This window comes from Arthrobacter sp. 3Tela_A (assembly GCF_049311025.1).
GTDB lineage: Bacteria > Actinomycetota > Actinomycetes > Actinomycetales > Micrococcaceae > Arthrobacter_B.
Window position 1 is genome coordinate 1 of the sequence record NZ_JAXIOM010000002.1, and the last position, 56,630, is coordinate 56,630.

Annotated in this window: 53 protein-coding genes, 1 tRNA gene and 1 pseudogene (1 of these 55 running past the window's edge); 20 read left to right on the forward strand and 35 right to left on the reverse strand. The window is 65.8% G+C overall.

The genetic code is table 11. The annotated features are described in order from the left end of the window. Positions 1-55: 55 nt before the first annotated feature. The 11 genes from TVC13_RS01060 to TVC13_RS01110 all read right to left on the reverse strand — a co-directional run bounded on the left by TVC13_RS01060 (position 56) and on the right by TVC13_RS01110 (position 11,265). A complete protein-coding gene (locus tag TVC13_RS01060) occupies positions 56-451 on the reverse strand; it encodes an FKBP-type peptidyl-prolyl cis-trans isomerase (RefSeq protein WP_422399394.1) in 396 nt (131 codons plus the stop codon). A gap of 49 nt (positions 452-500) precedes the next feature. Then, positions 501-1,382 (reverse strand): FKBP-type peptidyl-prolyl cis-trans isomerase, encoded by an 882-nt coding sequence (locus tag TVC13_RS01065; RefSeq protein WP_422399395.1) that lies wholly within the window; start codon positions 1,380-1,382, stop codon positions 501-503. 148 nt (positions 1,383-1,530) lie between these two features. Continuing rightward, on the reverse strand, positions 1,531-2,892 hold the full coding sequence (pafA, locus tag TVC13_RS01070; RefSeq protein WP_422399396.1) for a Pup--protein ligase: 1,362 nt from the start codon (positions 2,890-2,892) through the stop codon (positions 1,531-1,533). Beyond that, the gene (gene prcA, locus TVC13_RS01075) at positions 2,892-3,671 is read right to left on the reverse strand and encodes a proteasome subunit alpha (protein ID WP_422399397.1); all 780 of its coding nucleotides are present in this window, start codon (positions 3,669-3,671) and stop codon (positions 2,892-2,894) included. The genes pafA and prcA overlap by 1 nt, the downstream gene beginning before the upstream one ends. A 3-nt stretch (positions 3,672-3,674) precedes the next feature. Continuing rightward, entirely contained in the window at positions 3,675-4,499 is an 825-nt protein-coding gene (gene prcB, locus TVC13_RS01080) for a proteasome subunit beta (RefSeq protein WP_422399398.1), read from the reverse strand. 3 nt (positions 4,500-4,502) lie between these two features. Beyond that, the gene (locus tag TVC13_RS01085) at positions 4,503-4,709 is read right to left on the reverse strand and encodes a ubiquitin-like protein Pup (RefSeq protein WP_422399399.1); all 207 of its coding nucleotides are present in this window, start codon (positions 4,707-4,709) and stop codon (positions 4,503-4,505) included. A 50-nt stretch (positions 4,710-4,759) separates the two neighbouring features. Continuing rightward, positions 4,760-6,352, reverse strand: a complete 1,593-nt coding sequence (dop, locus tag TVC13_RS01090; protein WP_422399496.1) for a depupylase/deamidase Dop — start codon at positions 6,350-6,352, stop codon at positions 4,760-4,762. A gap of 14 nt (positions 6,353-6,366) precedes the next feature. Continuing rightward, positions 6,367-8,091 (reverse strand): proteasome ATPase, encoded by a 1,725-nt coding sequence (gene arc / locus TVC13_RS01095; protein WP_422399497.1) that lies wholly within the window; start codon positions 8,089-8,091, stop codon positions 6,367-6,369. Positions 8,092-8,250: 159 nt separating this feature from the next. Next, positions 8,251-9,312 (reverse strand): tRNA (adenine-N1)-methyltransferase, encoded by a 1,062-nt coding sequence (locus TVC13_RS01100; protein WP_422399400.1) that lies wholly within the window; start codon positions 9,310-9,312, stop codon positions 8,251-8,253. 70 nt (positions 9,313-9,382) lie between these two features. After that, positions 9,383-10,546, reverse strand: coding sequence for a site-2 protease family protein (locus TVC13_RS01105; RefSeq protein WP_422399401.1), 1,164 nt, complete (start codon positions 10,544-10,546; stop codon positions 9,383-9,385). Continuing rightward, a complete protein-coding gene (locus TVC13_RS01110; RefSeq protein ID WP_422399402.1) occupies positions 10,543-11,265 on the reverse strand; it encodes an HAD family hydrolase in 723 nt (240 codons plus the stop codon). Before TVC13_RS01110 ends, TVC13_RS01105 begins: the two co-directional genes overlap by 4 nt. A 101-nt stretch (positions 11,266-11,366) precedes the next feature. Between TVC13_RS01110 and TVC13_RS01115 the strand changes: the two genes are divergently transcribed. Continuing rightward, positions 11,367-12,248, forward strand: a complete 882-nt coding sequence (locus TVC13_RS01115; RefSeq protein ID WP_422399403.1) for a PAC2 family protein — start codon at positions 11,367-11,369, stop codon at positions 12,246-12,248. Positions 12,249-12,323: 75 nt separating this feature from the next. Here TVC13_RS01115 and mshC read toward each other — a convergent pair whose 3' ends face one another. The 3 genes and pseudogenes from mshC to TVC13_RS01130 form a co-directional block, all read right to left on the reverse strand. Beyond that, positions 12,324-13,616 (reverse strand): cysteine--1-D-myo-inosityl 2-amino-2-deoxy-alpha-D-glucopyranoside ligase, encoded by a 1,293-nt coding sequence (mshC, locus tag TVC13_RS01120; RefSeq protein WP_422399404.1) that lies wholly within the window; start codon positions 13,614-13,616, stop codon positions 12,324-12,326. Between the two features lie 58 nt (positions 13,617-13,674). Then, positions 13,675-14,499: an undecaprenyl-diphosphate phosphatase gene (locus TVC13_RS01125; RefSeq protein ID WP_422399405.1), complete on the reverse strand. Its 825-nt coding sequence runs from the start codon at positions 14,497-14,499 to the stop codon at positions 13,675-13,677. Positions 14,500-14,677: 178 nt separating this feature from the next. Then, positions 14,678-14,920: pseudogene (locus TVC13_RS01130) on the reverse strand (hypothetical protein); the annotation flags it as partial. 41 nt (positions 14,921-14,961) lie between these two features. Here TVC13_RS01130 and TVC13_RS01135 point away from each other — a divergent pair. Further along, a complete protein-coding gene (locus TVC13_RS01135) occupies positions 14,962-15,195 on the forward strand; it encodes a DUF5703 family protein (RefSeq protein ID WP_422399406.1) in 234 nt (77 codons plus the stop codon). 25 nt (positions 15,196-15,220) lie between these two features. On the opposite strand, the gene TVC13_RS01140 is transcribed toward TVC13_RS01135, so the two are convergent. Both TVC13_RS01140 and TVC13_RS01145 read right to left on the reverse strand, forming a co-directional pair. Then, the gene (locus TVC13_RS01140; protein WP_422399407.1) at positions 15,221-16,375 is read right to left on the reverse strand and encodes an acyl-CoA dehydrogenase family protein; all 1,155 of its coding nucleotides are present in this window, start codon (positions 16,373-16,375) and stop codon (positions 15,221-15,223) included. A 38-nt stretch (positions 16,376-16,413) separates the two neighbouring features. Then, positions 16,414-17,715: a M20/M25/M40 family metallo-hydrolase gene (locus tag TVC13_RS01145; RefSeq protein WP_422399408.1), complete on the reverse strand. Its 1,302-nt coding sequence runs from the start codon at positions 17,713-17,715 to the stop codon at positions 16,414-16,416. A gap of 199 nt (positions 17,716-17,914) precedes the next feature. On the opposite strand from TVC13_RS01145, the gene TVC13_RS01150 reads away from it, so the two are divergent. From TVC13_RS01150 to TVC13_RS01165, 4 genes are all read left to right on the forward strand, one after another. Next, positions 17,915-17,998, forward strand: a tRNA-Leu gene (locus TVC13_RS01150). A gap of 146 nt (positions 17,999-18,144) precedes the next feature. Next, complete coding sequence (locus tag TVC13_RS01155) at positions 18,145-19,443, forward strand: hemolysin family protein (RefSeq protein ID WP_422399409.1); 1,299 nt, start codon at positions 18,145-18,147, stop codon at positions 19,441-19,443. Between the two features lie 101 nt (positions 19,444-19,544). After that, positions 19,545-21,023 (forward strand): APC family permease, encoded by a 1,479-nt coding sequence (locus TVC13_RS01160; protein WP_422399410.1) that lies wholly within the window; start codon positions 19,545-19,547, stop codon positions 21,021-21,023. Then, on the forward strand, positions 21,016-21,426 hold the full coding sequence (locus tag TVC13_RS01165; RefSeq protein WP_422399411.1) for a universal stress protein: 411 nt from the start codon (positions 21,016-21,018) through the stop codon (positions 21,424-21,426). The genes TVC13_RS01160 and TVC13_RS01165 overlap by 8 nt, the downstream gene beginning before the upstream one ends. 9 nt (positions 21,427-21,435) lie before the next feature. Here TVC13_RS01165 and TVC13_RS01170 read toward each other — a convergent pair whose 3' ends face one another. From TVC13_RS01170 to TVC13_RS01185, 4 genes are all read right to left on the reverse strand, one after another. Continuing rightward, positions 21,436-22,671 (reverse strand): kynureninase, encoded by a 1,236-nt coding sequence (locus TVC13_RS01170; protein WP_422399412.1) that lies wholly within the window; start codon positions 22,669-22,671, stop codon positions 21,436-21,438. Between the two features lie 23 nt (positions 22,672-22,694). Further along, a complete protein-coding gene (locus TVC13_RS01175) occupies positions 22,695-23,369 on the reverse strand; it encodes a MaoC family dehydratase (RefSeq protein ID WP_422399498.1) in 675 nt (224 codons plus the stop codon). Between the two features lie 242 nt (positions 23,370-23,611). Then, positions 23,612-24,952 (reverse strand): 3-oxoacyl-ACP reductase, encoded by a 1,341-nt coding sequence (locus TVC13_RS01180; protein ID WP_422399413.1) that lies wholly within the window; start codon positions 24,950-24,952, stop codon positions 23,612-23,614. 2 nt (positions 24,953-24,954) lie between these two features. Next, positions 24,955-26,286, reverse strand: a complete 1,332-nt coding sequence (locus tag TVC13_RS01185; protein WP_422399414.1) for an acetyl-CoA C-acetyltransferase — start codon at positions 26,284-26,286, stop codon at positions 24,955-24,957. A gap of 73 nt (positions 26,287-26,359) precedes the next feature. Between TVC13_RS01185 and TVC13_RS01190 the strand changes: the two genes are divergently transcribed. Both TVC13_RS01190 and TVC13_RS01195 read left to right on the forward strand, forming a co-directional pair. After that, on the forward strand, positions 26,360-27,043 hold the full coding sequence (locus TVC13_RS01190; RefSeq protein ID WP_422399415.1) for a TetR family transcriptional regulator: 684 nt from the start codon (positions 26,360-26,362) through the stop codon (positions 27,041-27,043). Between the two features lie 79 nt (positions 27,044-27,122). Then, entirely contained in the window at positions 27,123-29,219 is a 2,097-nt protein-coding gene (locus TVC13_RS01195; RefSeq protein ID WP_422399416.1) for an acyl-CoA dehydrogenase, read from the forward strand. A 115-nt stretch (positions 29,220-29,334) separates the two neighbouring features. On the opposite strand, the gene glgA is transcribed toward TVC13_RS01195, so the two are convergent. Further along, positions 29,335-30,531, reverse strand: coding sequence for a glycogen synthase (gene glgA / locus TVC13_RS01200; RefSeq protein WP_422399417.1), 1,197 nt, complete (start codon positions 30,529-30,531; stop codon positions 29,335-29,337). 115 nt (positions 30,532-30,646) lie between these two features. Between glgA and glgC the strand changes: the two genes are divergently transcribed. Beyond that, positions 30,647-31,891 (forward strand): glucose-1-phosphate adenylyltransferase, encoded by a 1,245-nt coding sequence (gene glgC / locus TVC13_RS01205; protein ID WP_422399418.1) that lies wholly within the window; start codon positions 30,647-30,649, stop codon positions 31,889-31,891. 110 nt (positions 31,892-32,001) lie between these two features. Beyond that, positions 32,002-33,441 (forward strand): SDR family NAD(P)-dependent oxidoreductase, encoded by a 1,440-nt coding sequence (locus tag TVC13_RS01210; RefSeq protein ID WP_422399419.1) that lies wholly within the window; start codon positions 32,002-32,004, stop codon positions 33,439-33,441. Here the strand turns inward: TVC13_RS01210 and TVC13_RS01215 are convergent. Beyond that, positions 33,413-36,208, reverse strand: a complete 2,796-nt coding sequence (locus TVC13_RS01215) for a cation-translocating P-type ATPase (protein WP_422399420.1) — start codon at positions 36,206-36,208, stop codon at positions 33,413-33,415. The genes TVC13_RS01210 and TVC13_RS01215 overlap by 29 nt on opposite strands. Before the next feature lie 119 nt (positions 36,209-36,327). Here TVC13_RS01215 and TVC13_RS01220 point away from each other — a divergent pair, with 119 nt between their 5' ends. From TVC13_RS01220 to pepN, 3 genes are all read left to right on the forward strand, one after another. Beyond that, positions 36,328-37,341 carry a YeiH family protein gene (locus TVC13_RS01220; RefSeq protein ID WP_422399421.1) on the forward strand — a complete coding sequence of 338 codons (1,014 nt, stop codon included), beginning with the start codon at positions 36,328-36,330 and terminating at the stop codon, positions 37,339-37,341. 196 nt (positions 37,342-37,537) lie between these two features. Beyond that, positions 37,538-39,136, forward strand: a complete 1,599-nt coding sequence (locus TVC13_RS01225; RefSeq protein ID WP_422399422.1) for a hypothetical protein — start codon at positions 37,538-37,540, stop codon at positions 39,134-39,136. A gap of 4 nt (positions 39,137-39,140) precedes the next feature. Then, entirely contained in the window at positions 39,141-41,753 is a 2,613-nt protein-coding gene (pepN, locus tag TVC13_RS01230; RefSeq protein WP_422399423.1) for an aminopeptidase N, read from the forward strand. On the opposite strand, the gene TVC13_RS01235 is transcribed toward pepN, so the two are convergent. The 7 genes from TVC13_RS01235 to TVC13_RS01265 all read right to left on the reverse strand — a co-directional run bounded on the left by TVC13_RS01235 (position 41,750) and on the right by TVC13_RS01265 (position 47,098). Next, positions 41,750-42,082 (reverse strand): cupin domain-containing protein, encoded by a 333-nt coding sequence (locus TVC13_RS01235; protein ID WP_422399424.1) that lies wholly within the window; start codon positions 42,080-42,082, stop codon positions 41,750-41,752. The two genes, pepN and TVC13_RS01235, sit on opposite strands and share 4 nt — an antisense overlap. 43 nt (positions 42,083-42,125) lie before the next feature. Then, on the reverse strand, positions 42,126-43,199 hold the full coding sequence (locus TVC13_RS01240; RefSeq protein WP_422399425.1) for a lipoyl protein ligase domain-containing protein: 1,074 nt from the start codon (positions 43,197-43,199) through the stop codon (positions 42,126-42,128). A gap of 130 nt (positions 43,200-43,329) precedes the next feature. Beyond that, positions 43,330-43,587 (reverse strand): type B 50S ribosomal protein L31, encoded by a 258-nt coding sequence (locus tag TVC13_RS01245; protein ID WP_055241121.1) that lies wholly within the window; start codon positions 43,585-43,587, stop codon positions 43,330-43,332. Positions 43,588-43,738: 151 nt separating this feature from the next. Beyond that, positions 43,739-44,593: a hypothetical protein gene (locus TVC13_RS01250; RefSeq protein WP_422399426.1), complete on the reverse strand. Its 855-nt coding sequence runs from the start codon at positions 44,591-44,593 to the stop codon at positions 43,739-43,741. A 91-nt stretch (positions 44,594-44,684) separates the two neighbouring features. Further along, the gene (locus TVC13_RS01255) at positions 44,685-45,491 is read right to left on the reverse strand and encodes a TrmH family RNA methyltransferase (RefSeq protein WP_422399427.1); all 807 of its coding nucleotides are present in this window, start codon (positions 45,489-45,491) and stop codon (positions 44,685-44,687) included. Next, positions 45,492-46,292, reverse strand: coding sequence for a sulfite exporter TauE/SafE family protein (locus TVC13_RS01260; RefSeq protein ID WP_422399428.1), 801 nt, complete (start codon positions 46,290-46,292; stop codon positions 45,492-45,494). A 17-nt stretch (positions 46,293-46,309) separates the two neighbouring features. After that, the gene (locus TVC13_RS01265) at positions 46,310-47,098 is read right to left on the reverse strand and encodes an ABC transporter ATP-binding protein (RefSeq protein ID WP_422399429.1); all 789 of its coding nucleotides are present in this window, start codon (positions 47,096-47,098) and stop codon (positions 46,310-46,312) included. 113 nt (positions 47,099-47,211) lie between these two features. Between TVC13_RS01265 and serB the strand changes: the two genes are divergently transcribed. Continuing rightward, a complete protein-coding gene (gene serB, locus TVC13_RS01270) occupies positions 47,212-48,126 on the forward strand; it encodes a phosphoserine phosphatase SerB (RefSeq protein WP_422399430.1) in 915 nt (304 codons plus the stop codon). Positions 48,127-48,145: 19 nt separating this feature from the next. Here the strand turns inward: serB and TVC13_RS01275 are convergent, their stop codons facing one another. Continuing rightward, entirely contained in the window at positions 48,146-48,889 is a 744-nt protein-coding gene (locus tag TVC13_RS01275; protein ID WP_422399431.1) for an SDR family oxidoreductase, read from the reverse strand. Between the two features lie 119 nt (positions 48,890-49,008). Then, entirely contained in the window at positions 49,009-49,737 is a 729-nt protein-coding gene (locus TVC13_RS01280) for a beta-ketoacyl-ACP reductase (protein WP_422399432.1), read from the reverse strand. A gap of 146 nt (positions 49,738-49,883) precedes the next feature. On the opposite strand from TVC13_RS01280, the gene TVC13_RS01285 reads away from it, so the two are divergent. From TVC13_RS01285 to TVC13_RS01295, 3 genes are read left to right on the forward strand one after another with little or no spacing between them, the layout of a single operon-like run. Further along, a complete protein-coding gene (locus TVC13_RS01285; protein ID WP_422399433.1) occupies positions 49,884-50,279 on the forward strand; it encodes a DUF3099 domain-containing protein in 396 nt (131 codons plus the stop codon). Beyond that, complete coding sequence (locus tag TVC13_RS01290; protein ID WP_422399434.1) at positions 50,276-50,530, forward strand: hypothetical protein; 255 nt, start codon at positions 50,276-50,278, stop codon at positions 50,528-50,530. The genes TVC13_RS01285 and TVC13_RS01290 overlap by 4 nt, the downstream gene beginning before the upstream one ends. Further along, complete coding sequence (locus TVC13_RS01295) at positions 50,531-51,409, forward strand: SURF1 family protein (RefSeq protein ID WP_422399435.1); 879 nt, start codon at positions 50,531-50,533, stop codon at positions 51,407-51,409. A gap of 81 nt (positions 51,410-51,490) precedes the next feature. Here TVC13_RS01295 and TVC13_RS01300 read toward each other — a convergent pair whose 3' ends face one another. Continuing rightward, complete coding sequence (locus TVC13_RS01300) at positions 51,491-53,089, reverse strand: ABC-F family ATP-binding cassette domain-containing protein (protein WP_422399436.1); 1,599 nt, start codon at positions 53,087-53,089, stop codon at positions 51,491-51,493. 202 nt (positions 53,090-53,291) lie between these two features. Between TVC13_RS01300 and TVC13_RS01305 the strand changes: the two genes are divergently transcribed. Genes TVC13_RS01305 through TVC13_RS01315 form a run of 3 tightly spaced genes read left to right on the forward strand, consistent with a single transcriptional unit; the run spans position 53,292 to position 55,320 of the window. Further along, entirely contained in the window at positions 53,292-53,990 is a 699-nt protein-coding gene (locus TVC13_RS01305) for a biotin transporter BioY (protein WP_422399437.1), read from the forward strand. Further along, the gene (locus TVC13_RS01310; protein WP_422399499.1) at positions 53,987-54,703 is read left to right on the forward strand and encodes an energy-coupling factor ABC transporter ATP-binding protein; all 717 of its coding nucleotides are present in this window, start codon (positions 53,987-53,989) and stop codon (positions 54,701-54,703) included. Before TVC13_RS01305 ends, TVC13_RS01310 begins: the two co-directional genes overlap by 4 nt. Next, positions 54,700-55,320 (forward strand): energy-coupling factor transporter transmembrane component T family protein, encoded by a 621-nt coding sequence (locus tag TVC13_RS01315; protein WP_422399438.1) that lies wholly within the window; start codon positions 54,700-54,702, stop codon positions 55,318-55,320. Before TVC13_RS01310 ends, TVC13_RS01315 begins: the two co-directional genes overlap by 4 nt. Positions 55,321-55,399: 79 nt before the next feature. On the opposite strand, the gene TVC13_RS01320 is transcribed toward TVC13_RS01315, so the two are convergent. The 3 genes from TVC13_RS01320 to sufD form a co-directional block, all read right to left on the reverse strand. Then, a complete protein-coding gene (locus TVC13_RS01320) occupies positions 55,400-55,729 on the reverse strand; it encodes a metal-sulfur cluster assembly factor (protein WP_152228009.1) in 330 nt (109 codons plus the stop codon). A 35-nt stretch (positions 55,730-55,764) separates the two neighbouring features. After that, the gene (gene sufC / locus TVC13_RS01325; protein WP_422399439.1) at positions 55,765-56,535 is read right to left on the reverse strand and encodes a Fe-S cluster assembly ATPase SufC; all 771 of its coding nucleotides are present in this window, start codon (positions 56,533-56,535) and stop codon (positions 55,765-55,767) included. Positions 56,536-56,600: 65 nt separating this feature from the next. Continuing rightward, positions 56,601-56,630, reverse strand: partial view of a Fe-S cluster assembly protein SufD gene (gene sufD / locus TVC13_RS01330; protein WP_422399440.1) — the end only. Its footprint extends 1,326 nt past the window's final position; only the last 30 of its 1,356 coding nucleotides appear in the window; its start codon lies beyond the right edge, outside the window; its stop codon occupies positions 56,601-56,603.

Here is a 56,630-nt window from a genome sequence, read left to right on the forward strand (position 1 = left end):
GGGCCCCCCCCCGCCCCCCCTGCCCCCGGCGGGCCGCCCTTTGGGAACTGCAGGCTTAGCGGACCCCGAGGAGATCCACGACGAAGATGAGGGACTCACCCGGCGCGATTGCCGAGCCGGCACCGCGGTCGCCGTAGGCCATGTGCGCGGGGATTTCCAGGCGGCGGCGTCCGCCGACCTTCATGCCGAGCAGGCCCTGGTCCCAGCCCTGGATGACCTGGCCGATGCCAACCTTGAAATCCAGCGGAGCGCCGCGGTTCCACGAGGCATCGAACTCCTCGCCGGTGGAGAAGGCCACGCCCACGTAGTGGGTGGAGACGGTGTCCCCTGCTTTGGCCTCTGCGCCGTCACCGACAATGATGTCTTCGATGACGAGGTCGGTCGGGGCATCGTGCTCCGGGAAATCGATTTCCGGCTTCTGGCGGTCGTATTCGCGCTTTCCGAATGACATGGGACTCCTTCGTATTGGGACTGCCTGCTATCTTATCCGGACCAAACGGCTACTTGGCCTCAAGGATGTCGACGACGAATACCAGGGTCTCGTTCTGGAGGTCGTTGCCCTCAGCTGCTCCGTAGGCGGTGGCAGGCGGGGCCACAATCAGGATCTGGGATCCAACGGTCTTGCCGGCCAGGCCGTCGGTCCAGGCGGAGATGACCTGGTTCAGGCCGAAGGACGTCGGGGCGCCGCGCTCCCAGCTGGAGTCGAAGACCGAGCCATCGGACCACTTCACGCCGTGGTACTGGACGGTCACGGTGTCGTCAGCTTCGACAACCTCTCCGTCGCCCTTCTTCAGTTCCTGGGCGATCAGCTCGGTGGGCGCATCGCCTTCCGGAACCGTGATGGTGGGCTTGCCGTCGTCATCCAGCGTTACGGTGGGCTGGCCTTCAACGGGGTCGACGTCGGTGCCCCAGGCACGCGTCGGGATGTCGCGGGCGCCGGTGAGCGTAAAGATGATGAACTGCGTGGCAGAGCCGGCCTGCTCGTTGCCCGGAACGTAGTAGGCGAAGTCCGAGCCAACCGGAGCGCCAACAAGGGCGCTGTACATCTGCTCGTTGCCCTGCTTGAGGGTCTCGTCCACGGCGATGTCTTCGGCGTTCTCTGCGGTGTAGGTTTCCTGGCCTGCTTCGCCGCTTTCGGGGTCCATGACCACGAGTCGGACGGAGGCAGTCTGGCCTTCGGTGAGCTCCTCGCCGTCGCCGTCATTCACCCGTACCAGGGTCGCTTCTTCGGCAGTAAGCGGGGTGTCGAACTCAACGGTGGGGACGGCGCCTTCACCGTTGGAAGTGACCTTGACGGAGGAGAGCGGTTCGCTGCTGCCGTCGCCGGAGCATGCGGTGAGCAGCAGGAGGGCGGGCAGGAGCAGTGCTAGTACTTTTCGCACAGTACTTCTTTCAGTGGCGGGCAAATGTCTCTGCCCAAGCCAGAGCGCACGGGCATACCCGTACCCTCTCCGGGCAGCAAGACCTACCCTAACGCCTTCACCTGAAAGGTTCCTAGACTGCCTTCCGGGCCGGTTTGCCCGCGCGTGCTCAGAGTGTGGACAGCAGGGCCTCCACCCGTTCATCCACGGAGGCGAACGGATCCTTGCACAGGACCGTCTGCTGGGCCCGGTCGTTGAGCTTCAGATGCACCCAGTCCACCGTGAAGTCGCGGTTGGCTGCCTTGGCCCGGCGGACAAAGTCTCCGCGCAGCTTGGCCCGGGTGCTCTGCGGGGGTACGTCCACCGCTTCCTTTACGGCGCTGTCGTCCACTACGCGCGCTGTTTCACCACGGGACTGCAGCAGGTAGAACAGCCCGCGCCTGCGCGAGATGTCGTGGTAGGTGAGGTCGATCTGGGCCAGCCGGGGCGCGCCCATGTCCAGCCCGCCGCGCTCTGCATACCGGTCCACGAGCTTCTTCTTGATGGCCCAGTCGATTTCAGTGTCAATCCCGGAGGTGTTCCCGGACTCAACTGCATCCAGGGTCCGCTCCCAGAGGTCCAGGATGCGCGGTACATGGCGGTTGTGCGCCCCGTTGTCCTGCACGAAGTCCTGCACCCGGTCCAGGTAGATGCGCTGGAGTTCCAGGGCCGTCATGGTGGATCCGTTGGCCAGTTTCAGCGGTGCCGAGCCGGTGAGGTCGTGGGAGATTTCGCGTATGCTGCGGATTGGATTCTCCAGGCGAAGGTCCCGCATGATCACCCCCGCTTCGATCATGCGAAGCATCAGGTCCACGGAGCCGATTTTGAGCATCGACGTGGTCTCGGACATGTTGGAGTCACCGGCAATAACGTGCAGACGGCGGTAATGCTCGGCGTCGGCGTGCGGCTCGTCGCGGGTGTTGATGATGGGCCGGGACCGGGTGGTGGCCGAAGAGACGCCTTCCCAGATGTGGTCGGCCCGCTGGGAGAAGGCGTACAGCGAACCTGACTGGGTCCGCAGGACCTTCCCGGCGCCCACCAGCAGCTGCCGGGTGACCAGGAAAGGAATGAGGATGTCCGCCAGCCGGGAGAACTCGAGCCGGCGCGGGATCAGGTAGTTCTCATGGCTGCCGTAGGAGTTTCCCGCAGAGTCCGTGTTGTTCTTGAACAGGTAGACGTTTCCGTTGAACCCCTCGGCAGCGAGGCGCTCCTCGGCCTCATCCACGAGGTCGTCCAGGATAAGTTCGCCGGCCCGGTCATGGGCGATGAGCTGGGCAAGGTCGTCACATTCAGCGGTGGCGTACTCCGGATGTGATCCCACGTCGAGGTAAAGCCGCGAGCCGTTGGTGAGGAAAACGTTGGAGGAACGGCCCCAGCTCACGACTTTCCGGAAGAGGTAACGGGCCACTTCCTCCGGTGAGAGCGGGCGTGAATCCGGTCCTGAGTAGGCAATGCCGAATTCAGTCTCGACACCGAAGATCCTGCGTTCCATCAGTCTCCTTCCGGGCTGGAAAGCAAACGGTCCAGCTCAACGGTTCCTATTCTGCGGAACGCTCGAACCGTTCCCCTGGTGGAAAGCGGGTCCCGGTCCAGGACCGCCACCTCCAGGAGTCCTGCCCCAAGCAGTTCGGTGCCCTGGGGCGGTTCGGGGTCCTGGCTGCTCTGGCCTGACGGGCTTCCTGCGGCTTCCGCCGCCGGTCTCCGGGTGGCGGCGAGTGCCTGCACGGCCACCTTGATCGCTTCATTGAAAGTGGTGTCCGGTGACCAGGTGCGGGCAAGTGAGTCGTTCACTATCTCGGCCTGCCCGCCCATCACCACATAGTTGCTTTCGTCCGCGATTGAGCCGTCGTAGGTCAGTCGGTAAAGATGGTCCGCATAGGGCTCCTTGCCGACTTCGGCCACAGCGAGCTCAACTTCGAACGGCTTGCCCTCCGCGGTGAAGACGGAGCCCAGGCTCTGGGCGTAAACGCTGGCCAGGCCGCGGGCGGTGACGTCTTCGCGCGCATAGGAGTAGCCGCGGACGTCGGCGTACCGTACGCCTGCCTGCCGCAGACTCTCGAACTCGTTGTACTTCCCTACCGCGGCGAACCCGATCCGGTCGTAGATTTCACCGAGCTTGTGGAGCGAGGGGGACGGGTTTTCTGCCACGAAGGCTATGCCGTCGCGGCAGGTCAGGACCACAACGGAGCGGCCGCGGGCAATACCTTTCCGGGCGAAGTCGGCCCGGTCCTTCATCAGCTGCTCGGGCGAGACGTAGAACTGCTGCGTCATGCGCTACGCCTCCCGTCCGGCGATGGACCGGCGGGCAACAAGGTCCTCGGCGAGCTGCTGCAGCTCACGTTCGGGGATCTCGCGCATGCCTGCGGAATTGACCACGTAGACAACCGGCCAGAGCTGGCGGACCAGGTCCGGGCCGCCTGTGGCGGAGTCGTCGTCGGCCGCGTCGTAAAGCGATTCGACGGCGATCCGGACGGCTTCATCCTGGTCCAGTCCGGGACGCCAGAGCTTCTTCAGCGCACCGCGGGCAAAGACGGATCCTGAACCAACGCTGTGGTGCTCATATTCCTCATACCGGCCGCCGGTGACGTCGTAGGAGAACATCCGGCCGGTGTGCCGTTCGGTGTCGAATCCGGCGAAGAGCGGAATCACGGCCAGGCCCTGCAGTGCCAGCGGCAGGTTCTGGCGAACCATCGCGGCGAGCCGGTTGGACTTGCCGTCCAGGCTCATCGGCGTGCCTTCGATTTTTTCGTAGTGTTCAAGCTCAACCTGGAAAAGGCGGATCATGTCCAGGGCCAGGCCGGCCGTTCCGGCGATGCCCAGCACTGAATAGCTGTCCGCAGGAAAGACCTTGCGGATGTGCCGGCTGGCGATCATGTTTCCCATCGTCGCCCGCCGGTCTCCGGCCATCAGCACTCCGCCTGCATACGTCAGGGAGACGATGGTGGTGGCCTGCGGCGCTGCCGCAGATGCCGATCCTGCAGGAGCTGTTCCGAGCCTGCGTGCTGAAGGCAGCAGTTCCGGGTGGTGCCGGCTTAGGTGTTCGCTGAAGGATGCCCCCGCTTCTGCGGCCACCGTGTGTGCAGGATCAGTTGGCACCATCCGCTACTGACCGCCCTTCTGGATGAACCCGCGGACGAACTCTTCGGCGTTGTTTTCAAGCACGCCGTCGATCTCATCCAGCAGGTCGTCAACACCTTCTGTCTGGGCTGATGACTGCTCCGCGGGCTCTGCAGCGGGGGGCAGCGTCTCCTCGGTCTCCTCCACTTCCTGTGGACGCGATCCGGTATTTCTGCGGTCCTGGGTTGCCATGATGCCTGCCCTTTCCTGCGAACGCCTTGCTGAGGAATGTGTCCTAGGTCCTATGGTGCCACGGTAGGTTCCGGACCGGTCAGGAGACGGGTCACAAAATCTTCCGCGTCGGCCGAAACGTCGAACAGTTCTCCCGTGAGGTCCTTGGTTCCGCGCAGCGGCTCCCGGGTGGGGATCCGCTGCAGCCGCCGCCGTGAAGGCAGCTCAAAAATGATCGAATCCCAGCTGGCCCCGATGACTTCAGTGGGAAAACGGGTGATGCACCGGCCCCGGAAGTACGCCCGGGTGTCTTCGGGCGGCTGCACCACTGCCGCGGCGATCTGCTCGTCGGTCAGGAACCGCTCCATCTGACCGCGGGCAGCCAGCCGGTAATACAGCCCCTTCTCCGGCCGCATGTCTGAATACTGCAGGTCGATCAGGTTCAGCCGGGCGTCGTTCCAGGCCAGACCGTCCCGGTCCCGGTAGGCCTGCAGCAGCCGAAGCTTGGCGACCCAGTCCACCTGGGCGGAAGCGGACATCGGATCCCGCTTCAGGGTTCCCACCACCGACGTCCACCGGCTCAGGATGTCCTCCGTAGCGGCGTCCGCTCCCCCGCCGCGCCGGGCGTGGGCGGCCGCTGCCTCCAGATAGATTTCCTGGAGGTCAAGGCCCGTGACGCTCCGGCCGTCCTTCAGCTCTACCAGTACCGTCAGCGAAGGATCGTGGCTGATGGCCTGGAGGGCTGCCACCGGATCCCGTAGCTCGATCTGCGGTGCCGCGGCGTCCTCGATCATGGACAGGACCGCCGACGTCGTTCCCACCTTCAGCAGTGCTGAAACCTCACTGAGGTTCGCATCGCCGATGATGACGTGGAGGCGGCGGTACTTCTCCGCAACGGCGTGCGGCTCGTCGCGGGTATTGATGATCGGGCGCCGAATGGTGGTTTCCAGGCCCACCTCGGTCTCGAAGAAGTCGGCCCGCTGGCTCAGCTGGTAACCCTGGCGCTGGTTGCTGGTGCCGATCCCGACGCGGCCCGAACCGCAGATGACCTGGCGGGAGACGAAAAACGGGAGCAGCCCGGCCACGAGCCGGGTGAAGGGCACACTGCGCGGAACAAGGTAGTTCTCATGCGCGCCGTAGGAAACGCCCTTGTTGTCCGTGTTGTTCTTGTACAGGTGGACGGGGGCAAAACCCGGCGTGGCGGCAATGTGGCGCATCGCCGTCAGGACCACCGCATCCCCCGCCTTGTCCCAGAGCACCGCATCGTGCGGATTGGTGGTCTCAGGTGAGGAGTACTCCGGGTGGGCGTGGTCGACGTACAGCCTGGCGCCGTTTCCGAGCACCATATTCATCAGCACGGAGTTGTCCTCCGCCTCCCCGTACAGGGCAGAGGGCCCCCCGCCTTCCATGGCAATCTGCTCGGCGTCCAGGACCGGGGGCGCGTCGGTCAGCTGCGTGGGGTCAGCGGCCGTGCGCGGAACGGTGTACCCGCGGGCATCGTTCAGGGGTGCCTCGTCGGTGTAGTCCCATCGGGTGCCGGTGAGGTTTCCCAGGCCGGCCCGCACACTGGCGGCGTAGGCGTTGACAACCTGGCTGGAGAGCACCGTGGCGTTCGCGTTCGGCAGGGCCGGAGCGAGTACGCCGTACTCGGTCTCCGTGCCCATCACCCTTCGGACCGTCACAGATACTGTCCCGGGTTGGCGGTCGTTTCGATGGTGCGTCCCGGTTCCTGCCCGGCCTTGCCCTGGATGATGGTGCGGATGTAGGTGATGCGTTCGCCCTTCTTGCCGGAGATGCGTGCCCAGTCATCCGGGTTGGTGGTGTTGGGCATGTCCTCGTGCTCGCGGAACTCGTCGACGACGGCGCGCATCAGGTGCTCAATGCGCAGGCCGCGCTGGTGGAGCATCAGGAAGTCCTTGATGGCGTACTTCTTGGCACGGTCCACAACGTTCTGGATCACGGCTCCGGAGTTGAAGTCCTTGAAGTAGAGCATCTCCGTGTCACCGTTGGCGTAGGTGACTTCCAGGTACTCGTTGGACTTGTCCTCGGCGTACATCTTCTCCACCGTCCGGCGGATCATTTCCTTGACCGTGGCCACCGGATCGTAGCCGTGCTCCGCCAGGTCGTCGCGGTGCAGCGGCAGGTCCGGGGTGAGGTATTTGGCGAAGATCTCCCCCGCGCCTTCGGCGTCCGGCCGCATGATCTTGATTTTCACGTCCAGCCGGCCGGGGCGGAGGATGGCGGGATCGATCATGTCTTCCCGGTTGGAGGCGCCGATCACAATGACGTTTTCGAGCTTCTCCACACCGTCGATCTCGCTCAGCAGCTGAGGAACAATGGTGGTTTCGACGTCGGAGGAAACGCCGGTTCCGCGGGTGCGGAACAGTGAATCCATCTCATCGAAGAACACCACTACGGGGCTTCCGTCCGAAGCTTTCTCCCTGGCGCGGGAGAAAATCAGGCGGATGTGCCGCTCGGTCTCCCCCACGTACTTGTCCAGCAGCTCCGGACCCTTGATGTTCAGGAAGTAGCTGCGGGTCCCCGGCATGCCGGTCTGTTCCATGACCCGCGCGGCCAGGGAATGGGCCACGGCCTTGGCGATCAGGGTCTTGCCGCAGCCGGGAGGGCCGTAGAGCAGGATGCCCTTGGGTGCCTTCAGGCCGTGCTCGCGGTAGAGATCTGGATGCATAAACGGCAGTTCCACGGCGTCGCGGATCTGTTCGATCTGCGGCCCGAGGCCGCCGATGTCCGAATAGGAGATGTCCGGGACTTCTTCCAGGACCAGGTTCTCCACTTCGCTGCGTGGAATCTTCTCCAGTGCGTAGCCGATCCGGGTGTCCACCGTCAGCGCATCACCGACGCGGATCCTTTCCTCGACCAGCGGGCCGTTGAGCCGCACCACCCGCTCGTCGTCGGCCCGTCCCACCACCAGCGCGCGGTCGCCCTCGAGCAGTTCCTGGACGGTGAAGAGCTCGCCGGCCTTTTCGAACCCCAGCCCCGCAACGACGGTGAGCGACTCGTTGAGCAGCACTTCCTGTCCCGGGACAATCTGGCCCAGGTCCAGCAGGGGGCTCACCGCCACCCTCAGCTTGCGCCCGGACTGGATGATGTCCACGCTTTCCTGCACGGTGGCCGTGGTGGTGACTCCGGGCGCCGGCTCCGTCCGCGGATTGACGGCTATTACTGTGCCAAAGCTGAAGGGGGTGGCCCCTTCCTTCTCCAGGGCGTCCTTGAGCCGGACTATCTCCGCCCTGGCTGTTTCCAGCATGGCCACAAGACGGGCGTTGTTATGGGTCAGCGCCGCGAGCTGGCGGTCCAGGTTCCGCAGCTTGTCCCGGAGGACATTCAGTTGCCGCGATTCAGTTCCGTCCGTGCCGTATCCGCCGTCCATTGCGCCGCCCATGGGGGCCCCGCCGGTGTTTTCCGCATCAACCATGTTCCGACCGCCTTCATAGCTTTCGTCCCTTCGTTTGACGATAACGCAGTGACGCACGCAATACACCGGGCGCGGAGTCTTGTGTTTCTCCGCGTCCCGGATATGGGGCCTGGCCGGTGGTCCGGTTTAGTCCTCGCTGCCTGTGCTGCCGTGCTCCTCCTGGAACCGTTCGGCCTTGGCCAGAGCGCCGCGCTGGATGGTGGAGCTGGCGTCCTTGGCTGCACGCCGCAGCTTCTTGTCGGAGACTTCGCGCTCCCCTACGGCGGCGGGGGTCCAGGCGTTGAGGTCTTCCTGGCTGAAGTCCGTCTTGGAGGCCCGGCGCTTGGCTACAAGTCCGGTGGCGCCTTCGGCGAGCCGGCGTGCCGAGAGCAGGAAACCGGTGTGGGCCACCATGCGGTGGTCCGGCCGGACGGCGAGGCCTTCCAGGTGCCAGCCGCGGACCATGGATTCCCAGCCCTCGGGCTCGGTGAAGCGACCGTCGGCGCGGATCGCCTCGGCCGTGCGGGAAAGCTGGGTAACGGTGGCAACGTAGGAGATCCACACGCCTCCGGGTGCCAGGACGGTGGCCACGGCGTCGGTGCATTCCCAGGGCGCCAGCATGTCCAGCACCACGCGGTCCACGCTGCCCGGCTCCTGGTTGCGGACAACTTCGTCCTGGAAGTCGCCCAGGGTGATGTCCCACGCCGGGTGCGGGCCGCCAAAGAAGGTTTCGACGTTGCCGCGGGCAATGTCCGCAAATTCTTCGCGGCGTTCGTAGGAGTGCAGCGAGCCTTTGTCGCCGACGGCGCGGAGCAGTGAGATGCTCAGGGCACCGGATCCGACGCCGGCCTCCACCACGCGCGCTCCGGGATAGATGTCAGCCATCGTTACGATCTGGCCAGCATCCTTGGGGTACACCACAGCAGCGCCGCGCGGCATGGACAGGACAAAGTCGGAGAGCAGCGGCCGCAGTACCTGGTACTGGTGCCCGGTCGTGTTGGTGACGATCGTGCCTTCGGGGACACCAATGACTGCCTCGTGGGGCAGGTAGCCGCGGTGGGTGTGGAACGCGCCGCCCTCGGTCAGGGTGATGGTGTTCCGGCGTCCCTTTTCATCGGTGAGCTGGACGCGTTCGCCGGGCCGCAGCGGTCCGCGGCGCATGTCGGCGCCGTGCGCTGCAGGTGAGTCGGGGGTACCCGGGTTGTTCATAAGTGGCTGTCCTTTGTATCTGCTGGCTTGTTCGGCATGTGCTTGGTTCTGGGGAAGTCTGCTGGTTTGTTCAGGAGCGGCGGGACTGCGGCCGGCGGCCGGTGACCGCGGCAACAACGGTTTCCTGCCGCAGCAGGCCCACTACCCTGCCCTCGCGGTTGATGACGGCGTATTCGCTGCCTTCAAGCTTGGAGAGGTAGGCGATGAGTTCCTGGCCGTTGGCGGCGTCGGGTATGTAGGCGCCGGGGGCCAGGGCGCGCGCAACGGCGTGGGCCGGGGTCTGCGCCGCGAGGTGAGCCGGGACGGCAGCCAGGGCACCGGGGTCAATGATTGCTTCGGGCTGGCCGGTGGGGGCCGTCAGGACCAGTGCGGTCCCTGGCCCTTCCGCGGCAGCCGCCTGCCTGACTTCGGAGACGGTCGCTGCGGCGGGCAGCTGGGTTGCCGGTTCCATCAGCGCCGCAGCGGAGATGGCCGGCAGGCGCAGGCGCATCCGGGCATTGGTGATGGATGCGCCGGCACCCATCCACAGGAATCCGGAGACCAGGGCGGTGATGAGCAGGAGGCTGAAGTCCGGAGTCCTGCCCTGCAGGAACGGCGGAAGCACGATTGCCGCCACCAGTGCAGCGGCAATGATGCGTCCGGCCCAGCCCGCGGCAAGGGTTCCCCGGTCCTGGCTTCCGGTCACTTTCCAGACGATCGTTTCCACGATCCTCCCGCCGTCGAGGGGAAGCCCCGGAAGGACGTTGAAGATGGCGACCAGGAGGTTGGCCCAGACGAAGATGTCCGCCAGGAGCCGGCCTACGGTGCCCGGTTCCAGGTACAGGAGCAGCCAGAGCCCGGCCAGGGCCAGCAGGAAGTTGGCGGCGGGTCCGGCCAGGGCCACGGCAAGGGACTTGCCCGGAGTGGTTGCCCGGACATCACCAAACTGGGTGTGCCCGCCCCATAGGGTCAGGACGATCCTGGGCGTGGGCCAGTTCCAGGCCTTGGCTGTCAGCGCGTGGGCGAGTTCGTGCACCAGGACCGAAAAGAGCAGGAGCAGGGCATAGCCCAGCGCGACGGCGTAGGCGGCTGCCGTGCCCAGGCCCGGGATGGCTGCGGCTACCCGCGGACCGAAGAGGAAGATGATGACGGCGGCGATGACGAACCAGGACCAGGCCAGGGTTACCGGAACGCCGCCGATCCTGCCCAGGGGAATGCCCTCGCTGCGCTGCGTCCGGGTTGGATCAGAAGTCACCGGGCGGCTCCTTTCCATGCCGTGACAAGCTCCTCAAGGTCCCGCCGGGTGCGTCCTGCGAGGGTGTCCCACTGGATCCGGCGGCGGTCCGGCGGCAGATCGATGACGTGCGGGACAGCCACGGCCGCCAGTCCCGCGGCATGGGCGGAGGTGTAGCCGGGAAGGGAGTCTTCCACAGCTGCGCAGCGGGCTTTGGAGAGGCCGGGAACTTCGGCGGCGAGCTGGTCGAAGGCCAGCTCGTAGGGATCCGGGTGCGGCTTGCCGCGCTGGACCATCTCTCCGGTGACAAGCAGGCGGAAAGTCCCGGCGGGCAGCTGCCCGGCCACGAGGCGCGCCAGCGGGCCGGTGGACATTGTCACCATGGCGCAGGGAACGTTCGCCGCAGCGAGTTCTTCCAGGAGTTCGCGGGCTCCGGGACGCCAGGGCACCTGGGCCCTTATACGGGCCGCGACCTTCTCCGTCAGCGCAGCAATGATTCCCTCTACCGGCAGGGGTACGCCGGCCTGCTGCAGCCGCCGTGCCGAATAGTCCAGTGCCTGGCCCACCAGTTCCAGCGCGTCCTCGTCGGTCCACGAACCGCCGTATTCGCCCACGAGGTCTTTTTCCGCCTGGATCCAGTACGGTTCGGTGTCCACGATGGTTCCGTCCAGGTCCCAGAACACGGCCTGCAGGACAGGTTCGGGTCCGTCAGGCGGCACGGGAATTCCAGGCAGGGGCATAACGCCAGTCTACGTGGCAGGGCGGCCGTTCCTTGCGCGGCGCCCGGGGTTCGGCGGCGTGCGGGCCTGACAGTGCGGGGCGGGGGGCATAAGGTGAAATCGTGAGTAACAGCGATATCAGTCCGGCAGCAGGCCTTCAGGATTTCTTTGCCGGCGGCACCGGGGACCGGGTCACCGTGATGCTTGCTGCCTTCGAAGGCTGGAACGACGCCGGTGAAGCGGCGTCGGACGCCCTTAATTTCCTCTCCCTGTACTGGGACAGCGAGAAGATCGCCGGCATCGATGCCGACGAGTACTACGATTTCCAGTTCACGCGTCCGGCCATTGAACGCACATCCTCGGGCAATCGCCGGATCAAGTGGCCGACCACGCGGATTTCGCGGGCGGAGGTGCCCGGGTCCAATCTCGACCTCATTCTGGTGACCGGAGTGGAGCCCTCCTACAAGTGGCGGGCGTACACGGCAGAGCTGATCGGACTGGCCAAGGAGCTGGACGTCGACTGCCTGGTGCTGGCCGGTGCGCTTCTTGCCGATGTGCCGCACACCCGGCCGATTCCGGTGACGGCCACCTGTGAAGAGGAGGACCTGCGCGCCCATCTGGACGTGGAGTCTTCGGAGTATGAAGGTCCCATCGGAATTGTGGGAGTGCTGGCTGAAGTGGCTGCGCTGGCAGACATCCCGACGCTTTCGCTGTGGGCAGCCGTTCCGCATTACGTGGGCCAGCCGCCCTCTCCCAAGGCCCAGCTGGCGCTGCTGCACCGGATTGAGGAGCTGCTGCAGGTTCCCATCGATACGTCGGTGCTGACGGAAGAGGCGCAGGCGTGGGAACGCGGCGTGGATGAGCTGGCCACTGAGGATCCGGAGATAGCCGCGTACGTGCGCCAGCTCGAAGAAGCGAAGGACACGGCCGAGCTTCCTGAAGCCTCCGGCGAGTCGATCGCCAGGGAATTCGAGCGCTACCTCAAGCGCCGCCGCCGGGACTAACAGCCCGGAAGCCCAGGCGTATGGCCACAGCGGCGCCCGGTCCCCGGGCCGGCGGCCGGCTGGCCCGGGGAGCAGCTAGCGGAGGGTGATGCCGAGCAGGGCGTCGAAAGCGGCTGCGGCCAGGTCTGCTCCGGAATTCTGTTCAGCTGCCGGGGCGGATTCTCCGCCGCTGAGCAGGCGGGCAGCCCATTCGTCAGCAGCTGAAAGGGCAGCCGGTGCATTGAGGTCATCAGCGAGGGAGAGCCGGAACCGGTTCAGCAGGTGTTCTGCAGCCGCGGCGTCAGTCAGCGGCAGGGCCTGCCGGTAGCGGCGGATCCGCTCTTCGGCGCGGGCCAGGTCTTCTGCGGTCCAGAACCAGTCCGAGCGGTAGTGGTGCCCGGCAAGGGTGGTGCGGATTGCTGCCGGTTCGACGCCGCCGGCGCGCAGCTTGGATACCAGCACCAGGTTCCCGAGGGACTTGCTCATTTTTTCGCCGTCGAGACCCACCATGCCCGCGTGGGCGTAGTGCCGGGCCAGCGGTTCACCCGAGCAGGCGAAGGCGTGGCCCGCACTCATTTCATGGTGGGGGAACACCAGATCCGATCCCCCGGCCTGCACGTCGAACGGTGCGGGCAGGTAACGGCGGGCAATAACCGAACATTCAATGTGCCAGCCGGGGCGTCCGGCGCCCAGTGAGTCCCCGGGCCACTGCGGTTCACCCGGACGGGCGACGCGCCACAGCAGGGCATCCAGGGGATTGCGTTTTCCGGGGCGCTCCGGATCCCCGCCGCGTTCGGCGAAGACGGGCAGCATCTGCTCCGGCGTCAGGCTGGAGACCTGGCCCAGCCACCATGCATCCGGCCCCTCATCCAGTGCAGCGGCGGCGTCGACGGAGAAGTAGACATCGCCGTCGGGCTCCGTGCCGGTTCCGGGCACGCGGTAGGCAATTCCCCGCTCCAGGAGGTCTTCGACCACGGGAACGATCCACTCGATCGATTCGACGGCGCCGATGTAGCTGCGCGGCGCCAGCACGTTCAGGGCTTCCATGTCTTCACGGAAAAGCTGTGTCTGTTCCTTCGCCAGCACCGTCCAGTCAACGCCGGTGGCATTCGCACGCTCCAGCAGCGGGTCGTCAATGTCGGTGACGTTCTGGACGTAGTTCACGGTGTGCCCGGCGTCCCGCCACTGGCGGTTCAGCAGGTCGAAGGCCACATAGGTGGCGGCGTGTCCCATGTGCGTGGCGTCATACGGGGTGATCCCGCAGACATACAGTCCGGCTTCGGGGCCCGGTGAAACGGGTACGGTGCGGCGCAGGGCCGTATCGAAGAGGACCAGTTCCGGGGATTTTCCGGGCAGTTCGGGAAGGGGGCGGGATTTCCAGGCGATCACGTATTCACTCTACTTACTTGGCAGGCTCGGTTCATTTCCGCGGCGTCAGGATGCCGGCTCAGGGCTGCAGCACGCCGAAGGCCAGGGCTATGTAGATCGCGACTCCGAGGCCAATCCGGTACCAGACAAAGAGCTGGTAGCTGCGGGTGGAAACGTAGCGCAGGAACCAGCCGATGATGACAAAGCCGACGACGAACGCCACTACTGTTGCCAGCGCCGTTTCGGCGCCGCCGTAGGGCCCGGTCTCTCCCCAGGACTTGGCGAGCTGGTAGAGGCCGCTGCCGAACACCGCCGGAATCGCCAGGAGGAACGCGTACCGGGCTGCCGCCTCGCGGGTGTAGCCCATGAGCAGGCCGGCGGTGATGGTGCCGCCGGACCGGGAGACGCCGGGGATCAGGGCCAGTGCCTGGGCGAAGCCGTAGAGAATGCCGTGCTTGTAGGTGAGCTGGTCCAGGTTGCGCTGCTGTTTTCCGACCGCGTCCGCCACGGCGAGGATCACGCCGAAGACAATCAGCATGGTCGCCACGATCCACAGGCTGCGGAAGGTGGATTCGATCTGGTCCTGGAACAGCAGGCCCAGGATCACGATGGGCAGGGTTCCCACGATGATCAGCCAGCCCATCCGGGCATCGGGATCTGATCGGGGAACGCGCCCGGCCAGCGAGCCGAACCAGGCCTTGACGATCCGGACGATGTCCTTCCAGAAGTACACGGCGACCGCGGTCTCCGTACCCAGCTGCGTAATGGCGGTGAAGGCCGCTCCGGGATCCTGGGCCCCGGGGAGCAGTTCACCGGCAATGCGCAGGTGGGCGCTGGAGGAGATGGGCAGGAACTCGGTCAGGCCTTGAAGGAAACCAAGAAAAATCGCTTCGAACCAATTCACCCTACGACTCTAGGGCACGGCAGCCTTCACCCCCGTCAGGCATGCCGCTGGCAAGGGTTGGCTAGCGGTCGCTGCCGGTCTGCCGGTACGGGCCCTGCTGGTCGACCGTGTCCTCTGCGGAATCTTCCGGGGCGGCGGCGTACCGGCCGCCGTCAAGGCCGAATCCCGGGCTGCGCATCAGCTCCTCGTCCTCATCCATTAGATCCTCGTCGGACTCATCGTCCTCATAAATCTCCAGCGGTGTGACTTCGCCGTATGCGTCGTAGAGCACTTCTTCATAAACTTCAAAGGCATCGGCTATGGCCAGGTACGCGTCCTCGACGGCCGGATCCTTTTCTCCGCGGCGGGCGGCGGCAGCGGCGAGGTGCTCTTCGAAGGCAGCAACCAGGGACTGGAGTGCAACGCGCGGATCTATGGTCATGGACTAGACGTTAGCGCCAAAGCAGGCAAAATGGGATGGAAATGCGAGAACAAATTCTGAGACCAGAGGTCTCATTCAAGACCGCTCCCGCCAAGGACTATGAGTATCTTGTGCTCTCCGTAGGACCCCATGAGTCGCTTCCGGATGTCCGCAGGCGGATCACCGATCACGCGGAATATGGCAAATGGGAACTTCAGCGCACCCGCATCTACCGCGGCGGGACGCACCGCTACTGGCTGCGACGCAAAATCATGCGGGTATCGCGCACCGTCTGAAACGCAGAGCTTCTGCGCGGTCCGGTTACTGCCCGGTGACCGGTCCCAGTACCGCCTTGGCCATGGAGTCATGCGCTGAGTCTTCGCTGGAGGGATGGAACATTCCGGCCAGGACGTCGCGGTAGAGACGCTCCAGTTCCTGTCCGCGGAAATAGCCGGACCCGCCGGCCACCTGCATGGCCGTCTCAACGATCCCGCGGGCCGCATCCGTGGTGCGCAGCTTCAGCCCGGACAGCCGCGGGAACCACCTTGCTCCGTGATCCGTGCCCCCCTCGAGGTCGCGGGCGACGGCGTCGAGCTGCAGGAGCACACCGTCCAGGCGGATGGCAGCGTCTGCTATCCGCCACCGGGTGTGCGGATCCTGGGATGCCGGCTGCCCCTGGATGGCCCGTTTCTCTGCCGCCGCTGCACAGAGCTCCAGCGCCCGCTCCGCGACTCCCGCGTAGACAGCGGAGAGCAGGGTTTCGAACAGGCTGAAGATGCCAAAGACGAAGGCGTCGCTGTGCGGACCGACCGGAGTGTGCCGCACGATCCGTCCGGCGGGGACGACGGCGTTGTCCAGGAGCGTGGTACGCGACTGCGAGGAACGCATGCCCATGGTGTTCCAGTCGTCCAGTGCGGTGATGCCGTCCGTGCTGCGGTCGGCGAAGCCGAAGACAAGACGGGGCTCCTCGGGATTGGAGGTGTCCTTGCCGAAGATCCCCAGCCGGGTCCAGGCCGGAGACAGGCTGGTGAAGATCTTGCGTCCGGTGAACGCGTAGCCTCCCCCCTCCTGCGGAACGGCGTCGGTCTTTGAATCGAAAAGGACAGCTGAATTGCCCGGTTCCGAGATGCCGAACGCGAAGAGTTCCCCCCTTGCCGCTTCCTCCAGGACGAAGGAGAGTGAGTTATCCCCGCCGCGGGCGAGCAGGTGGGCGACGCCGCACCAGACCAGGTGCATGTTCACTGCGAGGGCGGTCGCCGGTGCTGCGGAAGCCAGCCGGCGCTGGCAGTTCACGGCCGCAGGGATGTCCAGTCCGGATCCGCCCAGCTCCTTCGGGGTGAACAGCGCCAGGTAGCCGGCGGTGCGCAGTTCTTCCAGGTCTTCGGCGAAGAACGTGTTCTCCCGGTCATACCCGGCGGCGCGGCCGCGGATCCGCTCCAGCAGTCCGGGGGGCAGGATTTCTTCGGGGGACGTCAAAACGGCTTCCTTTCCTAGAAGTGTGCAGGTTCAGGGGTCTAGCAGCCGCGCAGCAGGCGGCCCAGTACCCGGGTTCCGAATTTCAGCGAGTCCACCGGAACACGTTCATCCACACCGTGGAACATGCCGGTGAAATCCAGGTCCTCGGGCAGGCGCAGCGGGGCGAAGCCGTAGCCGGTGATCCCCAGGCGGCTGAGCGACTTGTTGTCCGTTCCGCCGGAGAGTGTGTACGGAAGCACCGGAGCGCCCGGATCCTCGGCCTGCAGGGCAGCGACCATCGAGTCCACGAGGTTTCCGCTGAAGGGAACCTCCAGGGACACGTCCTTGTGCTCATAGCTGACGTCGATTCCCTCACCGGCCAGGGACTTCACGATTTCAAGAAGCTGCTCTTCCTGTCCGGGCAGAGTCCGCGCGTCGATGAAGGCTTCGGCGGTGCCGGGAATGACGTTGTGCTTGTACCCGGCCGCCAGGAGCGTGGGGTTGGCGGTGTTCTGCAGCGTCGCACCGACAAAGCGTGCCACCGTGCCCAGCTCGGCGAGCAGTTTCCCGGGGTTGGCGGGATCAAACTCGACGCCGGTGAGTTCGGTGACGCCGTCCAGGAAAGCGCGGGTGGTGTCGGTGAGTTCGATCGGCCATTCGTAGGCACCGATCCGTGAGACGGCACCGGCGAGGCGGGTGACGGCGTTGTCCATGTTGATTTGGGAGCCGTGGCCCGCCCGGCCGTGGGCCTGCAGGCGCAGCCAGGAAATGCCTTTTTCAGCGGTCTGCAGGAGGTAGGTCCGGCGGCCGCCGATTGTCGCCGAGAAGCCGCCAACCTCAGAGATGGCCTCGCTGGCTCCCTCGAAGAGCTCAGGCCGGTTTTCGACGGCCCAGCCTGCGCCGTAGCTTCCGCCGGCTTCCTCATCGGCAAAGAACGCGAAGATGATGTCCCGCCGGGGCCGGGTGCCGGTGCGGGCCATCTCCCTCATGACGGCAAGGATCATGGCATCCATGTCCTTCATGTCGACGGCGCCCCGGCCCCAGATGAGGCCGTCGAGTTCCTCACCGCTGAACGGGTCGACGGACCAGTCCTGCTTCTGTGCCGGCACTACGTCCAGGTGGCCGTGGACCACCAGTGCCGGCAAGGAGGAATCCGTGCCGCTCAGCCGGGTGACAACCGACGCCCGGCCGGGTGCAGATTCAAAAATGTCTGCTTCCAGCCCTGCCTCTTCGATGAGGGCGGCGACATACTCCGCTGCTTTCCGCTCCCCCGGCCCGGATCCGTCTCCGTAGTTTGAGGTGTCAATGCGGATCAGGTCCCGGCAGATGCGGGCTACTTCGTCTTCGGCGCGGATGCTCATGCGGCTCTCTCCTTGCTGGGCAGCTTTACGGCCCAGCCTAGCCAGTCCATCCACTTCCAGGGGCGCATTGTTCCGGTGCATGTCCCGTCACACTCGGCCCCGAATTCGCCGATTCGTTGTTCTCGCAGAAACCGTGTTAGAGTTTTTCCCGTTGCAAACGAAGAAACGGAATAAAAACCGCTCTTCGGAAGACACCTAAGCGCGGGTGGCGGAATGGCAGACGCGCTAGCTTGAGGTGCTAGTCCTCTTATTGAGGGTGGGGGTTCAAGTCCCCCTCCGCGCACGAACCGATGTTCTGAACATCGAAAACACCCCGGTCCACGGACCGGGGTGTTTTGTTTTGCCCGTAACATCCCGTTGTGTACTTCATCACACCCGCAGGCCGGGTAGGCCGCTGTGCTGCGGGGGCCTGGTTGGTACCCTCGCAATATGGACGGCAGCGGGTTCCTGAACGTCATTCTGGTGCTCTTCTTTGTCCTGCTGGGCGGGTTGTTTGCCGGAGCCGAAATGGCCCTGGTGTCCCTCCGTGAAGGGCAGATCCTGCGCCTTGAGGCATCCGGACGGCGGGGAGCGAAGATTGCCGCCCTGGCGCGCAACCCCAACCTGTTTCTCTCCGCCATCCAAATCGGCGTAACCCTCTCCGGTTTCTTCTCCGCGGCATACGGCGCGTCGGCCCTTGCACCGGCAGTCTCCCCCGTGCTGGAAAGCTGGGGCCTGAATGCCGCTGCTGCCCAAACGACGGCGTTCATCGCGATGACCCTGGTGGTGGCCTACCTGTCACTGGTGTTCTCGGAGCTGGTGCCCAAACGCCTGGCCATGCAGAACGCCGAAGGGTTTGTCCGGGCGCTGGCTCCGCCGCTTTCTGTGTTTGCCGCGGTGATGCGTCCGGTCATCAAGCTGCTCTCCGTGTCCACCAACGGCGTCGTGCGCGCCCTTGGCGGTGACCCGAACCTGAAGAACGTACCGGTCTCTCAGCAGGAACTGCTGGAAATGGTGAAAGCGAGCCCGGTGCTCGCGGATGAGAGCCGGAGCATTCTGGCCGACGTCTTCGGCGCGGGCCAGCGGCTGCTGCAGGAGGTGATGAGGCCCCGGCCCCAGGTTGAATTCCTGCAGGCCGGGCTGACGGTGGCCCAGGCCCGGGAGGCCGTCCACCTGCTGCCCTACTCGCGGTACCCGGTGATTGAGGACTCCCCTGACGACGTCCTGGGCTTTGTGCATGTGCGGGACCTGCTCGGCCAGGATCCGGGGAGCGCAGCGAAGACGAGGCTGGGTGAGATCCTCCGTCCCATCGTGTTCCTGCCCGGCACCGCCACGGTGCTTCCGACCCTGTCCCGAATGCGGCGGGAGAACAGCCACATTGCCGTTGTCGCTGACGAATACGGCGGAACCGACGGAATTGTCACGCTGGAGGACCTGGTGGAGGAACTGGTCGGGGAAATCTACGACGAGTACGACACCGGGAAGGACCCGGAAGACCAGCATCTGGACCTTGAAGGCGAGCTTGTGGTGGACGGGGGCCTGATCCTCCAGGAGTTCGACCGTCTTACCGGGATCAGACTGCCGGAAGGACAGTATGAGACCGTGGCCGGCTACATCCTGGAACGTCTGGGCCGGATGGCCGAACCGGGAGACACCGTGGGCGCCCCCGGCGGGAAACTCCGGGTGCTGGAGGTCGAGCACCACCGCATCCTTGCCGTGCGGGTTGTGCCGGACGCCGCCTACGGTTAGCAGCTTCCGGCCTCCTTTGACCACCGTGATTACCGGCCCGGGAACGGAAAATGCTGCGTGTGCATTGCGGGCGGGTCCCGGACGCGCGCAGAATACCGGGCATGAGCGCACCCGGCGGAGGCGAGGGAACGGCTACCAGCGGCGTGCCGCAGTCCGGTGACGGCCCGCAGCTGAAACGGGTGATGGGCACCAAGCTGCTGCTGCTGTTTATTGTCGGTGACATCCTGGGCACCGGTGTCTATGCCCTGACCGGACGGATTGCCGGGGAGATCGGCGGCGCTGCGTGGGCACCAATCCTGATTGCCTTCGCCGTGGCAACGATTACGGCACTGTCATATCTGGAACTGGTCACGAAGTACCCGCAGGCCGCCGGCGCGGCGCTGTACACGCACAAGGCGTTCGGTATCCACTTCGTCACCTTCCTGGTGACCTTTGCGGTGCTGTGCTCCGGGATCACCTCAGCCTCCACCGCCGCCAAGTTCCTGGCGGAGAATTTCCTGGTCGGCTTTGACCTGGGCTGGGGGCAGTTCGGCGTCACGGCCATCGCCGTCGGGTTTATGATCCTGCTGGCCCTGATCAACCTGCGCGGCGTTGGCGAGAGCATCAAGTTCAATGTGGTGCTGACTGTGGTGGAGCTGACCGGCCTGCTGATCGTCATTGGAATCGGGTTCTGGGCCATGGGCCAGGGGAACGTGGATTTTTCCCGCGCCGTGGTCTTTGAAACGGAGGGCGGGAAGTCGATCTTCCTCGCGCTGACAGCAGCTACCTCACTGGCTTTCTTCTCAATGGTCGGTTTCGAAGACAGCGTCAATATGGCGGAGGAAACCCGCGATCCGGCCCGTATTTTCCCCAAAGTGATGCTCACCGGCCTGGGTATTACCGTGTTCATTTACCTGCTGGTTTCCGTGGCAGCCGTGGCCGTGGTGCCGGTGGGACAGCTCTCGGAGAGCCAGACGCCGCTGCTGGAAGTGGTGCAGGCAGGCGCCCCGGACTTCCCCATCGATGTGTTCTACCCGTTCCTGTCCATCTTCGCGGTCGCCAACACTGCACTGATCAACATGCTCATGGCCAGCCGCCTGCTTTACGGCATGTCCAAGCAGGAAGTCCTGCCGCGCCCACTGGCGCTGGTGCTGCACGGCCGGCGGACGCCCTGGGCAGCGATCGTGTTCACCACGCTGCTGGCCATCGGCGTCATCATCCTGGTAACCAACGTCATGGGCGCCGACACTGTTTCTGCCCTCGGCGGCACCACCGCACTGCTGCTGCTGTGTGTCTTTACCGTGGTGAACATAGCCTGCCTGGTGCTGCGCAAATCGCCTCCGGACCCGGTGGAAGGCGAGAGCATGCCGGAGGGTGGCGCCGGCCGCAAAACGTTCCGCTCCCCCGGCATCATGCCCTGGATTGGTGCGCTGAGCTGCGCTTTCCTGGTGGGGCCGTGGGCACAGGATCCCATCGAGTATTCAATTGCCGGCGTGCTGCTGGCCATCGGCGTCGTGCTTTGGTTCTTCACCTGGCTCTGGAACCGGGCAGTGAAGGCCAAGCGCACCCGCTTCACCGATCCGGAGGAACTCCATGGCTAGCGTCGTTGTCGGCTACGTTCCGGCCCCGGAGGGCGCTGCCGCCCTCGCCCATGCCCGCAGGGAAGCAGCGCTGTTCCAGGACAGGCTGGTGATCATTAACGTCCGCACCACCGGACGGGGGCTGGGTCACGGGCACTCCCACGGGGAAGATGCCACGGACGAACTCGAAGCGATTACCGCGGAACTGGAAGCAGCAGGATCCGACTTTATGATCATCCACCCCGAAGGCGACTATGATCCTGCCGACGAAATCCTGGCCGCTGCGGCCCGGAACGAGGGCCGGCTGATCGTTGTGGGACTCCGCCACCGCACGCCTGTTGGAAAACTGATCCTGGGCAGCACCGCACAGCGGGTACTGCTCGAAGCCCCCTGCCCCGTGCTCTGCGTGAAAGCCGGGCAGTAGTACCCCGTACTAGGAACCCGTCTGAAGGTCAGCGGCTATTGCCTGGATGCCGGTCCAGGTTTCCGCAAAGGATGTTGAAAGCGGGGACAGGCCAAGGCGGATGCCGTTGGGATTGCGGTAGTCCGGGATGATTCCCTGCTCCCACAGCCTGGCGGTGATGTCCTTGAACGCCGGGTGGTCGACGGTGATGTGGCTGCCGCGCTGCGACGGATTCCGCGGAGATGCCAGTTCGGCACCCAGCGGCGCGAGGACCTCATCGAACGCCTCGACCGCGAAGGACGTCAGCTGCACGGACTTCTCCCGCACTGCTCCCATCCCGGCCTCGGCGATGAGGGCGATCATGTCCTGCATGGCAAGCATCCCCAGGATGGGCGGGGTGCCGGAGACCACCCGCTGGATGCCGGCTGCCGGAACGTACTCCCGCCCCATCCCAAACGGATCGCCCGCTCCGAGCCAGCCCCGGATCGGCTGGTCAAAACCGTCCTGATGCCGGGCTGCCACGTAGGCCCAGGCCGGAGCTCCCGGACCGCCGTTCAGGTACTTGTAGCTGCAGCCAGCCGCGTAGTCCACGTTCCAGGCATCCAGCTCCGCGGGCACGGAACCGGCGGAATGGCAGAGATCCCACAGCACCCGCCCGCCGGCACGGTGCACGATTTCCGTGATCGCCGGAACGTCCGCGATGAACCCTGAGCGGTACGCGACGTGGCTGAGCACCACCAGCGAAGTTTTCGGCCCGACGGCGGCCGCTACGGCTTCGGGGCTGACCCCGCCGTCGTAGTCTGCCTCGACCCAGCGCAGGGTGAGTCCGCACTCGGCGGCGATGCCCTCCATGACGTAGCGGTCGGTGGGAAAGTTGTCCCGGTCCAGGACGATTTCGGTCCGGTCTCCGCCCGCAGTGACGGCGGCACGGGCCAGTTTGTACAGCAGCACCGTGGTTGAATCGGCCACCACGCACTGACCGGGGGCGGCACCGAGGACCTGGGCGCCGAGCTCGTCGCCGATCTGCCGGGGAAGGGCGAGCCAGCCTTCGTCCCAGGCGCGGATGAGCCGGCCGCCCCACTGGTTCCGCACAAAATCGTTCAGGCGGTCCAGGGTGGCGGCCAGCGGCCGGCCGAGCGAATTGCCGTCCAGGTACGCCGGTACCCCGGCGTCGTCATGGCCCAGGAACTTTTCCCGCATTCCGGCCAGCGGATCAGCAGAGTCAAGTTCCCGGGCACGAACAGACAGACGCGAAGTTGTTCTCATGGCGGGAACTTTAGCAGCCGCTCCTAGGCCCCGCCGGTTTGCGTACCGGCACCGAGCGGACGCGCCCAGCCATGGAAATGCCGGCGCCGGCTGCGCTGGTTCCAGCCGGCGAAGGTGGTGGCGCCGCGCTCCCCCGGGCTTCCGGATTCGGAGATCCGGACGCTCACGGTCGCCGGCAGGAAGACCGGTGACTCGAATTCGATGTTCCACTCGAACGGTTCCTGCATCGCCGGGCCCGTCTCGCCCACCACCCGCGAGGCCATGTACATGCCGTGGGCGATGGAGCGCTTCATGCCCAAAGCCCGGGCGGAGAGTGCACTGAGGTGGATGGGGTTGAAGTCCCCGGAGACCCGGGCATAATTCCGTCCTGCGTCCGGGCCAAGCCGCCACTGCGCAGTGGGAAGCGGCGGCACGAATTCCGGCCGCTCCCCGGAGGAAGCCGGGCGGTCGAACCGGGGCAGGAAAACGCCCTTCGCCAGGTAGACCGACCGTCCCGTCCAAACCAGTTCTTCGCCGGAGCGGACCTCGGCGACGAGCTCAACCTGGGTTCCGGACCGGTGGCCGGCGAGGTTCTCCGCCCACGCCGTCACCGAAAGTGGTTCCGAATAGTGGATCGGGCGCAGGTGACGGACATCGTTGCGCAGGTGAACCAGGCCCAGCAGGGGCAGCGGGAAGTCCTCCCTGGCCATGACGCTCATGGCGACGGGAAACGCGAACGTATGCACATAGCCCGACGGCAGGGTGTCCTGGGCGCTGTGCATGACCAGACGCTGGAAATTGGTGAGGTTGTCCAGGTCTACCCTTGCCCGGGCCACGGTATGGCGGGCAGCCGGCAGCTCCTTGGGAGCCGTTGATGAGGAAAGACGGCTGCGTGCTGCATTTGAGGCAGCGGTGAGGTACAGGCGGCCGAGCGCCGGGATGGCTTCGAGTTCCTGGACGCTCATGCCCCCACCATATTCTGTCCGCAGACCCGCAGCACCTGTCCGTTGACACCGGCCGCGGCGTCGGAGGCCAGGAACGCGATCGCCTCTGCGACGTCGACCGGCTTGCCGCCCTGCTGCAGGCTGGAGAGCCGGCGTGCCACCTGGCGGGTCAGCGCCGGCATCCTGGCCGTCATGTCGGTTTCAATGAACCCGGGCGCGACGGCGTTGATGGATCCGCCGCGCGGTGCCATCAGCGGCGCGGTGGCACGGACCATGCCGATGATGCCGGCCTTGGACGCGGCGTAGTTCGTCTGCCCGCGGTTTCCGGCGATGCCGCTGGTGGAGGCCAGCGAGACGATCCGCCCGTCCGGGCTGAAGGTCTCCGACTCCAGGAAACGGGTGTTCATCCGCAGCTGGGAGGCAACGTTCACGGCGATTACCGAGTCCCAGCGGGAGGCATCCATGTTGGCCAGCAGTTTGTCCCGGGTGATGCCGGCGTTGTGGATGACGATGTCCAGCTTGCCGTAGCGTTCAGCGGCGTGGGACAGGATCCGGTCTGCCGCGTCGTCGCGGGTGATGTCCACCTGCAGGGCGGTGCCGTGGATTTCATTCGCGACGGCGGCCAGCTGCTCGCCGGCGGCCGGAACGTCCACCACAATGACGTTTGCGCCTTCACGGTGCAGCACACGGGCAATCGAGGCGCCAATGCCGCGTGCGGCGCCGGTGACGACGGCGGTCTTGCCGGCCAGCGAGGTGTTCCAATCCTGCGGCAGCTCACCGGCAGCGGAGCCGACGGTGATGAACTGGCCGCTGACATAGGCGCTGCGTCCCGAGAGCAGGAAATGCAGCGCCGCGGCAACGGACGGTGCCGAGGCATCCGTCCCGTTGGCCAGAACGATCCCGTTGGCGGTCGCGCCGCCGCGCAGTTCGTGGGCAAGTGAACGCAGTGTGCCGTCCACGCCCTGCCGTGCGGCTGCGGCAGCGGGATCCTGGGCCTCGGATGCCGGCCGGGAAACGGTGACCACCCGTCCGCCCGGGGCGAGGTCGCGCAGGCTGGCACCGGCGTCGAGGCTCACTGCACCCAGGTCTTCGGGGGTTACGGCTTCGTCGAGCACCATCAGGATGGCACCGAGTTTTTCCTTGGGGGTCGCGTGCCGGCGGACGTCCTGCTGCCAGGAGAGCAGCAGGGACGCCAGGGCATCGGCGCTTTCGCCCTTGCCCAGGAGCAGCACCGGCCCGGGGACCAGCGGCTTGGCAGGGTCAAAGCGGCGCAGAACGGCCGGGCGGGGAAGGCCCAGTTTCTTGGCGATCTCCTTGGTGATGCCTGAGTTGACGAGCGTCAGGTAGGTATCCGTCATGGCTAGCGGGCCTCCAGAATTGCCACAAGGCCCTGGCCGCCGGCGGCGCAGACCGAGATCAGTCCCCGGCCGGAGCCCTTCTCGGCGAGCATCTTGGCCAGCGAGGCGACAATCCGTCCGCCGGTTGCAGCGAACGGGTGCCCGGCTGCCAGCGAGGAGCCGTTGACGTTCAGCTTGCTGCGGTCGATGCTGCCCAGCGGTGCATCCAGTCCCAGGCGGGTGCGGCAGAACTCGTCGTCCTCCCAGGCCGCGAGGGTGCTCAGCACCGTGCCGGCGAAGGCTTCATGGATCTCGAAGAAATCGAAGTCGGCGAAGGTCAGGCCGTTGCGGGCCAGCAGGCGCGGCACCGCGAAAGCGGGTGCCATCAGCAGGCCGTCCCGCCCGTGGACGAAGTCAACCGCACCGGCTTCGGCGTCGACGATGTTCGCCAGCATGGGCAGGTCGTTTGCCCGGGCGTAGTCCTCCGAGCCCAGCAGCACCACGGAAGCACCGTCGGTGAGCGGAGTGGAGTTGCCCGCCGTCATGGTGGCTTCATCGCCCAGGGAACGGCCGAACACCGGCTTGAGCTTTGCGAGCTTCTCCAGGGAAGTGTCAGCGCGCAGGTTCGAGTCCCGGGAAAGTCCGCGGTAGGGAGTGATCAGGTCATCGAAGAACCCGCGGTCGTAGGCGGCGGCCAGATTGCGGTGGCTGTTGTAGGCCAGTTCATCCTGGCTTTCCCGGGTGATCTTCCACTGCGCGGTGGTCAGCGCCTGGTGCTCTCCCATGGACAGGCCGGTGCGGGGTTCCCCGGTGGTGGGGGCGTTCGGTGCAAGATCCCGGGGCCGGATCTTCGCGATGGCAGCGAGCTTCTGCTTGGTGCTCCGTGCACGGGAAAGATCCAGCAGTGCGCGGCGCAGGCCTTCGCTGACGGCAATCGGGGCGTCGGAAGCGGAATCGACGCCGCCGGCGATGCCGGATTCAAGCTGTCCCAGCTTGATCTTGTTGGCCAGCGAGACGACGGTTTCGAGTCCGGTGGCGCACGCCTGCTGAACGTCGTAGGCCGGGGTCTCCGGGGAGAGGGCGGACCCCAGCACCGCTTCACGGGTGAGGTTGAAGTCGCGGGAGTGCTTCAGGACGGCTCCGGCGGCGACGGCGCCAATCCGCTCATCCTGCAGCCCAAACCGTGCCACCAGTCCGTCCAGGGCCGCGGTCAGCATGTCCTGGTTGGAGCTGTGCGCGTAGGCACCGCCGGAGCGTGCGAAGGGAATCCGGTTGCCGCCAATGACGACGGCGTTGCGGACGGCGGGTCCGGAGCCGGTGGCCGGTGCCGGCGCGGACGTGGGTTGTGCAGCCATTCGAGCGTCTCCTTGGAATATCAATGTGTGACAAGAATTACTGTAACCCACCGTACCTGATACGCTGGGTATCGTGAACACCGCAGTGAAACAAGACACTCCCTCCCCGGACGGCCGCTCCGTCCGCTGGGAAGCGCACCGCATCGAGCGGCGCAGTGCCCTCATCAAAGCCGCGCGCCGCGCAGTGCACACCCTGGGCGCTCAGGCTTCCATGGAGGAAATCGCAGCTGCTTCCGGAACCTCCAAGTCCGTGTACTACCGGTACTTCGGTGACAAGTCCGGACTGCAGCAGGCCATGGGTGAGGTGGTCATCAACCAGATGCAGGACAAGATCCTGGCAGCCGGCCGCAGCGCAGACTCACCCCGCTCCGGACTCCGGGCCATGGTCTCTGCCTACCTGCAGATGGCGCAGACCTCCCCCAATGTGTACGCCTTCGTCACCGGATCCGGCGGAGAAGCCCCGGGCAGCAGCGAGCCGGGTGTCGCCATCGCGCTTTCCCATTTCTTCGCCAACATCAGCGAGATGATGGACCACGCCGTGCAGGCATACCTGGAGGGACACGACAACGGGTCCCTGGCCCAGGCAGCCGCCGGTTTCTGGCCTATTGCGGCAATGGGCATGGTGCGGGCAGCCGGTGAGCGGTGGCTCGCGACCCCCGGCCCGGAGCGTCCCTCGGAAGCCGAAATGACCGACCAGCTCACCGCCTGGCTGTTTGACGGAATCGGCTGGGACACTCCCCGGGCAGCCGACACATAAAACCCCTGAACCCACCACTGCGCACGGCAGCCGCGGAGAATCCTCCACAGCGCCGAACGCCGACCAGTAAGGACACGCAATGACGCAATCAGTCTCTACCCCGCAGCGCCAGCTTCCCGCCAGCACCGTCATCCGCGAAGACGACTCGGCAACAGTCAACGTCGAAGCCCTTGGCCGCACCCTGCTGGGCAAGTGGCATGACATCCGTCTCCAGGCCCGGAAGCTGGCCGGAACGGACGAACTGCACACCCCAGCGGGCCTGTCCCACACCGAACACCGCCTCCGGGTCATGGACCAGCTCAAGATCCTGGTCGACGCCGATGCTGTGCACCGTGCCTTCCCCGCCTACGTGGGCGGCCAGGACAACCACGGCGGAAATGTAGCCGGCTTCGCGGAACTGGTGGTGGCCGATCCGTCGCTGCAGATCAAGGCCGGCGTGCAGTGGGGGCTGTTTGGTTCCGCCGTCCTGCACCTGGGTAACAGGGAACACCACGAGAAGTGGCTCCCGGGCATCATGAGCCTTGAAATCCCCGGCTGCTTCGCCATGACCGAAACCGGCCACGGCTCGGATGTTTCCAGCATCGCCACCACCGCTGAATACGACGAGGCGTCGCAGGAGTTCATCATCAACACGCCGTTCCGCGCGGCGTGGAAGGACTACATCGGCAACGCCGCAGTCAACGGCAAGGCCGCCGTTGTCTTCGCACATCTGATCACCAAGGGTGTGGACCACGGTGTGCACGCGTTCTACGTTCCGCTGCGCGATGAGAACGGCTTCCTGCCCGGCATCGGCGGCGAGGACGACGGCGTCAAGGGCGGACTCAACGGCATCGACAACGGCCGGCTGCACTTCTCCAACGTCCGGATTCCGCGCACCAACCTCCTGAACCGGTACGGTGACGTCGCTGAGGACGGTACCTACACCTCCTCCATCGAAAGCCCGGGCCGGCGCTTCTTCACCATGATCGGCACCCTGGTCCAGGGCCGGGTATCCCTGGACGGCGCCGCAGTGGCCGCCTCGAAGCTGGGCCTGAACATCGCCATCAAGTACGCCACCGAACGCCGGCAGTTTAACGGCGCCTCGGACACGGTGGAAGAAGTGCTGATGGACTACCAGCAGCACCAGCGCCGTCTGCTTCCGCTGCTGGCCACCACGTACGCCGCGTCCTTCGCCCATGACGAGCTGCTCACCAAGTTCGACGACGTGTTCTCCGGTGCCGATGACACCGACGAGAACCGCCAGGACCTGGAAACACTCGCCGCTGCCCTGAAATCGCTCTCCACCTGGCACGCCCTGGACACGCTCCAGGAATGCCGCGAGGCTACCGGCGGCGCCGGCTTCCTGGCCGAGAACCGGCTCACTGCGCTGCGTTCCGACCTGGACATCTACGTCACCTTCGAAGGTGACAACACCGTGCTCCTCCAGCTCGTTGCCAAGCGGCTCCTGGCCGACTACGCCAAGGAATTCCAGGGCGCGGACTTCGGCGTCCTGGCCCGTTATGTGGTGGGACAGGCCACCGAACGCACCTTCCACCGCTCCGGCCTGCGCCAGATAGTCCAGACGGTGGCGGACACCGGATCCGAGAAGAAGTCCGCGATTGCCCTCCGCGATCCGCGCACCCAGCATGACCTGCTGGCCGACCGCGTGGCCACCATGGTGGCGGAGGTCGCCGGCGAGCTGCAGAAGGCGCGCAAGCTGCCAAAGGCCGAAGCGGCGGCAGTGTTCAACCGGCACCAGCACGATCTCATCGAAGCTGCGCGCGCACACGCCGAGCTGCTGCAGTGGGAGGCTTTCACCCGCGGACTGGAGCGGATTGAGGACGAGGGGACCCGCCAGGTTGTCACCTGGCTGCGCGACCTCTTTGGACTGGGCCTGATCGAAAAGAACCTGGCCTGGTACCTGATGCACGGCAGGCTGTCCGCACAGCGTGCCCGGACCCTCAGCGAGTACATCAACCGTCTCCTGGCCAAGATCCGGCCGCACTCCATGGACCTGGTGGACGCGTTTGGCTACGGACCGGAGCACCTGCGTGCAGCCGTCGCCAGCGGCGCCGAAAAGCAGCGCCAGGACGAGTCGATGCAGTACCAGCGGATGCTGCGAGCCTCGGGAGCCGCCCCGGTGGATGAGAAGATCCTGATCCAGCGGCGCAAGCAGGCAGCCAAGGGCAAGCGCTAACCCCTGCAGTAGAGGATCAAAATCGCAAGGGCCCGGCACCCGTTGAACTCCGGTGCCGGGCCCTTCAGCGTTTCTTTCGAGCTGCTGTTTCCTGAAAGCCGGGTTCTGCTGGAATCTAGGGAAGGACTGAGCGGTAGACCTGCAGGGTCGCCTCGGCGATGGCATCCCAGGAGAAGTGCTGCGCGGCGCGGCGCCTGCCGGCCTCCCCCATCTCCCGGGCCCGGTCCGGATCGGTGACGAGCACGGTCAGCGCGGCGGCAAAGTCCCGGACAAAGGTTTCCGGTTCCAGGGGTGTGCCGGTACCGTCCTGCACCTGGTCAATGGGCACCAGCAGGCCGGTGACGCCGTCGTCCACCACCTCGGGAATGCCGCCGGTGGCGCTGGCCACCACTGCCGTGCCGCAGGCCATGGCTTCGAGGTTCACGATGCCCAGCGGCTCGTAGATGGACGGGCAGGCAAAGACGGTGGCGGAGCTGAGCACCTTGATCAGCTCTGCGCGCGGCAGCATGCGTTCAATGACGACGACGCCGGTGCGTGAGCGGGTCAGTTCAGCGATCAGCTCTGCAGTCTCCGCGGCGAGTTCCGGGGTGTCCGCTGCGCCCAGGCAGAGGACCAGCTGGACCTCCGGCGGCAGCAGCGCGGCGGACCGCAGCAGGTATGGAACACCTTTCTGGCGGGTGTTGCGTCCCACGAACACGACGGAAGGCGCATCCGGGTCGATGCCCAGTGCCCGCACTCCGTCCGGATCGTGGTCCGGGTGCCAGGTTTCGGTGTCGATCCCGTTGTGGACAACGCGTACCTTGCCGGGGGTGACTTCCGGATAGGCGCGCAGAATGTCCTTCCGCATCCCTTCGGATACGGCAATGATGGCCGAAGCGGCGTCGTACGCGGTTTTCTCCACCCAGGAGGACAGTGCGTAGCCGCCGCCGAGCTGCTCAGCCTTCCACGGACGCAGCGGCTCAAGGCTGTGGGCGCTGAGCACGTGCGGCACGCCGTAGAGCAGGGAACCCAGATGGCCCGCCATGTTCGCGTACCAGGTATGCGAATGGATCAGGTCCGTGCCTTCAAGTCCCTGGAGCATGTCCAGGTCCGTCCCCAGGGTCTGCACTGCGGGGTTGGCGGCCGCCAGTTCGGCCGGCACCGGATACGCCTGGACCCGGGCGCCGTGGTAATCCGCCTCCCGGGGCGCACCGAAACAGTGAACCCGCAGGTCAGCCCGGGAGGCCAGGACACGGCTCAGTTCCGCCACATGGACACCGGCGCCCCCATAGATGTCCGGGGGGAATTCCTTGGAAACGATATCTACTCGCACTTGATCAACGTAGTGCACATCAGGCGCAGTGATCTAGTGTGTTTGTCAGCAGGCTTCCCAGTCAGGCAAGGCTTATCCGTTTTCCCGGTTCCCGGGAGCAGTCAGGAGCAGACACATGGCACCGAAGAAAGTCCTGTCCGTCGTCCTCGCCGGCGGCGAGGGCAAGCGGCTGATGCCGCTGACTGCAGACCGGGCCAAACCCGCGGTGCCCTTCGCCGGCAAATACCGGCTGATCGACTTTGCCCTCTCCAACCTGGTGAACTCCGGCTACCTGCAGATCGTGGTGCTTACCCAGTACAAGTCCCACAGCCTGGACCGGCACATCTCCGAGACCTGGCGCCTGTCCACCCAGCTGCAGAACTATGTTGCTTCCGTGCCGGCGCAGCAGCGCGTAGGCAAAAGCTGGTTCCTGGGCAGCGCGAACGCCCTGTACCAGTCAATGAACCTGATCGACGACGCCCGTCCGGACATCGTCGTCGTCATCGGTGCGGACCACGTCTACCGGATGGACTTTTCCCAGATGGTGGAGGCGCACATCGCCTCCGGAGCGCCGTGCAGCGTGGCAGCGGTCCGGCAGCCGCTGGCCATGGCGGACCAGTTCGGCGTCATCGAAACGGATCCAGGGGATCCGGGCCGGATTGCCGCGTTCGTTGAAAAGCCGTCCAGCACCCCCGGCCTGCCCGATGATCCCGGGAGTTTCCTGGCTTCCATGGGCAACTACGTCTTCACCACCGAAGCCCTGGTTGAGGCACTGCGGATAGACGCCGAACGCCTGATCACCAAGCACGACATGGGCGGAGACATCATCCCCTGGTTCGTGGAACGCGGTGAGGCCAACGTCTATGACTTCACCGAGAACATCATTCCCGGCGCCACGGAACGGGACCAGCGCTACTGGCGCGACGTGGGCACCCTGGACTCCTACTATGACGCGCACATGGACCTGATCTCCCCCGTGCCGTCCTTCAACCTCTACAACCTGCAGTGGCCCATTTACACCCGGCAGAGCATTTCCCCGCCGGCCAAGTTCGTGCGGGATTCCTCCGCCGCCCCGGGCACTGCTGTTGACTCGATCGTGGCAAACGGCGCTGTGATTTCCGGGGGCACCGTCAGCGGCTCCGTGCTGGGGCACGACGTCTATGTGGACGCCTCCGCCACGGTGACTGACAGTGTGATCATGGACGGAGTGCGGGTCGGTGCAGGAGCGGTGGTCAAGCGTGCGATCGTGGACAAGTTCGTCGAAATCCCGCCGGGCGCCACGGTAGGCGTGGACCGCGAACTGGACCTGGCGCGGGGCTACACGGTGACGGCGTCGGGCCTGACGGTTCTCAGCAAGGGACAGACAGTCCGCCCGGAGTGACGCGGACCGCCCGATAAGGGGCGGCGGGCGGGTTGGCGGTAAGGTCGAGGTGCACCAGTTTGCCCTCCGCCGCGCATACCCCCGGCGGACCCACCGCAGAAACGTGATCGATGAGCAGCACAGACCTCAGCCCCGAAGACCTCAGCACCTGCCTTCGGGTCCTCTCCACCATCCACGCCCTGGACGAGGACCATCCGGATCATGTGGCCGTCCGCCGGGCCACGGCGAAGATGTTCAAGGCCGTCAAGAAGCACCGCAAGGTGGCCAAGCGCGACGCCGTCGCAGAGGCGGACCGTGCCGTTGTGGCCCGCACCGCCACCGGCGCGCCGGACCGGATCGATGACGAGACCAGGGGCGCACAGCTGCGCAGTTCGGCCCACGGTCCGTCCGCCGGCACCCTGCTCAAGCCGCGGAACTGCTACATCTGCAAGCAGCCCTACACCCTGGTGGATGCTTTCTACCACCAGCTCTGCCCGGAGTGCGCCGCATTCAGCCACGCTAAGCGAGATGCCAGGACGGACCTCACCGGCCGGCGCGCCCTGCTCACCGGCGGCCGGGCGAAAATCGGCATGTACATTGCGCTGCGGCTGCTGCGCGACGGCGCCCACACCACCATCACAACCCGCTTCCCGAAGGACGCCGCCCGGCGCTTCGCCGCGATGGAGGACTCCGCGGACTGGCTGCACCGGCTGAAGATCGTCGGCATCGACCTGCGTGATCCGGCCCAGGTGATTTCCCTGGCCGACGCGGTTGCCGCTGACGGGCCGCTGGACATCCTCATCAACAACGCCGCGCAGACCGTGCGCCGCAGTTCCAACGCCTACCAGCCGCTGATGGACGCCGAGCTCGAAGAGCTGCCGTCGAATAAGCCGATGCCGGAACTGGTGACCTTCGGCAACACCTACAACGCCCACCCCACGGCGCTGGCAGGCTCAGTCGCGGAGCATCCGGTCCTGGCAGGCGACGCAGTAACCTCGCTGGCGCTGACGGCCGGTTCGTCGTCCCTCGCCAAACTCGGAGACGGGACGGCGATCGACGCCGGCGGCCTCGTCCCGGACACCGCTCCTATCAACTCCTGGACCCAGGTGGTGGACCAGGTGGAGCCGCTGGAAATGCTCGAAGTGCAGCTGTGCAACGTCACGGCACCGTTCCTGCTGGTCAACCGGCTCCGCCCGGCCATGGCGGCCTCCCCCGCCCGGCGCAAGTACATCGTGAACGTCTCCGCCATGGAGGGCCAGTTCGCCCGCCGCTACAAGGGCCCGGGACACCCCCACACCAACATGGCCAAGGCTTCGCTGAACATGCTCACCCGCACCAGCGCCGGCGAAATGCTGGAGACCGACGGCATCCTGATGACGGCGGTGGACACCGGCTGGATTACCGACGAACGCCCGCATCCCACCAAGGTCCGCCTGGCCGAAGAAGGCTTCCACGCGCCCCTGGACCTGGTGGACGGCGCCGCACGGGTCTATGACCCGATTGTGATGGGCGAAGCCGGCGAGGACCTGCACGGCGTGTTCCTCAAGGATTACCGGCCTTCGCCCTGGTAGCAGCCCGGCGGCGAAGGGCACCTATGCCCTTGCTCAGTTCTGACACTACGACGATGGTTGCGGCTACGCCCAGGCAGAGCAGCCACTGGTCGGAGTTCAGCGGAACCGTGTCGAAGAGGTCCTCGAAGAATCCCAGCTGGACCACCAGGACCTGCAGCAGGACTACGGCGCCCAGTGCGAACCAGATAGTCCGGTTGGTGAACGTCTGCAGCGAGAAGACCGAGGACGTCTCGCTGCGGACGTTGAGCAGATTGAAGACCTGGTAGAAAACGAACGTCGTGAAGGCCATGGTCGTAGCGAAATTGGTGCTGGCGGCAGCAGCCTCCGGGAAGAGCGACGGCGCCGCCAGCAGCACCCAGCAGGTTCCGCCGGCCATCACCAGCCCGGCGACCGCCAGCGCGGCCAGCCGCTGGCCGGTCAGCAGCGGCTCGCGGGGTTTGCGCGGCGGCTGCCTCATCACTTTCGGGTCGGTTGAGTCCACGCCCAGGGCCAGTGCCGGCGGACCGTCCATGATGATGTTCACCCAGAGGATCTGGATTGCGGTGAACGGCGCTCCCCCGGCAAAGCCGAACGTGGCAGCGGCCAGGAAAATCAGCACAAAACCCCACGCGGTGGTCAGCTGGAACCGGACGAACTTGATGATGTTCGCGTAGATCCCGCGGCCTTCCCGGACAGCGGCAACAATGGTGGCGAAGTTGTCATCGGTCAGGATCATCCGCGCTGCACCCTTGGACACGTCCGTCCCGGTGATGCCCATGGCAATCCCAATGTCCGCCCGCTTCAGCGCCGGAGCGTCATTGACGCCGTCGCCCGTCATGGCCACCACCGAACCGTCAGCCTGCAGCGCCTCGACCACACGCAGCTTGTGTTCCGGGGAAACCCGGGCCAGCACGCCGACCTTCGGTGCCAGTTCCTGCAGCCGGTGGTCGTCAAGGCCGTCCAGCTCGGAGCCTGCCACGGACTCCCCCGGGATGCCAAGGTCCTTGGCGATGGCGGACGCCGTGACCAGGTGGTCGCCGGTGATCATGTGTACCTGGATCCCCGCGGCGCGCGCCTCATCGATCGCATCGCGCGCCTCGCGGCGCGGCGGATCCATGATGCCGACGACGGCGTACAGCACCAGTCCGGCCACGGCGCGGCGAAGCTGCTCCGGTTCAGCGGGCGGAAGTTCATCGACGGGACGCCCGGCTACTGCGAGGGTGCGCAGGCCGGCATCGGCGATCAGTTCCACTTCGCTGAGTACCCGGTCCCGGTGCTCCGGGGTCAGGGGCTCAACTCCGTCCGGGCCGGCAAAGTGGGTGCAGAGGTCCAGGACAACACCCGGCGCACCCTTGACGTTGCACCAGGTCCTGTCCGGAATGCGCCTGTCCGTGTTGAACGTGGCCATGAACTTGTATTCCGAGTCGAACGGCACCTCCGCGAGCCGCGGGTGCTCTGCACGTGCGCCCACGGGGTCTATGCCTGCTTTTTCGGCCAGCACCACCAGGGCACCTTCGGTCGGGTCGCCGCTGAGCACTCCGTCTGTCACGGACGCGTCGTTGCACAGCACCATGGCCAGGTAAGCCTCCGTCATTACCGGAACCTCACCGCCGTCGGGACTGAGGATCTTGCCTTCCAGCCCATACCCGGTTCCGGTGACGCGGCACCTGAGGCCAAAGGCGGAGACCATCCGCCGCACGGTCATCTCATTCAGGGTGAGCGTGCCGGTCTTGTCGGTGCAGATGTGTGAGGTTCCGCCGAGGGTCTCCACGGCTGAAAGCTGCTTGATGATGGCTCCGCGTGCCGCCAGCCGGGAGGCTCCCATGGCCAGCGTGAAGGCGACGACGGCGGTCAGCCCCTCGGGGATGGTGGCCACGGCGAGGGACACGGAAGTCAGCAGCAGTGTGTTCAGGTCTTCCCCGCGCAGCAGTCCCAGAACAAAGACGAGTGCCACGACGCCCAGGGCAATCCAGGTCAACAGGGCGGCAAGCTGGTCGATGCTGCGCTGCAGCGTCGTTTTCTCGTCCTGTGTGCTGCCCAGCAGATGCGCGATCCTGCCCATCTGGGTGTCCATGCCCGTGCCGGTGACCACCATCGTGGCCCGGCCGCGGCTGACGTCGGTGCCCATGTAGAGCATCCCGTGCCGGTCGGCCACCGGCGAATCGGCCGCCTGGATGGAGGCCGCGTCCTTGTTGACCGGCTGCGATTCGCCCGTGAGCGCTGCCTCTGCGGCCTGCAGCCGGACTGCTTCGAGCAGCCTGCCGTCCGCCGGTACCGAGTCCCCCGCTTCCAGCAGCACAATGTCCCCCGGCACCAGCTCCGTTCGCGGAAGCGTGGAGACAGTGCCGCTCCGACGGACACGTGTGGTTCCCACATCCGTCCGCCGGAGCGCTTCCAAACTGTTCTCCGCACGCCGCTCCTGGACGTAGTTCAGGCAGGTGTTCAGGATGACCACGGCAAGGATGACGATAGGCGTTTCAAGCTCATGGGAGACGACGGCGCTGATCACTGCAGCGGCGAGCAGCACCAGGATGAGCCGGTCGGAGAGCAGGGCCAGAACCTTCCGCCATGCGGGCACGGGAGGCTTGCCGGCAAGCTGGTTGGTTCCGTACGCCGCCAGCCGGCGCCCTGCCTCTGCGGTGCCCAGGCCCGTTGCCGGATCGGTGTCCAGGGCTCTGGCGACTTCCGCGCCGGGTAGGGTCCAGGGATCCGGCACCGGGGAAGCTGCCGGGGAACGTGAGGAGCCGGCCACCGGTGTTCCGGACCCGGAGTTGCTGCCATGCTGCATGGGATACCCCTGTGCTCGGCTCGCGAACTGGTCCGCATCAGTCTACCAATGGGGCCCCGGGGCGGTAACGGTGCAGTGCTGGGTTGGCCCTGCGGGGGCTTCTCGGCGAAGGTAGGAGGATGCCAGCGCCCACCGCTACCCGCGCCAACGTCCCCGGTCTCGCGGCCGCAGCCGCCGCCGTCGTGCTTTGCCTCCTGCTGCACCGGGTGTTCCCGGCTGTCCCGGTGCTGACCGCGGCGGTAATCCTCGGACTCGCCGTCGGGAATGTACCCGGTCCGGCCGGGCTTGCAGCCGGACCCTGGCGTCCAGGCCTGGCCCTCGCTGCCAAAAGATTCCTGCGCCTAGGCATTGTCCTGCTGGGTCTGAAGGTTTCACTCGTGGACATCGCCGGCCTTGGCTGGCTCACTGTGGTGCTCATTATTGCGCTGGTTGGGTTTTCCTTCGGAGCAACGTATCTGGTCTGCCGGGCCTTCCGTCTTCCGGGCGAGGAACCGGTCCTGGTAGCTGCCGGGTTTTCAATCTGCGGGGTCTCAGCAATCGGAGCCGTGGCAGCGGCACGGGGCGTCCGGTCGGAGCAGGCAGCGGTTCCGGCAGCAATGGTCACGCTCTGCGGAACCCTTGCCATAGCCGTCCTGCCCCTGCTCAGCGTGGTGCTGGGCGTGTCTCCGGAGAGATTCGGATTCCTGGCCGGTGCCTCCGTTCATGACGTGGGACAGGTAGTAGCCACGGCCCAGACGGGGGGCGCGGCGGCCCTGGCGCTTGCGGTTGTGGTGAAACTGGTGCGGGTCCTGATGCTGGCCCCCGTCAGCGCGCTGGCCGGCCTGCAGCACCGCCGCAGGGCCGGGAATTCGGGCGATGGCAAGTTCCCTCCCCTGGTCCCCTTGTTCGTGGCAGGTTTTGTGGCCGCGGTTGCCCTGCGGACCACCGGGCTCCTGCCCGGCGGCCTGCTGGAGGCGGCGGCGGTGCTGCAGGAGCTGCTCTTCGCTGCGGCGCTCTTCGGCCTCGGCGCGTCTGTGAACCTGCGCAGCCTTGCCCGCACCGGAGGGCGGGCGGCAGCGGCCTCCCTGCTTTCCTGGGCGGTCATCGTGGCGTCCGCCCTGGCGCTGGCAGTGCTTCTGGTGCCTTCCGCCTGACCGCAGGCTCCTGTGCCCCGCAGCACCGGGAAGCCGTTGCAGGGAGGAGCGGGGCGCGCATAGTCTCAGTCCACCGGGCATCCACCACTTGCGGACCATAGGGGGCTTTATGGCTCACGCTCTCCTTTCGCGTGGTGCGCAGGGAAACTACGGAGGCACAGGAACGGAGGAAGCGACCGCCGGGCTGCTTCCGAGGGTGGCAGGATCCGTTTGGTGTGCACTGGCGCTCTGGCTTCTCGTATCCAACCTCTTCGTTCCGTCATACGGGTTCTCACGCTACGAGACCTGGGCGGCGCTGCTTGCAGGCGCAGCTGTCCTGGCACTGATGCTCGGCATCCCGTGGTTGCTGGACCTACTGGACCGCCTGCTCAGATTCCGGTGGATCCAGGTCATGGGATCCGTTCTGGGCTGGGCGGCCGTGTTCGCAGTACTGATGAGATTCGCTGACGCTGTCCGGTTGCCGCCGGACTGGGATGCTGCAGTTGTGTTCTTTTCGGCCAGGGGTCTTGCGCTCGAGGGAGGGCCGGAAGCTGTGGACGGGAACTACTTTCAGGCCAACCCGAACAACACCCTCCTGATGCTCCTGCTGAGCAGATATCTAGTGGTTGCCGACGGGCTGGGTGCGCAGGATCTGCGCCAGTCCGTGGCCTACCTGGGCGCTGCACTGCTTTTCTGCGGCGTGCTGCTCACCTACGCCGCGGCGGCTCTTCTCGGCGGGCGCCGGGCCGCCAGAATGACTCTGGTCCCTTCAATCATCCTGATTGTCCTTTCGCCGTGGCTGCCGGTTTTCTATTCCGATACGGCCGCGCTCCCGTTCACCATTTCGATCTTCTGCCTTCTGGTCGTGGCAGGCAGGTGCCGGCTGCCGGGCCGCCTGCTGCTCTGGGCGGCTGCAGGAGCACTGTCCGCCGTGGGCTACGGGGTTAAACCGACGGTGCTTATAGTGCTGGTAGCCGCTGCGCTCGTCACTTTGCTTTCCCCTCGCCGTCGATCCTGGGGGAAAGATCTTCTGACGAGTGTGCTGTCGGTAGCCGTGGCTGCCGGCTGCTTCGCCGGGACCAGCGCTGTCCTCGGTGCCTGGACAGGATCCCTGCTGGGCAAGGACAGCGCTGATAAGGAACTGGCCATGCCGTTCACCCATTTCCTCAAGGTGGGTGCACAGCAGTATCCGGGCCGCCATGGGGACTACTACGGCGCGTATAACGAGCAGGACCGAATCGGGACACAGCAGATTGCGGACCCCCAGGAACGGTTTGACGCCGGAGTGGAAGCCTACCGTGAGCGTGTTGCCGCGATGGGCCCCTGGGGCTACGCCGGGTTCCTGAACGCGAAGCTCCGCTGGATGACGGGTGACGGGTCATTCTTCAGCTGGGGCGAAGGCAGGATGACCGCGGACGACTTCATCGCGGACGATCCGCTGAGCCGCACCGTCCAGGACTTTTACGGACCTGGACGCCCGGGCTTTGGTGTCCTGCTGAACGTGTGGCAGGGAACCTGGTTCCTCGTCCTGGCCCTGTGCGGTGCGGGGCTGTTCCTGCGTGGCCCGCCGCTGAATTCCCGCGGTGCGGTGACGGTCCGGATTGCGCTGCTCGGACTGTTTGTGTTCCTGGCTCTCTCCGAAGGGCGCGCCCGGTTCCTCTACCTGTATGTTCCGTTCTTTATCGTGTTGGGCAGCCTCTCAATGCAGCGTCTGGCTGCGGGAGCATGGGGACCCGCTGACCGGCGGCGCCTGTCCCGGCAGCAGCGCGCCCGGGACACGCCGCCTCCCCCATCATCGGACGAAGTGGTTGAATGAACTGGTGCCTAACGAAAACCTGAGCCGCGAAGAAGCAGCTGCCCGTTCCGCCCTGCTGCGTGTTGATTCCTACGACGTCGAACTGGACCTCGGCAGTGCTGCCGACCCGGCGGCAGCGGGATTCCGGTCACGGAGCACCATTACCTTCGACTGCGACGAGGAGGGCGCCTCGACCTTCCTCGACTTTATCCACGGCGGAGTCGAGGCCGTAGTTGTCAACGGAAAGGCCTATGACCCGGCGGAGACGGTGACCGGTTCTCGGATAATGCTGCATAATCTGGTTGCCGGAACCAACATCGTCAGTGTTGAGGGCACAGCCCTCTACAGCCGCAGCGGCGAAGGGCTGCACCGGTTCACGGATCCCGCGGACGGCGCAACATACCTGTACACGCAGTACGAGCCGGCCGACGCCCGGCGGGTCTTCGCCAACTTTGAACAGCCGGACCTCAAGGCCGCTTTCACGTTCCACGTCACTGCGCCCACGAACTGGGAAGTAGCATCAAACGGCCTGGAGGCGGCACGGACGCCGCTGGGAGACGGCACCCTCAGCCGGTGGGATTTCTCCCCCACAAAGCGGATCTCCACCTACATCACCACAGTGCTGGCAGGACCATACTTCAAGGCCGAAGACACCTGGAGCACTTCCCTTCCCAACGGTGACGAGCTGGTTGTTCCCCTCGGTGCCTACTGCCGCGCCTCGCTCGCGGAGCACTTCGACGCGGACAGCATCTTCGACACCACCAAGCGCGGGCTCAGCTATTTCCACCAGCTCTTCGCCTACCCCTACCCCTTCGGGAAGTACGACCAGGCCTTTGTGCCGGAATACAACCTGGGCGCGATGGAGAACCCGGGCCTCGTGACGTTCACCGAGGCCTACGTGTTCCGGACCAAGGCCACCGAGGCCCAGTACGAGGCACGGGCGAACACTATTCTGCACGAGATGGCCCATATGTGGTTCGGCGACCTGGTGACCATGCGCTGGTGGGACGACCTGTGGCTCAAGGAGTCCTTCGCGGACTACATGGGTGCCCTCGCCGTGGATGAAGCGACGGAATGGACGAATTCGTGGATCAGCTTCGCGAACCGCCGCAAGGCGTGGGCCTACGTCCAGGACCAGCTGCCCACGACGCACCCCATCGTGGCGGACATCCAGAACCTGGAGGCGGCCAAGCAGAACTTCGACGGCATCACCTACGCCAAGGGCGCTTCGGTGCTCAAGCAGCTGGTAGCCTACGTCGGGTTCGAGGCGTTCATCGACGCCTCACGCATTTATTTTGCTCGGCATGCCTGGGGCAACACCACCCTGGCGGACCTGCTGGACGTGCTCGGCGCGGCCTCCGGCCGGGACATGAGCGAATGGTCCCGGCTGTGGCTGCAGACTGCGGGCGTTCCCGTCCTCTCCGTGGAGGCGCAGACAGCTCCGGACGGCACCTACGCCTCGGTCACCGTCCTTCAGGACGCACCGGATCCGGTCAGCGGAGAGCAGATGCCCAGGCCGCACCGCGTGCGGCTGGGTTCCTACGACTTCACTGAAGACGGCTGGCTAGAACGCACCGGTTTCGTGGAGATCGACGTCGCCGGCCGCCGTACCCCGGTGCCTGAGCTCGCCGGGAAGCCCGTGCCTGCACTGCTGCTGCCCAACGACGGCGACCTCACCTACGCCAAGATCCGGTTCGATCCGGCGTCGCTGGCCACTCTGCTGGAGTCGCTTCCCCGCCTGCGGGACCCGCTCGCCCGCGCCATCTGTCTGTCTGCCCTGTGGAACAGTGTGCGCGACGGCGTCCTGTCCGCCCGCGATTACCTTCGCCTGGTGATTCGGACGGCCCCGTCCGAGCCCGGCGCAGGTGTGAAGCAGGTGCTGCTGGACAACGCACGCACCGCCGTCGAACGCTACGCGCCCGCCGAGATACGTGCCGCACTGCGAGAGCAGCTCATCACCGCCGTAGCCGACCAGCTCGCGGATGCCCCGGAGGGAAGCGACAGCCAGCTGATCCTGGCCAGGACGGCCGCCGCGCTGGGACGCTACACCACCAGCCACAATGAGCTGCTGCGCGGGCTGCTCTCCGGCAGCGTCTCCTACCCGGGACTGACCGTGGACGCGGACCTGAGGTGGCGGCTGTGGCAGGCACTGGCAGGAACAGGTTCGGCAGGCCCGGAAGAGTTCAAGGCTGAGCTGGCGGCCGACAACACAGCTGCCGGCCGGGTCGGTTACACCGTGGCAGCCGCGGCGCTGCCCGATCCGGGTGTCAAGGCAGCTGCCTGGGAAGCCGCGGTCCATGCCGGAGAGCTGTCCAATGAGCTTTTGTCGGCAACCATCGAGGGCTTTAACATCGGCGGGCACGAACTTCTGGACGCCTTCATCCCGGACTACTTCGCAGACCTGGAGACCGTCTGGTCCAGCCGGAGCATCGAACTTGCCTCACGTGTGGTTGCCGGCCTGTATCCGATCGCGCAGGACCTGCCCCAGCACACCGTACCGGCCGACCATCCGGTGCTCGCGCTGAGCCAGGAATGGCTTGAAGCCAATCGGGAAGCCCCGGCTGCGCTGCGCCGCATCATCATCGAGTCCCAGGACCAGCTGCTGCGGGCACTGCGGGCCCAGGCGGCCGCGCGCTAGCGGCGCTTGGCGACGCTGAGCAGGAAAGCCGAGTCCTCGACGGCGTTGACCGCGTGGCGGGCCTGCGGAACGATCAGCAGGTCCCCGGCCGAACCTTCCCAGCTCTCGCCCTCCGAGAGCAGTGTGATCCGTCCCTTGAGCACGGTAATGGTGGCCTCGCCGGGGTTCTCGTGCTCGTCCAGGCTAAAACCCGCGGCCAGGGCGATGACGGTTTGGCGCATCACATGCTCATGCCCGCCGTACACGGTGGCTGCGCTTCGGCCGGAGGAAGCCTGCCTGGCCGTCTCCAGATGGTTCCTTACCAGCGCCGTTAGCGACTTCTTTTCCATGCCGGGAAGTCTAGATGCCGTTCGTGCGGTTAGGTAGCAGGGACTACGGGACCCGGTTGATCCATTCCGGAGTATCGAACTTGGAGACGACCTTTTCCCTGGCACGTTCCATCTCCGCCTCGGAAATGCCGGTGGTCTTCGCGCCATAGCGTTCAGCAAAGGTCTTGATCATGGTGTCCAGGATGTCCTCGCGGCTCAGCCCTGTCTGCCGGCGCAGCGGATCCACCCGCTTCTTGGCGCTGCGGGTTCCCTTGTCGGAGAGTTTTTCCTTGCCTATGCGCAGCACCTGGACCATCTTGTCCGCATCGATGTCGTAGGACATGGTCACGTGGTGGAGCATGGCTCCGGAGCTCAGCCGCTTCTGCGCCGCGCCGCCGATCTTGCCCTGGTCCGTAGCGATGTCATTGAGCGGCTGGTACCAGGCCTTGATGCCCAGGCGTTCCAGCGACTCCATGACCCAGGCATCCAGGAAGGGATAGGAATCAGCAAAGCTCAGACCATCCACCAATGACTGCGGAACGTAGAGCGAGTAGGTGATGGCGTTGCCGTGCTCCATGAACATGGCACCACCGCCGCTGATCCGCCGCACAACGGTGACGCCGTGGCGCTCGGCACCCTCAGGGTCCACCTCGTTGCGCAGGGACTGGAAGCTGCCGATCACCACGGACGGGGACTCCCACTCCCAGAACCGGAGTGTGGGGCTCCGCCGCCCTGCGGCGACTTCCTCTGCCAGGACTTCGTCCATGGCCACGTGCATGTGCGTGGAAAGCGGGGTGGGCGGAATGATCTCCCATTCGTGGTCTCCCCAGCTGGTTGCCTTGGCCAGCGCCCGCCGGGTGGTGATGGCAACCGCCTCGGGCGAGAAGCCGAACATAACAACGTCCGGGCGCAGCCGGGAGCGGACGGCGTCGGCAATTTGCTCCGCGGTGCTCTCGGCGGAGAGGCCGGTCAATGCGGCGTTGATCTCCTCGAGCGCGTCATCGGGTTCCAGAAAGAAATCACCGCTGAGGGACACTGAATCCAGGCGGCCGTCCTTCACCTCGAGGTCCACCACGACCAGTTTGCCTCCGGGGACCTTGTACTCCCCGTGCCGGCTGCCGTCGTGTGCTTCGCTCATGCTGATCCTCCTGGAAGAATTCCTACTGCTCGCAGCGCATCCGCGCCGGGTATGGACGTAAACGAAAGGCCCGCCCGGAACATTCCGGACGGACCTTTCAATTCTAGGCAGCTGCCAAGTAGCGCTAAGGCTACTTCTTGCCGCCGAAGCCCTTGAAGCGTGCGTTGAAGCGCTCCACGCGGCCGGCGGAGTCCATGATGCGCTGCTTGCCCGTGTAGAACGGGTGCGATGCGGAGGAGATTTCCACCTCGATCAGCGGGTAGGTGTTGCCGTCTTCCCATTCGATCGTCTTGGAGGACGTCGCCGTGGAGTTGGTCAGGAACGCGGTGTCGGACGCAAGGTCACGGAAGACTACCGGCGCGTACGTGGGGTGGATGTCAGACTTCACAGTAATACCTTCTCTAGGTGACTGGATTTTGCCAGGCACATTGGGGTTCAAAGCTCTTGAGGCCGATTGGCCAACAATCAATGTTAGCGCAAGGTGGGCCATTCTGCGCAAAAGCGGCACGGCGGCAGCATCTGCCCCGGCACCCGAAAGCTTAGCGCAGTGCCCCGCTGCTTCCCCAGCCGGAGATCTCCGCTCGGATGGAGGTATTGATGCCGCGGTTTGTTCCCGCATACTCGACCAGGAGCGGGCGGTAAAGATCGTCAAGGGTCAGCACAACCGTCCCCGCGAAGTCGCCCGGGTTTTCCGGCTCGACGACGGCGGTCAGCCGGGTTGCCGGGGCACCGTTGTAGTCCACTCCGTATTCAGCCCGGGCAGGGCCGGCGGTCTGCATAAGGCCGCGGAGCCGTTCCGGATTGGCAGTGAGCTCAGCCGCGTCGGCCAGGACAGCGGCATAGGTTTCTTCCGCGCCGCCGGAGGAATCCGCCTTCACCTCCGACTCCGGTGTCCGCAGTGTCCTGGTGCCGCCGGCAACGGAGATCGCCAGCTCGCCGTCGGCACTTTGCAGTTCCATGGCGAACTCGGGGGCGGTGCGGAAGACCATCGTGTAGGTTCCCGGCGGCAGCCAGCTGGCCGTCGTCGTCACCTTTTGCTCCCCTCCAGTCCCCGCCTCCATGGCAGCTGCCACACAGTTCCCTGCTTCTGCGAACTCTCCGGTGTCCTGTCGAAGCAGCAACTGGCAGGCTTCCTGGACTGGTTCGGCCATACCTGCCTGGGCGCCGCTCACGGTGACCTGGATGGGCTCCGGAACGATGGTTGGATCAGGTTCGGCAGTACGCACCCGGGCCTGCTGGGGAACCGGCGGGGGCGCGGCGGGCGTGGATGTGCGGGCTTCCGTCCTGGCTGTCACCTGGTCCGCCGTCGGCCCGCAGGCTGCCACAGCCGGGAGCAGTGCGGCCGCAAGGCACAGAGCGGAAATCCGCCGATAACCGTGCTTGCGTGCTGGCATGGACTGCCCCCCGGGGGTCAAGAAAGACGGTGGTGCTTCGTGCACCGCCCAGTGTGGCACCAATATGTCCCGGATATAAGCGGGGAAGAGGCTAAATAACCCGGCATTCCCAAAAGGCCACGGCGGAGGCTGCGGCCACGTTCAGGGAGTCCACTCCGCGCTGCATGGGAATCCGGACCGTCAGGTCCACTTCGGCCAGGGTGCTGCGTGCCAGGCCGTCACCTTCCGTGCCCAGAATGAGCGCCAGCCGGTCATAGCGGCGCTCCCCCAGCTCCTGCAGGGACAGGGAATCTTCTTCCAAAGCCAGGGCGGCCGTGGTGAAACCGGCAGTCCGCAGTTCGGTGAGCGCGCCGGGCCAGGACTCCAGCCGCAGCCAGGGCACCTGGAAGACCGTGCCCATGCTGACCCGGATGGCGCGGCGGTAGAGCGGGTCTGCGCACTGCGGGCTGACCAGCACTGCGTCCACGCCGAGCGCTGCGGCGGAACGGAAAATCGCCCCGATGTTGGTGTGGTCGACGATGTTTTCCAGGATGGCAATCCGCTGCGAGGCAGCCAGCACTCCGGCCAGTTCCAGCGGTGCGGGCCGGTGCATGGCAGCCAGGGCTCCGCGGTGCAGGTGGAAGCCGGTGATGGACTCGAGTATCCCGGGCGTGCCCACGAAGGCGGGAACCTCCGGGAACCGGTCCAGGATGTCCTGCAGATCAGGCAGCCATTTCTCCGCCAGGAAGAAGGACCGGGGGGTGTGGCCGGCGTCGATGGCCCGCCGCAGGACCTTGGATGATTCGGCGATGTACATACCCTCGGCCGGTTCACGGAGGCGGCGAAGCGCGGTGTCAGTTAGCCGGGTGTAGTCGGAGACACGGGGGTCATCGGCGGATTCAAGGTGTACAAGGCTCACTTAGAAAACCATAATCCACAGGGCCACCAGCCCCAGCACTACGATCACCGTGCGCAGGGCCACCGGGTGCAGCCTGCGGCCAACGGCCGCCCCAACGAATCCGCCGATCAGCGAGCCGACCGCGATCAGTGCTACGACGGGCCAGATGATCCGGTCGAAGGCGAAGAGCAGGTACGACGACGCGGCCACCACGTTCACGCCCAGCACAAGGACGTTCTTGACGGCATTGGCGTTCTGCAGGGTGCCGTGGAGGAAGATGCCCAGGATACCGACCAGCAGGATGCCCTGTGCGGCTACGAAGTACCCGCCGTACACGCCGGCGAGGAAAATCAGCACGGTCAGCTGCCAGGACGGACGGGCAGGGCCCTCCGGGACGTCCCCGGCCTGCTCATTCCTCGCCGCGCGTGCGCGCACCCAGGCCTGGAGTTTGGGCTGGAAAACAACGAACAGCAGGGCCAGCACGATCAGGAACGGAGCCACGGTGCCGAAGACATCCTCCGGCAGGTGCAGCAGCAGCCAGGCACCCGTGATCCCGCCCAGAATCGAGGCCGGCAGGAGCCGGAGCAGGGTGCCGCCGAGTCCCGCCAGTTCCCGCCGGTAACCCCAGGAGCCGGCGATGTTCCCTGCCACCAGTCCCATGGCGTTGCTGATGGTGGCGGCCACCGGCGCATAGCCCAGTGCCACGAGCACCGGGAAAGTCACCAGGGTGCCCGAGCCCACTATCGCGTTGATGGTTCCGGCCCAAAGGCCGGCGAACAGGACCAGGGCGTCGTGAAGCCACCCTGCCGAAGACAGGAACATTCAGCTGGAGGTTCTGTTTAGCGGCGGGCCGTGGCGGTGTAGCGGCCGCCGGCATCCCGCTGGACGGCCAGCGGCAGGTCAAAGGCGGTGCTCAGGTGCTCTTCGGTGAACACGGTGTCGATGGCACCGGCGGCAACAACGGTGCCCTCGCGCATCAGCAGTGCGTGGGTGAAGCCCGGCGGAACTTCTTCAAGGTGGTGGGTCACCAGGACGATCGCCGGTGCGTCCTCATCCGCCGCCAGGTTGGCCAGGCGCTGGACGAGGTCTTCGCGGCCGGCCAGGTCCAGGCCGGCGGCAGGCTCATCCAGCAGCAGCAGTTCAGGGTCCGTCATCAGCGCGCGGGCAATCTGGACGCGCTTTCGTTCGCCTTCGCTCAGGGAAGCGAACCTGCGGTTAATGTACGTGGACATTCCCCAGTCATGCAGCAGCCGGAAAGCGCGCCGCTCATCAAGCTTGTCGTACTTCTCGCGCCAGCGTCCGGTCATGCCGTAGGCGGCGGTGAGGACTACGTTGAGGACGGTCTCGTGCTCGGGGATCTGGTTGGCAAGGGCAGCAGAGGCGAGTCCGATGCGCGGACGCAGTTCAAAAACGTCGACGGCGCCCAGGACTTCTTCCAGGATTCCGGCCATGCCGCGGGTCGGGTGCATCCGGCCGCCGGCAATCTGCAGCAGCGTGGTCTTGCCGGCGCCGTTGGGTCCCATGATGACCCAGCGTTCGCCTTCCCTCACCTGCCAGTTCACGCCGTCCAATAGGGTTTTTCCGCCCCGGACGACACTTACTCCGGCAAATTCAAGAACATCACTCATAGCAGTAGACACTAGGCTAAAGAAAGGCGCGTTGGCGAAACGCGACGCCGCCGCACGTCCCACGGCCGTGTCCAGACCGGCCGCCCGCACTGCACGAAGATCGGAATCCACGCATGTCCCCTGAAACCTCTCCGGAATACAGCGTTGTCAGCTACGGACGCGAACTCGCTGACGCGTACCTCGGACGGGTCCAGCAGGCCGTTGCCGCCGCCGGGGCGCGGATCGTTGAACTGGAGAACGCCGAAGGGGACGGCTATGTGGTTTCGAAACTGTTCGTAACCTACGACGGCCCTCTCGCGGCGCTGCGGACTGCCGTCACCGCCGCTGCCGCAGCGGCCCTGGACGGTGGAGCTGCCCCCGCCCAGAGCGCCGTCGTCCCCGCATCCCTGGTGGAACCCGGCCGGAAGCTTCTGGTCATGGATGTTGATTCCACCCTGATCAAGCAGGAGGTCATCGAGCTGCTGGCTGCGCACGCCGGGCGTGAGGCAGAAGTCGCGGCCGTGACCGAGGCAGCGATGCGCGGCGAGCTGGACTTTGCCCAGAGCCTGCATGCCCGGGTGAAAACACTTGCCGGCCTGCCCGAATCCGTGATCGCGGAAGTCGGGACGCGGATCGAGCTCTCCGACGGTGCCGAGGCGCTGGTCAAGGCCTTCCTGTCCGCCGGCCACGCCGTGGCGGTGGTGTCGGGCGGCTTCAACCAGGTCCTCGCTCCCCTGGCGTCCGCCCTGGAGCTCACCTACGCCCGCGCCAACCAGCTGGGGGTCGAAAACGGCGTGCTCACCGGTTCCGTGACCGGCGAGGTGGTTGACCGTGCGGTCAAGGCCCGTTCGCTTCGGGAATGGGCGGCGGAACTTGATATCCGGCTGGACCAGACCATCGCGGTGGGCGACGGCGCCAATGACCTGGACATGCTGGCGGCGGCCGCACTGGGCGTGGCGTTTAATGCCAAGCCGGCAGTGCAGGCCGCCGCTGATGCTGTGCTGAACCTGCCCAGCCTGGACGTGGTTCAGCACTTCGTGAAGCTCTAGTTACTGGAAGTTCCAGGATCTAGGCGCTGAGGTAGTCCGCTCCGCCCACGTATTCCGTGTGCCCGGTCGGCACATCGGCAAGGGCCATGCGGGCTACCTCGGCGGCAAACTCCTCAACGGAGTAGAGCCGGCCGGCTTCTTCGCGGCGCGCTTCGATTGCACCCGGGTTGGCGCGGTCCAGCAGGGTGGCCGTGACCGTGCCTTCGATCATGTCGCCGGAAACCACAACGAGCGAGATGCCCTTTTCCTCCAGCTCCGGAATCCGTGCGCGCAGAGCGTCTTCACCGGCACGCTTGCTCCGGGCGACGGGCTCGTACTCCGGCATGGTTGGAACGGTGTTGATGAAGTGGGCCTGGTGGCTGGTCACGAAGACCACACGGGAGCCCCGCTTCATCTGCGCTGCGGCGGCGCTGAGCATGTTGACCTGGGCGTCACGGTTGAGCTTCAGCGCGTAGTCGTCCTCCACGCCGGTTTCCATACCGCCGGAAGCGTTGAGCACCAGCAGGTCCAGGCTGCCGAAGGAATCCAGGGCGGCGTCCACCAGCGCGGCGGGGCCTTCGGAAGAAGTCAGGTCCGCACCGACCGCTACGGCCCGGCCGCCTGCCGCCTCAATCCCGGCAACCACCTTGTTGGCACGGGGCGCCTTCTGGCGGTAGTTGACGACTACGCCTGCGCCTTCGGCGGCGAGCAGTTTTGCGACCTCAGCGCCGATGCCCCGGGAAGATCCGGTGACGATTGCCGCTTTGTGCTCGAGCTGGCCCATAAGTACTCCTTTGTGGAAATTAGCTAAAGATGTGCTCTCTGCTTCCCATCCTGCCAGCACGTACCGGCGGGCGCGTTGGTGGAAACCTCCAAGGAATACCCCGCCGGCATGCGTGCGCGCTAGTGTCCCATTCCCAGTCCGCCGTCCACGGGGATGACTGCGCCGGAAATGTAGCCGGCTTCCGGCCCGGCGATCCAGCGGACAACTCCGGCCACTTCCTCCGGAGCCGCAAAGCGGCCTGCAGGGATGGAGGACAGGTAGTTCTTCTGTGTGTCCTCCGGCAGGGCGCGGGTCATGTCCGTATCGATGAACCCGGGCGCAACGACGTTGGCGGTGATGTTCCGTGAACCCAGTTCCCGGGTCAGGGAGCGGGCTATGCCTACCAGACCGGCCTTGGACGCGGCGTAGTTGACCTGCCCCGGGGAACCGTAGAGTCCCACGACCGAGGAAATCAGCACAACCCGGCCGCGGCGCAGCTTCAGCATTCCCTTGGAAGCACGCTTGACTACCCGGAAGGCTCCGGTGAGGTTGGTGTCCACAACGTCAGTGAAGTCGTCTTCGCTCATGCGCAGCAGCAGGGTGTCCCGGGTAATTCCTGCATTGGCCACCAGCACCTCCACAGGGCCATGGGCGGCTTCGACCTCGGTGAACGCGGCGTCGACGGAAGCCATATCGGTCACGTCAGCCTTGACGCCGAGCATGCCTTCGGGGACATCGCCGCTGCGGTAGGTGATGGCCACCTTGTCCCCCGCCTCCACGAACGCCTTGGCGATGGCCAGGCCTATGCCGCGGTTTCCGCCGGTGACGAGGACACTGCGGCCGGCGGGGGTCTGGGAATCGTTCTGCACAAAAAATCCTTACGGTTCGGGGCGGGGCGTTCGAATCCGATCCTATCGGCGCCCGAGGCAACTACAAGTTCACGGGCAGCAGTGAGACAATGGGGAGATCTGTTTGGAGAGTGATGACCCAGTGACGATTCTGCGATGACCCAGGGATGAGAAAGCTATCCCGCCGCGGCGCCCGCATTCCGCGGATTACGGACGCCCGCTCGGCTCATACCGACGAGATGCACGCGCGCATGGTCAAGTACACGATTTCCATGAGCATTCGCATGGTGTGCCTTTTCCTGCTCTTTTTCGTTCACGGCTGGATGCTGTGGGTGGTGGTGGCAGGCGCAGTCGTGCTGCCCTGGTTCGCCGTCGTAATCGCCAACGGAGGCAGCGACAGCAGCAATTTGGGCGGGGACTCTCCGTATGAGGCGTCCGCTCCCCAGCAGCTTGAGGCGCGTGTGTCCCCCGCGCCGGACAACCCCGGCACCACCGTGCTCAGTGGGGAAATCATCGACGACGACGGCCCCTCAGGCCGCGGAACGCAGGCACCGGGCGCATGAACCTGCTTGACCAGTTATCCGGCGGAGCCGGATCCGAAGACCGTGCCCGCTGTTCCCGGAAGGGCTGCCGTGCCGACGCCGAGTGGCAGCTGCTGTGGAACAACCCCAAGATCCATACCCCCGAGCGCCGCAAAATCTGGCTGGCCTGCGGGGAACACCGCGGCTGGCTGGAAGAATACCTCCAGGTCCGCTCCCTCTGGAAAGAAACGCTCCCCCTCCCCGGCGCCGGAACCGAAAGCGACACGCCCTAGATGTACAAGTTCCTCCTCTCCAGCCGCTGGCTGGGCTGGTTCGCCCTGGTGTGCGCACTGGCAGCCGTCTGCGCTTTCCTGGGCACGTGGCAGCTCGAACGCCGCGACGCCATCCGCGAAGACATCGGCTGGGTGGAAACGAACTACTCGGCGGATCCGGTTCCGTTCGAGGAGGCAGCGGGTTACTTCGAGGAATTCGATCCCTCGGCAGAATGGCTTCCCGTTGAGCTGACCGGCACGTATGACACCGCCAACCAGCGGATTGTCCGCAACCGTCCGCTGAGCGGGCGTCCCGGCTACGAGGTTTTGGTGCCGCTCAAGCTTGCCGACGGCACCGCCGTCGTCATTAACCGGGGCTGGCTGCCGATCGGCGACAACGAGGCAGGCTGGCCGGACGAGGTCCCTGCTGCCCCGGAGGGCGAAGTGACAGTCACCGCCCGGCTCAAGCCCGCGGAACCCACACTGCTGCGCGGCGCTCCGGAAGGCCAGCTGGCATCGATCGACATTGCTGAGTACCAGGATCAGATTGGGTACCCGCTTGAGCAGGCTGCCTACGGCCTGATGGACACCGAGGATCCGGCACCTGCTGACCGGCCCGAGGCTGCACCGAAGCCGGCACTGGATGAAGGCCCGCACCTCTCCTACGCACTTCAGTGGTACGCCTTTGGCCTGCTCTTTTTTGTCGGGTTTGGCTACGCGGCCCGGCAGGAAGCCTGGAACATCATCGAGGCCGGCGAGGAAGACGACGAAGACTGGGATGACGGCGACGAGGTCCACTCGGCAGCACCGGCGCCCCGCCGGACACGGCCGGTCCGCAGGCGCCGCGGCCCCACCGGAGAGGAAGAGGAAGACGCCATCCTGGACTCCCAGGGCTTCTAGGGCCTCCTCCGGCTGACACCGATACACGTAAAAGGCCGCCGCCCCCTCGGGGACGGCGGCCTTTTATTCGTCTGCGCTGGATTACGCCAGGGTGACGAGGTCCAGGTAACCCTCGTTCCAGTGGTCCTCGTCGCCGTCGGGCAGCAGGACAACCCGCTCCGGGTTCAGGGCCGCTACGGCACCCTCGTCGTGGCTGACCATAACGACGGCGCCGGAGTAGTTGCTCAGGGCACCCAGGATCTCCTCGCGGGAGGCCGGATCGAGGTTGTTGGTGGGCTCGTCGAGGAGCAGGACGTTGGCGGAGGACGCCACAATGGTGGCCAGCGCCAGGCGCGTCTTCTCACCGCCGGAAAGCACACCGGCGGGCTTGTCTACGTCATCGCCGCTGAACATAAAGGAACCGAGCACGCTGCGGACCTCGGCGTCGTCCATGTCCGGCGCAGCGGAGCGCATGTTCTCCAGCACGCTGCGGCCGGTGTCCAGGGTTTCGTGCTCCTGGGCGTAGTAGCCGATCTTCAGGCCGTGTCCGGGGATGATGCGTCCGGTGTCCGGAGTATCAACGCCGGCCAGCATCCGCAGCAGGGTGGTCTTGCCGGCACCGTTGAGGCCCAGGATGACAACCTTGGAACCGCGGTCAATGGCGAGGTCAACGTCGGTGAAGATTTCCAGGGAGCCGTAGCTCTTGCTCAGGCCCTCAGCCATCATGGGAGTCTTGCCGCAGGGAGCAGGATCCGGGAAGCGCAGCGCTGCGACACGGTCCGTGGCGCGCACTGAGTCCAGGCCGCTCATCAGCCGGTCAACACGCTTGAGCATGCTCTGGGCAGCGGAAGCGCCGGAGGCACGGGCCTTCATCTTGTTGGCCTGTGCCAGCAGGGCACCGGCCTTCTTTTCGGTATTGGCGCGTTCGCGCTTGCGGGCCCGCTCATCCGTCTCACGCTGGATCTTGTAGCGCTTCCAGTCCATGTTGTAGATGTCGATCGTGGCGCGGTTGGCGTCCAGGCTGAAGACCTTGTTGACGGTCGCTTCGAGCAGGCCGGTGTCGTGGCTGATCACAATCAGGCCGCCGGTATGGTTCTTCAGGAACTCCCGCAGCCAGGCGATCGAGTCGGCGTCGAGGTGGTTGGTGGGCTCATCGAGGAGCATGGTCTCGGCGTCGGAATAGAGGATCCGGGCCAGCTCCACGCGGCGGCGCTGGCCGCCGGAGAGCGTCTTCAGCGGCTGGTTCAGCAGCCGGTCCGGCAGGGCCAGGTTCGCGCAGATGGTGGCTGCTTCGGACTCGGCCGCGTACCCGCCGGCGGAGAGGAACTCCGCTTCCAGCCGGTCATAGCGCTTCATGGCCTTGTCGGAGACCTTTGAATCATCGCTGGCCATCTCGTCCTGGCACTTCTTCAGTTCCGTGAGGACCTTGTCCAGGCCGCGGGCGGAAAGAATGCGGTCACGGGCCAGCTGCTCCATGTCCGGAGTACGCGGATCCTGCGGCAGGTAGCCGATGTCGCCGGTGCGCTTGATATGCCCGGCTGCCGGAAGGGTTTCTCCGGCGAGGACTTTGGTCAGCGTGGTCTTGCCGGCGCCGTTGCGGCCTACGAGCCCAATCTTGTCTCCCTTGTCCACACGGAATGAAACCGCTTCCATGAGCAGGCGTGCGCCGGCACGCAGCTCGAGTTCAGATACGGCAATCACTAAGGAGGGACCTTTCGAAGGAAATGGATTGTAGGCGCGTTGCACGGGGTCAGACGCGGATTCTGCGAAGGCAGCCTTTCAAGTCTACCGGCTTTAGCAGATTTGTAGGAACCCAACAAAGGCAAACGCACCGGAGCGGGTCTAGTCTCGGGAATACCGGGCAGGATTCCCGGAGCCCTCCGCAGCATCTTGTAGGACCCCGATGAAACGAGCACAAATGGCCCACGCCCCGGAACCTGCCGCACCAGCACCAGCACCAGCACCCGCACCAGCATCCGCCGCTTCGGTCCCCTCCCCCGGTGTCCCATCACGGCGGGGGCGGAGCGCCGCGGACCTCTCCTACATTGCGGTCTTCGCGGGACTGGTCGCGGCACTCTCATTGCTGCCCGGAATCCCGCTGGCCGCAGGTGTTCCCATCACGCTGCAGACCCTCGCCGTCATTCTGACCGGCATGATCCTCGGCCCGGGACGCGGCGCCGCAGCCGTAGGCCTTTATCTCGTGGCCGGCCTGGCCGGGCTCCCCGTCTTCAGCGGGTTCCGTTCCGGCCTGGGTGTGCTCGCCGGACCGTCGGCGGGATACCTGCTGTCCTTCCCGCTGGCGGCGCTCGTGGCCGGACTGCTGGTGCGCTTCCTGCTGCGCCGGATCCGCAGGGCGCGCTTCGCCCTGCTCTTTGCCGCCGGACTCGGTACCAGCTTCCTGGTTGTTCACCCGCTGGGCATCGCCGGCATGATGCTCAACGCCAACCTGTCCTTCCCCGCCGCACTGGGCGCCGATATGTTGTTCTGGCCGGGTGATGTCGTGAAAAACCTTGCCGCAGCCGCCGTAGCACTCAGCGTCTTCGCCGCGTTCCCCAAGCTGGCACCGGGAGTGAAGCCGGGGCGGAAGCCGGCACACCGCTGATGACTGTCCAGTTCCGTGCGGCTGAGGTCCTGGCTCCCGACTCCGGACCGGAAGATCCGCCCATCCTGTATCCGGTCTCGCTGACGCTCGAAGAACCCCGGATCGCCGTGATCGGCGCCAATGGTTCGGGCAAATCCACCCTCCTCCGGCTGATCAACGGCCTGCTGCTGCCCTCCAGCGGCAGCGTGAGCGTCGAGGGAGCAGACACTGCCCGGCAGGGCTCCTCCGTGCGGCGGCGGGTGGGCTTCGTGTTCACCGACCCGCTCTCCCAGCTGGTCATGCCCACCGGGCGCGACGACGTCGAACTCTCCCTGCGCCGCAGTATCCGCAGCCCTGGCCCAAGGCGGGCCGCGGCGGAACAGGTACTGGAGCGTTTTGGCCTGCTGCACCTGGCTGACCGCAGTATCTACGACCTCTCCGGGGGTGAACGCCAGCTAATGGCCCTGGCGGCAGTTCTGGCAACGGATCCCGGAGTTCTGGTGGCTGATGAACCCAGCACCCTGCTGGACCTGCGCAACACCGCCCGGCTCCGGAGGATCCTGGCCGGTCTCCCCCAGCAGGTCATCTTCACCACACACGACCTGGACTTCGCCGCCGACGCGCAGCGCGTCCTTGTGGTGGACAACGGACGGATCGTTGCCGACGGACCGCCGGCAGAGAGCATTGCGGCGTACCGGCAGCTTGCGGCATCGGCAGACGGAGTGGGCCGGTGAGCAACAGCATGCACCTGGGCGCCTACCGGCCCGGCACCAGCCCGGTGCACCGCGCGCCCCTGAGGCTGAAGGCTGCCGCCATTGTTCTCGCTTCGCTGGCGACGCTGGCTGCCGCCCACCCGGCGGCGACCGGTGCGGCTGCGGTGCTGACCGCGCTGGGCTACGCCGGGGCCGGGCTGCGGCGCGAGCTCCTCCGGCCGCTGAAGCTAATGTGGCCTGTCCTGCTGATTCTCGGTGTATTCCAGTTCTGGTCAGCCGGAATCTGGACGGCTGTGACAGTGACCGGCAACATCACGGTCTGTGCCCTGGCGGCCCGGCTGCTGCTCCTCACCGTTCCGGTGCCTGAACTGCTCGACGGCGCCGTGGCCCTGGTGCGTCCGCTGCGCGTTTTCGGGGCGGATCCCGAGCGGTTCGGCCTGGCGCTGGCCCTGATGCTGCGCAGTGTCCCGTATCTGCTGGGGTCGGCCGCGGACGTCCGGAACTCAGCGAAGGCACGCGGCCTTGAACGCAGCCCCCGGGCACTTGCCGTTCCCGTTGTGATCCGGGCGGTGGCGTACGCTCAGCAGACCGGTGACGCCCTGGCCGCGCGCGGCATCGGCGAGCCGGAACAGGACTGAACGGCAGTCCCAACGCCGGAAGGGCGGACACCCCATAAGCAGGTGTCCGCCCTTCCAAGCGTATTGAAGCCAGGCCCGGCTAGATGTTGAAGCCCAGGGCCCGCATCTGGTCACGGCCGTCGTCGGTGATCTTTTCCGGACCCCACGGCGGCATCCACACCCAGTTCAGCCGGAACTCGTCGACGATCCCTTCCAGGGCCTTGCCGGTCTGCTCCTCAATGACATCGGTCAGCGGGCAGGCGGCGGTGGTCAGGGTCATGTCGATAAGCAGGGCTCCGTCCTCGGCGTACTTCAGCCCGTACAACAGGCCCAGATCGACGACGTTCACCCCCAGCTCGGGGTCAATGACGTCCTTGAGGGCCTCTTCGACGTCCTCCAGGGACGTCTGGGCCAGATTGGCGTCGCTCATGTTCTGCTCCTCGTATTCCGGCGTGCCTGGTGTGCTCAGGCGCTGACTGCGCCGGTCTTGGTGAACCGGTCGTAGCCTTCTTCTTCAAGGCGGTCGGCGAGCTCAGGGCCGCCCTGCTCTGCGATCCGGCCGTCAACGAAGACGTGAACGAAGTCCGGCTTGATGTAGCGCAGGATCCGCGTGTAGTGCGTGATCAGCAGGGTACCCATGTTGCCGTTTTCATGTTCGCGGTTGACACCTTCGGAGACAACCTTCAGCGCATCGACGTCCAGGCCGGAGTCGGTCTCGTCGAGGATGGCGAACTTGGGGTGGAAGAGCTCGAGCTGGAGGATCTCCACGCGCTTCTTCTCACCGCCGGAGAAGCCCTCGTTGACGTTGCGCTGCGCGAAGTCGGCGTCGATGCGCAGCTGGGACATGGCGCTCTTGACGTCCTTGGTCCAGTGGCGCAGGGACGGTGCTTCGCCGTCGAGTGCGGTCTTGGCAGTGCGCAGGAAGTTGGTCATGGTGACGCCCGGAACCTCGACCGGGTACTGCATGGCCAGGAAGAGGCCGGCGCGGGCGCGCTCGTCAACGCTCATCGCCAGGACGTCTTCGCCGTCCAGGGTGATGGAACCGCTGTCAACGGTGTAGCGCGGGTGGCCGGCGATGGTGGAAGCCAGGGTGGACTTGCCGGAGCCGTTCGGGCCCATAATGGCGTGCGTTTCGCCGGTGTTGATGGTCAGGCTGACGCCCTTCAGGATCTGCTTCTTGACACCCTGTTCGGTCTCGATGCTGACGTGAAGGTCCTTGATTTCAAGAGTGGACATGCGTAGTTTCGCTTTCTCTTTGCACGCGTGCGGTGCGGTCTGCAGGTTCGAAGAAGAAGGAGGGCCTAGGCCTCGACGGCGGCGAGCTCGCGCTC

Bases quoted from the DNA above. Each gene is read 5' to 3' on its own strand.
- TVC13_RS01195 (WP_422399416.1), top strand. From the start codon at position 27,123: ATGACGCAATCAGTCTCTACCCCGCAGCGCCAGCTTCCCGCCAGCACC.
- TVC13_RS01060 (WP_422399394.1), bottom strand. From the start codon at position 451: ATGTCATTCGGAAAGCGCGAATACGACCGCCAGAAGCCGGAAATCGAT.
- TVC13_RS01100 (WP_422399400.1), bottom strand. From the start codon at position 9,312: ATGAACAACCCGGGTACCCCCGACTCACCTGCAGCGCACGGCGCCGAC.
- TVC13_RS01175 (WP_422399498.1), bottom strand. From the start codon at position 23,369: ATGAGCGTCATGGCCAGGGAGGACTTCCCGCTGCCCCTGCTGGGCCTG.
- TVC13_RS01085 (WP_422399399.1), bottom strand. From the start codon at position 4,709: ATGGCAACCCAGGACCGCAGAAATACCGGATCGCGTCCACAGGAAGTG.
- TVC13_RS01160 (WP_422399410.1), top strand. From the start codon at position 19,545: ATGAGCGCACCCGGCGGAGGCGAGGGAACGGCTACCAGCGGCGTGCCG.
- TVC13_RS01185 (WP_422399414.1), bottom strand. From the start codon at position 26,286: ATGGCTGCACAACCCACGTCCGCGCCGGCACCGGCCACCGGCTCCGGA.
- glgC (WP_422399418.1), top strand. From the start codon at position 30,647: ATGGCACCGAAGAAAGTCCTGTCCGTCGTCCTCGCCGGCGGCGAGGGC.
- TVC13_RS01110 (WP_422399402.1), bottom strand. From the start codon at position 11,265: ATGCCCCTGCCTGGAATTCCCGTGCCGCCTGACGGACCCGAACCTGTC.
- prcA (WP_422399397.1), bottom strand. From the start codon at position 3,671: ATGACGCAGCAGTTCTACGTCTCGCCCGAGCAGCTGATGAAGGACCGG.
- TVC13_RS01220 (WP_422399421.1), top strand. From the start codon at position 36,328: ATGCCAGCGCCCACCGCTACCCGCGCCAACGTCCCCGGTCTCGCGGCC.
- TVC13_RS01155 (WP_422399409.1), top strand. From the start codon at position 18,145: ATGGACGGCAGCGGGTTCCTGAACGTCATTCTGGTGCTCTTCTTTGTC.
- dop (WP_422399496.1), bottom strand. From the start codon at position 6,352: ATGGGCACGGAGACCGAGTACGGCGTACTCGCTCCGGCCCTGCCGAAC.
- TVC13_RS01285 (WP_422399433.1), top strand. From the start codon at position 49,884: ATGAGAAAGCTATCCCGCCGCGGCGCCCGCATTCCGCGGATTACGGAC.
- TVC13_RS01290 (WP_422399434.1), top strand. From the start codon at position 50,276: ATGAACCTGCTTGACCAGTTATCCGGCGGAGCCGGATCCGAAGACCGT.
- TVC13_RS01215 (WP_422399420.1), bottom strand. From the start codon at position 36,208: ATGCAGCATGGCAGCAACTCCGGGTCCGGAACACCGGTGGCCGGCTCC.
- TVC13_RS01235 (WP_422399424.1), bottom strand. From the start codon at position 42,082: ATGGAAAAGAAGTCGCTAACGGCGCTGGTAAGGAACCATCTGGAGACG.
- sufC (WP_422399439.1), bottom strand. From the start codon at position 56,535: ATGTCCACTCTTGAAATCAAGGACCTTCACGTCAGCATCGAGACCGAA.
- TVC13_RS01240 (WP_422399425.1), bottom strand. From the start codon at position 43,199: ATGAGCGAAGCACACGACGGCAGCCGGCACGGGGAGTACAAGGTCCCC.
- TVC13_RS01275 (WP_422399431.1), bottom strand. From the start codon at position 48,889: ATGGGCCAGCTCGAGCACAAAGCGGCAATCGTCACCGGATCTTCCCGG.
- TVC13_RS01210 (WP_422399419.1), top strand. From the start codon at position 32,002: ATGAGCAGCACAGACCTCAGCCCCGAAGACCTCAGCACCTGCCTTCGG.
- TVC13_RS01295 (WP_422399435.1), top strand. From the start codon at position 50,531: ATGTACAAGTTCCTCCTCTCCAGCCGCTGGCTGGGCTGGTTCGCCCTG.
- TVC13_RS01320 (WP_152228009.1), bottom strand. From the start codon at position 55,729: ATGAGCGACGCCAATCTGGCCCAGACGTCCCTGGAGGACGTCGAAGAG.
- TVC13_RS01145 (WP_422399408.1), bottom strand. From the start codon at position 17,715: ATGAGCATCCGCGCCGAAGACGAAGTAGCCCGCATCTGCCGGGACCTG.
- TVC13_RS01135 (WP_422399406.1), top strand. From the start codon at position 14,962: ATGCGAGAACAAATTCTGAGACCAGAGGTCTCATTCAAGACCGCTCCC.
- arc (WP_422399497.1), bottom strand. From the start codon at position 8,091: ATGGGCGGCGCAATGGACGGCGGATACGGCACGGACGGAACTGAATCG.
- TVC13_RS01180 (WP_422399413.1), bottom strand. From the start codon at position 24,952: ATGACGGATACCTACCTGACGCTCGTCAACTCAGGCATCACCAAGGAG.
- prcB (WP_422399398.1), bottom strand. From the start codon at position 4,499: ATGGTGCCAACTGATCCTGCACACACGGTGGCCGCAGAAGCGGGGGCA.
- pafA (WP_422399396.1), bottom strand. From the start codon at position 2,892: ATGGAACGCAGGATCTTCGGTGTCGAGACTGAATTCGGCATTGCCTAC.
- serB (WP_422399430.1), top strand. From the start codon at position 47,212: ATGTCCCCTGAAACCTCTCCGGAATACAGCGTTGTCAGCTACGGACGC.
- TVC13_RS01260 (WP_422399428.1), bottom strand. From the start codon at position 46,292: ATGTTCCTGTCTTCGGCAGGGTGGCTTCACGACGCCCTGGTCCTGTTC.
- TVC13_RS01250 (WP_422399426.1), bottom strand. From the start codon at position 44,593: ATGCCAGCACGCAAGCACGGTTATCGGCGGATTTCCGCTCTGTGCCTT.
- TVC13_RS01170 (WP_422399412.1), bottom strand. From the start codon at position 22,671: ATGAGAACAACTTCGCGTCTGTCTGTTCGTGCCCGGGAACTTGACTCT.
- TVC13_RS01165 (WP_422399411.1), top strand. From the start codon at position 21,016: ATGGCTAGCGTCGTTGTCGGCTACGTTCCGGCCCCGGAGGGCGCTGCC.
- TVC13_RS01265 (WP_422399429.1), bottom strand. From the start codon at position 47,098: ATGAGTGATGTTCTTGAATTTGCCGGAGTAAGTGTCGTCCGGGGCGGA.
- TVC13_RS01305 (WP_422399437.1), top strand. From the start codon at position 53,292: ATGAAACGAGCACAAATGGCCCACGCCCCGGAACCTGCCGCACCAGCA.